The 52660-nt window shown below is 72.0% G+C and carries 52 protein-coding genes (1 of these 52 only partly in view); 25 read left to right on the top strand and 27 right to left on the bottom strand.

Translation table 11 applies throughout. The annotated features are described in order from the left end of the window. Window positions 1-104: 104 nt before the first annotated feature. From ACLQ26_RS16145 to ACLQ26_RS16125, 5 genes are read right to left on the bottom strand one after another with little or no spacing between them, the layout of a single operon-like run. On the bottom strand, window positions 105-2405 hold the full coding sequence (locus tag ACLQ26_RS16145; protein WP_425745167.1) for a glycoside hydrolase family 27 protein: 2301 nt from the start codon (window positions 2403-2405) through the stop codon (window positions 105-107). A gap of 46 nt (window positions 2406-2451) precedes the next feature. Next, entirely contained in the window at window positions 2452-4539 is a 2088-nt protein-coding gene (locus ACLQ26_RS16140) for an alpha-galactosidase (protein WP_425745166.1), read from the bottom strand. Next, window positions 4536-5357 (bottom strand): carbohydrate ABC transporter permease, encoded by an 822-nt coding sequence (locus ACLQ26_RS16135; RefSeq protein WP_425745165.1) that lies wholly within the window; start codon window positions 5355-5357, stop codon window positions 4536-4538. The genes ACLQ26_RS16140 and ACLQ26_RS16135 overlap by 4 nt, the downstream gene beginning before the upstream one ends. Continuing rightward, window positions 5357-6274, bottom strand: coding sequence for a carbohydrate ABC transporter permease (locus ACLQ26_RS16130; RefSeq protein ID WP_425745164.1), 918 nt, complete (start codon window positions 6272-6274; stop codon window positions 5357-5359). The genes ACLQ26_RS16135 and ACLQ26_RS16130 overlap by 1 nt, the downstream gene beginning before the upstream one ends. Before the next feature lies 1 nt (window position 6275). Next, window positions 6276-7571 (bottom strand): ABC transporter substrate-binding protein, encoded by a 1296-nt coding sequence (locus ACLQ26_RS16125; RefSeq protein ID WP_425745163.1) that lies wholly within the window; start codon window positions 7569-7571, stop codon window positions 6276-6278. A gap of 158 nt (window positions 7572-7729) precedes the next feature. On the opposite strand from ACLQ26_RS16125, the gene ACLQ26_RS16120 reads away from it, so the two are divergent. The 9 genes from ACLQ26_RS16120 to ACLQ26_RS16080 all read left to right on the top strand — a co-directional run bounded on the left by ACLQ26_RS16120 (window position 7730) and on the right by ACLQ26_RS16080 (window position 15498). Next, a complete protein-coding gene (locus tag ACLQ26_RS16120; protein ID WP_425745162.1) occupies window positions 7730-8476 on the top strand; it encodes an SDR family NAD(P)-dependent oxidoreductase in 747 nt (248 codons plus the stop codon). A 35-nt stretch (window positions 8477-8511) separates the two neighbouring features. Further along, window positions 8512-9222, top strand: coding sequence for a FadR/GntR family transcriptional regulator (locus ACLQ26_RS16115; protein ID WP_425745161.1), 711 nt, complete (start codon window positions 8512-8514; stop codon window positions 9220-9222). After that, on the top strand, window positions 9219-10364 hold the full coding sequence (dgoD, locus tag ACLQ26_RS16110; protein WP_425745160.1) for a galactonate dehydratase: 1146 nt from the start codon (window positions 9219-9221) through the stop codon (window positions 10362-10364). Before ACLQ26_RS16115 ends, dgoD begins: the two co-directional genes overlap by 4 nt. Then, entirely contained in the window at window positions 10358-11203 is an 846-nt protein-coding gene (locus tag ACLQ26_RS16105) for a hypothetical protein (RefSeq protein WP_425745159.1), read from the top strand. The genes dgoD and ACLQ26_RS16105 overlap by 7 nt, the downstream gene beginning before the upstream one ends. Then, window positions 11203-11823, top strand: coding sequence for a bifunctional 4-hydroxy-2-oxoglutarate aldolase/2-dehydro-3-deoxy-phosphogluconate aldolase (locus ACLQ26_RS16100; RefSeq protein WP_425745158.1), 621 nt, complete (start codon window positions 11203-11205; stop codon window positions 11821-11823). The genes ACLQ26_RS16105 and ACLQ26_RS16100 overlap by 1 nt, the downstream gene beginning before the upstream one ends. After that, window positions 11820-12761, top strand: a complete 942-nt coding sequence (locus ACLQ26_RS16095; RefSeq protein ID WP_425745157.1) for a sugar kinase — start codon at window positions 11820-11822, stop codon at window positions 12759-12761. The genes ACLQ26_RS16100 and ACLQ26_RS16095 overlap by 4 nt, the downstream gene beginning before the upstream one ends. 85 nt (window positions 12762-12846) lie before the next feature. Further along, complete coding sequence (locus ACLQ26_RS16090; protein WP_425745156.1) at window positions 12847-13728, top strand: SMP-30/gluconolactonase/LRE family protein; 882 nt, start codon at window positions 12847-12849, stop codon at window positions 13726-13728. A 98-nt stretch (window positions 13729-13826) separates the two neighbouring features. Further along, window positions 13827-14930, top strand: coding sequence for an L-dopachrome tautomerase-related protein (locus ACLQ26_RS16085; RefSeq protein ID WP_425745155.1), 1104 nt, complete (start codon window positions 13827-13829; stop codon window positions 14928-14930). 40 nt (window positions 14931-14970) lie between these two features. Further along, window positions 14971-15498: a DUF421 domain-containing protein gene (locus ACLQ26_RS16080; protein ID WP_425745154.1), complete on the top strand. Its 528-nt coding sequence runs from the start codon at window positions 14971-14973 to the stop codon at window positions 15496-15498. Between the two features lie 12 nt (window positions 15499-15510). Here the strand turns inward: ACLQ26_RS16080 and ACLQ26_RS16075 are convergent, their stop codons facing one another. Further along, entirely contained in the window at window positions 15511-16266 is a 756-nt protein-coding gene (locus ACLQ26_RS16075; RefSeq protein ID WP_425745153.1) for a dienelactone hydrolase family protein, read from the bottom strand. 183 nt (window positions 16267-16449) lie between these two features. On the opposite strand from ACLQ26_RS16075, the gene ACLQ26_RS16070 reads away from it, so the two are divergent. Further along, on the top strand, window positions 16450-17382 hold the full coding sequence (locus tag ACLQ26_RS16070) for an SDR family oxidoreductase (RefSeq protein ID WP_425745152.1): 933 nt from the start codon (window positions 16450-16452) through the stop codon (window positions 17380-17382). A 22-nt stretch (window positions 17383-17404) separates the two neighbouring features. On the opposite strand, the gene ACLQ26_RS16065 is transcribed toward ACLQ26_RS16070, so the two are convergent. The 8 genes from ACLQ26_RS16065 to ACLQ26_RS16030 all read right to left on the bottom strand — a co-directional run bounded on the left by ACLQ26_RS16065 (window position 17405) and on the right by ACLQ26_RS16030 (window position 29100). Further along, window positions 17405-19414 (bottom strand): FAD-dependent oxidoreductase, encoded by a 2010-nt coding sequence (locus ACLQ26_RS16065; RefSeq protein ID WP_425745151.1) that lies wholly within the window; start codon window positions 19412-19414, stop codon window positions 17405-17407. 100 nt (window positions 19415-19514) lie between these two features. Next, window positions 19515-20195: a response regulator gene (locus tag ACLQ26_RS16060; RefSeq protein WP_425745150.1), complete on the bottom strand. Its 681-nt coding sequence runs from the start codon at window positions 20193-20195 to the stop codon at window positions 19515-19517. Beyond that, entirely contained in the window at window positions 20192-22744 is a 2553-nt protein-coding gene (locus ACLQ26_RS16055) for a DUF4118 domain-containing protein (RefSeq protein ID WP_425745149.1), read from the bottom strand. Before ACLQ26_RS16055 ends, ACLQ26_RS16060 begins: the two co-directional genes overlap by 4 nt. Window positions 22745-22818: 74 nt before the next feature. After that, window positions 22819-23700 (bottom strand): potassium-transporting ATPase subunit C, encoded by an 882-nt coding sequence (locus tag ACLQ26_RS16050; RefSeq protein WP_425745148.1) that lies wholly within the window; start codon window positions 23698-23700, stop codon window positions 22819-22821. Then, complete coding sequence (kdpB, locus tag ACLQ26_RS16045; RefSeq protein WP_425745147.1) at window positions 23700-25895, bottom strand: potassium-transporting ATPase subunit KdpB; 2196 nt, start codon at window positions 25893-25895, stop codon at window positions 23700-23702. Before kdpB ends, ACLQ26_RS16050 begins: the two co-directional genes overlap by 1 nt. 20 nt (window positions 25896-25915) lie before the next feature. After that, on the bottom strand, window positions 25916-27571 hold the full coding sequence (gene kdpA / locus ACLQ26_RS16040; protein ID WP_425745146.1) for a potassium-transporting ATPase subunit KdpA: 1656 nt from the start codon (window positions 27569-27571) through the stop codon (window positions 25916-25918). Next, complete coding sequence (gene kdpF, locus ACLQ26_RS16035) at window positions 27571-27660, bottom strand: K(+)-transporting ATPase subunit F (protein ID WP_036410889.1); 90 nt, start codon at window positions 27658-27660, stop codon at window positions 27571-27573. Before kdpF ends, kdpA begins: the two co-directional genes overlap by 1 nt. Before the next feature lie 399 nt (window positions 27661-28059). Then, a complete protein-coding gene (locus ACLQ26_RS16030) occupies window positions 28060-29100 on the bottom strand; it encodes a TRM11 family SAM-dependent methyltransferase (RefSeq protein ID WP_425745145.1) in 1041 nt (346 codons plus the stop codon). Window positions 29101-29172: 72 nt separating this feature from the next. Here ACLQ26_RS16030 and ACLQ26_RS16025 point away from each other — a divergent pair, with 72 nt between their 5' ends. Then, complete coding sequence (locus ACLQ26_RS16025; RefSeq protein WP_425745144.1) at window positions 29173-30126, top strand: zf-HC2 domain-containing protein; 954 nt, start codon at window positions 29173-29175, stop codon at window positions 30124-30126. A 24-nt stretch (window positions 30127-30150) separates the two neighbouring features. On the opposite strand, the gene ACLQ26_RS16020 is transcribed toward ACLQ26_RS16025, so the two are convergent. The 4 genes from ACLQ26_RS16020 to ACLQ26_RS16005 form a co-directional block, all read right to left on the bottom strand. After that, on the bottom strand, window positions 30151-30786 hold the full coding sequence (locus ACLQ26_RS16020) for a CGNR zinc finger domain-containing protein (RefSeq protein ID WP_425745143.1): 636 nt from the start codon (window positions 30784-30786) through the stop codon (window positions 30151-30153). 7 nt (window positions 30787-30793) lie between these two features. Then, window positions 30794-31642 carry an MBL fold metallo-hydrolase gene (locus tag ACLQ26_RS16015; protein ID WP_425745142.1) on the bottom strand — a complete coding sequence of 283 codons (849 nt, stop codon included), beginning with the start codon at window positions 31640-31642 and terminating at the stop codon, window positions 30794-30796. Between the two features lie 253 nt (window positions 31643-31895). Next, the gene (locus tag ACLQ26_RS16010; RefSeq protein ID WP_425745141.1) at window positions 31896-32546 is read right to left on the bottom strand and encodes a TetR/AcrR family transcriptional regulator; all 651 of its coding nucleotides are present in this window, start codon (window positions 32544-32546) and stop codon (window positions 31896-31898) included. Window positions 32547-32657: 111 nt separating this feature from the next. Continuing rightward, window positions 32658-32912, bottom strand: coding sequence for a hypothetical protein (locus tag ACLQ26_RS16005; protein ID WP_425745140.1), 255 nt, complete (start codon window positions 32910-32912; stop codon window positions 32658-32660). Window positions 32913-33149: 237 nt separating this feature from the next. On the opposite strand from ACLQ26_RS16005, the gene ACLQ26_RS16000 reads away from it, so the two are divergent. Continuing rightward, window positions 33150-33275 carry a hypothetical protein gene (locus ACLQ26_RS16000; protein ID WP_425745139.1) on the top strand — a complete coding sequence of 42 codons (126 nt, stop codon included), beginning with the start codon at window positions 33150-33152 and terminating at the stop codon, window positions 33273-33275. Window positions 33276-33308: 33 nt separating this feature from the next. Further along, window positions 33309-33527, top strand: coding sequence for a helix-turn-helix transcriptional regulator (locus ACLQ26_RS15995; protein ID WP_266248397.1), 219 nt, complete (start codon window positions 33309-33311; stop codon window positions 33525-33527). Between the two features lie 28 nt (window positions 33528-33555). Here ACLQ26_RS15995 and ACLQ26_RS15990 read toward each other — a convergent pair whose 3' ends face one another. Continuing rightward, entirely contained in the window at window positions 33556-33954 is a 399-nt protein-coding gene (locus ACLQ26_RS15990) for a VOC family protein (protein WP_425745138.1), read from the bottom strand. Window positions 33955-34053: 99 nt separating this feature from the next. Between ACLQ26_RS15990 and ACLQ26_RS15985 the strand changes: the two genes are divergently transcribed. The 9 genes from ACLQ26_RS15985 (at window position 34054) to ACLQ26_RS15945 (ending at window position 43131) form a co-directional block, all read left to right on the top strand. Continuing rightward, a complete protein-coding gene (locus ACLQ26_RS15985) occupies window positions 34054-35031 on the top strand; it encodes a helix-turn-helix transcriptional regulator (RefSeq protein WP_425745137.1) in 978 nt (325 codons plus the stop codon). A gap of 171 nt (window positions 35032-35202) precedes the next feature. Further along, window positions 35203-36363, top strand: coding sequence for an acyl-CoA dehydrogenase family protein (locus ACLQ26_RS15980; protein WP_425745136.1), 1161 nt, complete (start codon window positions 35203-35205; stop codon window positions 36361-36363). Continuing rightward, a complete protein-coding gene (locus tag ACLQ26_RS15975) occupies window positions 36353-37567 on the top strand; it encodes an acetyl-CoA C-acetyltransferase (RefSeq protein WP_425745135.1) in 1215 nt (404 codons plus the stop codon). Before ACLQ26_RS15980 ends, ACLQ26_RS15975 begins: the two co-directional genes overlap by 11 nt. Window positions 37568-37584: 17 nt before the next feature. Next, entirely contained in the window at window positions 37585-39780 is a 2196-nt protein-coding gene (locus tag ACLQ26_RS15970; protein WP_425745134.1) for a 3-hydroxyacyl-CoA dehydrogenase NAD-binding domain-containing protein, read from the top strand. Next, window positions 39777-40898 carry a CaiB/BaiF CoA transferase family protein gene (locus ACLQ26_RS15965; protein WP_425745133.1) on the top strand — a complete coding sequence of 374 codons (1122 nt, stop codon included), beginning with the start codon at window positions 39777-39779 and terminating at the stop codon, window positions 40896-40898. Before ACLQ26_RS15970 ends, ACLQ26_RS15965 begins: the two co-directional genes overlap by 4 nt. An 88-nt stretch (window positions 40899-40986) precedes the next feature. Next, a complete protein-coding gene (locus tag ACLQ26_RS15960) occupies window positions 40987-41433 on the top strand; it encodes a YbaB/EbfC family nucleoid-associated protein (protein WP_425745132.1) in 447 nt (148 codons plus the stop codon). A 3-nt stretch (window positions 41434-41436) separates the two neighbouring features. Then, a complete protein-coding gene (locus ACLQ26_RS15955; protein ID WP_393289981.1) occupies window positions 41437-41778 on the top strand; it encodes a WXG100 family type VII secretion target in 342 nt (113 codons plus the stop codon). Then, entirely contained in the window at window positions 41762-42838 is a 1077-nt protein-coding gene (locus ACLQ26_RS15950; protein WP_425745131.1) for a hypothetical protein, read from the top strand. The genes ACLQ26_RS15955 and ACLQ26_RS15950 overlap by 17 nt, the downstream gene beginning before the upstream one ends. Window positions 42839-42852: 14 nt before the next feature. Beyond that, entirely contained in the window at window positions 42853-43131 is a 279-nt protein-coding gene (locus ACLQ26_RS15945; protein WP_425745130.1) for a hypothetical protein, read from the top strand. On the opposite strand, the gene ACLQ26_RS15940 is transcribed toward ACLQ26_RS15945, so the two are convergent. Then, window positions 43132-43986 (bottom strand): cytochrome c oxidase assembly protein, encoded by an 855-nt coding sequence (locus ACLQ26_RS15940; protein ID WP_425745129.1) that lies wholly within the window; start codon window positions 43984-43986, stop codon window positions 43132-43134. Then, window positions 43983-44465, bottom strand: a complete 483-nt coding sequence (locus ACLQ26_RS15935) for a DUF2243 domain-containing protein (protein WP_425745128.1) — start codon at window positions 44463-44465, stop codon at window positions 43983-43985. The genes ACLQ26_RS15940 and ACLQ26_RS15935 overlap by 4 nt, the downstream gene beginning before the upstream one ends. Before the next feature lie 170 nt (window positions 44466-44635). Here ACLQ26_RS15935 and ACLQ26_RS15930 point away from each other — a divergent pair, with 170 nt between their 5' ends. The 3 genes from ACLQ26_RS15930 to ACLQ26_RS15920 all read left to right on the top strand — a co-directional run bounded on the left by ACLQ26_RS15930 (window position 44636) and on the right by ACLQ26_RS15920 (window position 47630). Next, window positions 44636-45877, top strand: a complete 1242-nt coding sequence (locus ACLQ26_RS15930; protein WP_425745127.1) for a DUF2786 domain-containing protein — start codon at window positions 44636-44638, stop codon at window positions 45875-45877. A 146-nt stretch (window positions 45878-46023) separates the two neighbouring features. Beyond that, window positions 46024-46380, top strand: coding sequence for a YciI family protein (locus tag ACLQ26_RS15925; protein WP_425745191.1), 357 nt, complete (start codon window positions 46024-46026; stop codon window positions 46378-46380). After that, window positions 46377-47630: an RNA polymerase sigma factor gene (locus ACLQ26_RS15920; protein WP_425745126.1), complete on the top strand. Its 1254-nt coding sequence runs from the start codon at window positions 46377-46379 to the stop codon at window positions 47628-47630. The genes ACLQ26_RS15925 and ACLQ26_RS15920 overlap by 4 nt, the downstream gene beginning before the upstream one ends. 52 nt (window positions 47631-47682) lie before the next feature. Here ACLQ26_RS15920 and ACLQ26_RS15915 read toward each other — a convergent pair whose 3' ends face one another. The 6 genes from ACLQ26_RS15915 to ACLQ26_RS15890 all read right to left on the bottom strand — a co-directional run. After that, on the bottom strand, window positions 47683-49131 hold the full coding sequence (locus ACLQ26_RS15915) for an alpha/beta hydrolase (RefSeq protein WP_425745125.1): 1449 nt from the start codon (window positions 49129-49131) through the stop codon (window positions 47683-47685). Between the two features lie 125 nt (window positions 49132-49256). Continuing rightward, entirely contained in the window at window positions 49257-49526 is a 270-nt protein-coding gene (locus ACLQ26_RS15910; RefSeq protein WP_425745124.1) for a hypothetical protein, read from the bottom strand. Then, a complete protein-coding gene (locus ACLQ26_RS15905; RefSeq protein WP_425745123.1) occupies window positions 49523-49870 on the bottom strand; it encodes an ArsR/SmtB family transcription factor in 348 nt (115 codons plus the stop codon). The genes ACLQ26_RS15910 and ACLQ26_RS15905 overlap by 4 nt, the downstream gene beginning before the upstream one ends. Before the next feature lie 160 nt (window positions 49871-50030). Continuing rightward, window positions 50031-50204, bottom strand: a complete 174-nt coding sequence (locus tag ACLQ26_RS15900) for a CsbD family protein (RefSeq protein ID WP_036410891.1) — start codon at window positions 50202-50204, stop codon at window positions 50031-50033. Between the two features lie 78 nt (window positions 50205-50282). Beyond that, window positions 50283-52532: a heavy metal translocating P-type ATPase gene (locus ACLQ26_RS15895; RefSeq protein ID WP_425745122.1), complete on the bottom strand. Its 2250-nt coding sequence runs from the start codon at window positions 52530-52532 to the stop codon at window positions 50283-50285. 12 nt (window positions 52533-52544) lie between these two features. Beyond that, on the bottom strand, window positions 52545-52660 hold the 3' portion of the coding sequence (locus ACLQ26_RS15890; protein ID WP_425745121.1) for a hypothetical protein. 841 nt of this gene lie beyond the right edge of the window; only the last 116 of its 957 coding nucleotides appear in the window; its start codon lies beyond the right edge, outside the window; the stop codon is at window positions 52545-52547.

Raw genomic sequence — 52660 nt, 5'->3', positions numbered from 1 at the left:
TACGCGTGTGGGGCGGGGCGCCCCCCCCGCCCGCCGGCGCCGCCGCCCGCCGGGGGGGGGGGGGGGGGGGGGGGCCCCGGGGCGGCCCCCCGCCACCCTGCGGATCAGAGGACGATCTGGTGTACCCGGTCGTCCGCGCCACGCACGGCCAGCCAGGCGCTGCCGTTGGCACCCGCGGCGGCTCCCGGAGCGCCCCGGAACGCGTCGGTGGCGAACTCGCCGCGGCGGAACCAGCCGCCCCACGACCCGTCGGTCAGGTTGCGCTGCCACAGCCGGTTGTCGGCGGCCAGCGCGAACAGGTAGACCCGCCCCGAGGTGGCGAGCAGCGTCGGGCTACCGCTTGTGGTGCCACCCAGGTTGGTCCAGGCCGACCAGGTGGCGCCGGTCCGGCTGCGCCACCACACCTCGTCGGTACGGCTGCGCACGGCCACGTGCAGCACACCGGCGTCGTCGACGACAGCGCTCGGCCTTCCGTAGATCGGCCTGTCGTCGGGAGCGCCGATGCCGCTCCAACCGCCGGTCTGGGTACGCGACCAGAGCTTGCCGTCGGCGCCACGGACGACGAGCGTCCACTGTGTGGGGCTGGTCCACGCCACCGTCGGGCCGTCGGTAAGCGTGCCGCCGAGGCTCTGCCACCGCCCCCATTTTCCGGCGACGTAACTGCGCTGCCAGGCGGCGTTGTCGGTGCCGCGGACGAACACGTCGATCCGCCCGTTGGCCGAGGCGTACGCGGCCGGCTGGCCGAGGATCCGGCCGCCGACCGGGCCGCCGAGCGAGGTCCACCCGGTTCCCCACGTCGTGCCGGAGCGGGGGTTGACCGCAAGCGCGCCCTGCGCGTCGCGGACGAAGGCCATGGCGTGCGTGTCGTCCACCCGGACCAGCGCGGGGCTGGCGCTGGCGGTACCGCCGAGGTTGGTGCCGGCGACCTGGTCGCTGCCGGCGAGGCCGAGCATGGCCACGCCGTGCGCCGGAACCTCAACTGTGTACGAGCCGCTGAACGGCTGCACGCCCGGGGTGTTCGGCTGGGCGTCCACGTCGGCGCGGGCCCACAGGTCACGAACACGGACCGATCCGCCGAGCGCGACGTCGGCGAAGGTCACGGTGATCCGCTGGGCGGTGTCGTGCCTGTTGAGCAGCGCGACCGCCCGCTTGCCGGGCCCGGTGAGCACCTTGCTCCACACCTGCGCGTCGGTGCCGGTGTCGGCGACCTTGACGCCCTGTCGGACCAGCGGGTCCTGGTCAACCGCGATGATCTCGGGGTTGGTCAGCGCCGAGATCATCTCGCTCGGCAGGCCGCGCGGGTCGGAGCCGATCACCAGCGGCGCGGCCATGATGGCCCACATGCCGAGCTGCGTCTTGGACTCCTCCAGGCTCAGCTCGTACCCGCCGTCGGGCAGCGGTCGCATCGGCAGCAGGTAGTCCGGGTCGTTGTAGTGCCCCGGCCCGGTGGCCGCCGGGTGGTACGCGTTGACGTCCATGTTGCGCAGCACCCACGGGTACGCCCACTGCGGGCTCGGGTCGGTCAGGCCCACGTCGGTGTACGTCCGCCACGAGTCGGCGATGGTCGGCGCGTACGTGTAGCTCCAGGTGGAGAGCTGCTCCGGGGTGTACGGGCCGCCACCCCAGTCCGAGCTGACCGGGTTGCAGATGTTGAGCAGCATTGGCCGGGGCGACTTGCGTACCGCCTGCGCCAGCTCGCGGAACGTGGCCTCCGGGTCGAGGCCGGCGGCCCGGCCGCACAGCCAGTCGGCCTTGAGGGCGTCGAAGCCCCAGCCGGCGAACTGCGCGATGTCGGCCTGGTAGTGGCCGTTGCTGCCGAGCCCACACTGCCCCGGCAGGTACGGGCCGGCGTCGGTGTAGATGCCGGCCTTCATCCCCAGGCTGTGGATGTACGCGGCCAGCGCGGCCATCCCGCCCGGGAAGCGGGCCGGGTCGGCGACGAGCTGACCGGCCTCGTTGCGCGGGGTGGGCGCGGCCCAGTTGCCGTCGATCCAGACGTACGTGTAGCCGGCGTCGCGCAGGCCACTGCGAACCATGTGGTCGGCGACCGACCTGACCTCGGCCTCGGTGGGGTCGCCACCGAGGCCGAAGTAGGTGTTCCAGCCCTGGTAGGGCGTCGGGGCGAGCCCACTGTCGAAGAACGTGGGCGCGCCCTGGTCCTCGGCTCCGGCGCCGGCCGGCGTGTGGCCGGGACGACCGGGACCGTGACCAGCCTGGGGTGGGCCAGCCTGGAGTGGGCCACCCTGGAGTGGGCCGGCCTGGAGTGGGCCGGCCTGGGGTGGGCCGGCCTGGAGTGGGCCGGCCTGCGGGCCGGCGTGGGGCGGAGCGGCCATGGCCGCTGTGGGGCTGGCCAGGCCCAGGCCGAGCACGGCCAGGGCGGCGGTCAGCTGTCGGTTCAGGCGCATGGAGGTACTCCTGTCCCTCGGGGGTGGGGGTGGTGGTGCTCCGGCCTCAGTCGCGGGTCAGCACGATGAGGTCGGCGTCGCGGGTCGCGCTCCACTGCACGGGCAGGCCGACGGCGCCGAGGTGGCTGCCCGAGTAGTGCCGCTCGCCGTCGGAGTAGCGGGCCGCCGGGTCGAGGCCGCGCAGCGGCAGCCGGACCGGGCGTGCCGGAAGCAGGCCGGCGCCGTCGAGCCGGCCGGTGTGCCAGGCCAGCACGACCACCCGACGCTGGTCCGGCGCGGTGTACTGCACCGCGCAGCGGGCCTGGTCGGGGCCGCCGATCAGGTGCACCTCGCCGCGCGTGACGACGTCGCGGATCTCCTTGTAGCGGGCGATCCAGTCGGCCGCCTCGGCCCGCTCGGCGGGAGTCCACGCCCGGATGTCCGCGCCGATGCCCAGCACGCCGGCCATCGCCAGCACGAACCGGAACGCCAGCGTTCGCGGGCGGGGATCGAACAGGCCGGGCGCGTCGGTGACCCAGGAGCTGAGCAGGTGCGGGGCGTTGGCGTGCAGGAAGCCGTACTGGATGGCCAGCCGGTCCAGCGGGCCGGTGTTGTCGCTGGGCCAGAAGACGTCGGCGCGGGCGGCCATCGCCAGATCGGTCCGTCCGCCGCCGCCGGCACACGCCTCGATCAGCACACCGGGGTGGTCCCGGCGCAGCCGCTCGTAGATGCGGTGCAGGTTGGCGACGTGCGCGCCGTCCAGGTCGAGCGGGCCGACACCGCCGGGGCGACCGGGCTCGGTACGCGGCCTGTTGAAGTCCCACTTCAGGTAGTCGATGTCGTACCGACGCAGCAGGCCGTCCACGGTGGAGTGAACGAACTCGGCGACCTCGGGTCGACCCAGGTCGAGCAGGTACTGGTTGCGGACCGGGGTGAGCGGTCGGCCGTCCACGGCGTACACCCAGTCCGGGTGCTCGGCGTACAGGGCCGACTTCGGGTTGACGCACTCCGGCTCCACCCAGAGCCCGAAGTTCAGCCCGAGCGCGCGGACCTCGGCGATGAACGCGTCGAAGCCGGCGGGGAACTTGGCCGGGTCGGGCGTCCAGTCGCCCAGGCCGGCCGTGTCGTCGTTCCGGCCGACGAACCAGCCGTCGTCCACCACGAACGTCTCCACGCCCAGCTCGGCGGCGATCCGGGCGAGCGCCAACTGACTCTGCGCCTCGACGGCGAAGTAGGTGGCCTCCCACGAGTTGTAGAGCACCGGGCGCGGAGTGAGCCGGTCGCCGGCCAGCAGCCGCTGGTGGGTGTGCCAGACCCGGGCCAGCCCGTCCAGGCCGTCCGGGCTGTACGCGCCGGTGACCACCGGCAGGCTCAGCCGCTCGCCGGCTGCCAGCTCGAGCGGGCCGTCGACCAGTTGCCGGCCGGCCCGCACCCGGGTCAGGCCGCCGGTGTCCCGCTCGGCGCTGATCTCCCACGAGCCGGTCCAGGCCAGGGCCATCCCCCAGGCCGGACCGGCCGGCTCGGCGGTGTCGCGCACGGCCAGCCAGGGCACGTGCAGGTGCCCGGGTACGCCCTGGGAGCTGCCGATGCCGAACGTGCCGTGGCCCAGCTCGACGTGCGAGAGCTGGAACTCCTGCGACCACTGCCCCCACTGGTGGCTGAGCAGCGCGCCATGCGGCGTCGGTACGCAGAAGCCGCCCGAGCCTGCGCGGATGACCCGCAGCGCGTCGGCGCCATCGTTGCTCAGCTCGACCCAGCGCTGCACCACGTCGGTGCCTTCGGGCACCCGGTAGTGCACTGTGGCGCGCAGTCCGGTGACCGGGTCGGCGAAGTCGACTGCCAGCTCCCGCTGGTCGGCGTCGATCCGCGCGTCGGTGTGCACGAAGCCCACCCGGCGCTTCCCGTCCACGGTCTCGATCACCAGGTCGGCGCCAGTGAACGGGCGGTCGGCGTCGGTGGCGTACTCGATGGGGGCGGCGTCCCCGGCGGTGAGGAACGGCACCGGCCCGTCGTAGGCGACAGGCGACGGCCCGTCGGAGACGCCCTGCGGCCCCCACGCGACAAGTTCCAGCCAGCGCCCGTGCGTGGGCACGGCAACCGTGTACTCGGTGTGCGCGCCGCGCAGCGTCCAGCGCTGCCCGGTCACGGCGGTCACTTGACGGCTCCGAGTGCCAGGCCGGAGACGAAGTGCCGCTGGAAGCGCAGGAACACCGCGACTGTGGGAACGGCCGCGATGACCGTGCCGGCGGCGATGACGTTCCAGGACGAGACGAACTGCCCCTGGAGGCCGAGCAGCGCCGGGGTGACAGGCATGTTGTCGTCGGTCCGCAGCACTGTGATCGCCCACAGCAGGTCGTTGAAGATCCACGTGAAGGAGAGCGCGCCGAGGGCAGCCAGCGCGGGACGGGTCAGCGGCAGCATCACCCTCGTGAAGATCTGCGCGGTGCCGGCCCCGTCGATGGTGGCCGCCTCCTGGATCTCGCCCGGCAGGTCCCGCATGAACCCGTGCAGGACGAACGTGTAGAAGCCGAGCCCGAAGCCGACCTGCACCGCGATCAGCGCCCAGAGCGTGTCGTACAGGCCGGTCAGCTCGCTGAACTTCGCCACCGGGATGAGCAGGATCTGCGGTGGCAGCAGGTTGCCGGCGAGCATCAACAGCAGGATCGTCCGCCGCCCGGGGATCCGGAACCGACTCAGCGCGAACGCGGCCATCGCCGCAAGGCCGAGACTCAGCACCACCGACGGGACGGTCACCACCATGCTGTTGATCAGTGCCCGCAGCTCGCCCCCGTCCGTCCACGCCTGCCGGTACGTGTCCAGGGTGAACGACCGGGGCAGGCTGCCCACCCCGTGCGCGGCGATGTCGTCGAACGACCGGGTGGACATCACCACCACCCAGAGCACCGGACCCAGCCAGAGCAGCGACAGCAGGATCATGCCGGTGTGCAAGGCCCCGGTACGGAGCTTGTTCATCACGCTTCCTCCCGGAACGCGCGGACCAGGTAGCCGAGGATGACCGCCAGCGCGAGCACGAAGATCACGACGGCGATGGCGGAGGCGTAGCCCAGCCGCAGGCTCTGGAACGCGGTCGAGTACATGTAGGTGCTCAGCAGCTCCGACGAGTGGTACGGGCCGCCCTTGGTGAGCGACCAGACGATGTCGAAGGAGCGCAGCGAGTCGATCACGATGACCGAGAGCACGACGGCGTTGACCCCCTTGAGCTGGGGAATTGTCACGTGCCGCAGCCGCTGCCAGGAGTTGGCGCCGTCCATCCGGGCCGCCTCGTGCAGCGCCGGGTCGATGGCCTTCAGGCCGGCCAGGAACAGCACCATGACGTACCCGATCTGCCGCCACAGGGCCGGCAGGATCACCGCGTACAGGGCGGTCTGCGGGTCGGCGAGCCAGGGCCGGATCAGGCTCTCCAGGCCGACGGCCCGCAGGATCGTGTCGGCGATGCCGTCGGGTTGGTAGAACACGCGCCAGACCAGCGCGGTCACCACGAGCGAGAACACCACAGGGGTGAACAGCGCGGCCCGGTAGAAGCCGACCCCGCGCCGCTCCTTCTGCAGGACCAGCGCCATGCCGAAGCCACCCAGCACGGAGAGGCCGCCGAAGAGCACAAGCCAGATGACCGTGTTGACGAGCGCGCCCCGGAAGGTGGCGTCGCCGGCCAGCTCGACGTAGTTGTCGGTGCCGACGAAGGCCGGCGGCGACATCCCGTCCCAGCGGGTGAGCGAGAACCAGAAGCCCTGGAGCGCCGGCCAGAACACCCAGACGCTCTCGACCGCGAACGGCACCAGGACGAACGCCACCAGCAGCGGTGACAGTCGGGCCGACCGTCGCCGCCGCCGGATGGGGGTGACCGAGGTCGTGGAGATCGTTGCTGTCACGTCAGCCCTTGAAGACCTTCTCGGCGCCGGCCTGCCACTCCCGCAGGATCGCGTCGATCTGGTCCGGCTTGTCGATGAACTTGGTGAGAGCGGTGTCCGCGGTCGGTTGGAGCGCGTCGCTGGAGTCGCGGTTGAAGAACTGGGTCAGCTCCTTGGCCTCGTCCAACATCGCCTTGCCCTTGACCACCAGCGGCGAGTCGGACGCCTTGGCCTTCGGGTTGGCCGGCAGGACGATGCCGGAGCTGGCCTTGACGTACGCCTCCTGCGCCTCGGTCGAGGCCAGGTAGCTGAGCAGGGCCCGGGTGCCGGTCGGGTTGGCGGTCTTCGCGCTGGCGAAGAAGCCGTCCGTCGGCGCCTCCTCGGCGAGCGGCACCGCCGGATCGATGATCGGGAACCGGAAGAAGTCCAGGTCGCCGAGGGCGTCCTTGGGGGCGGCGTCGGCGAAGAACGTGCCGATCAGGAACATCCCCGTCTTGCCGGCCAGCAGTGCGGTGGTCGCCTCCTGGAACGGGTACGCCTTGCCCTTGGGGTCGAAGTAGGGCAGGGCCTCCCGCCAGCGGGTGAACACCGCCTTGACCTTCGGGTCGTCGAAGCGCTGCTTGCCGGCGAGCAGCTCCCGGTGGAACTGGGCGCCGTTGATGCGGATGTTGAGGTAGTCGAACCAGGCCGAGGCGACCCACGGGGTGTCGCCGAGGCCGATGCCGATCGGGGGGACGCCCTTGCTCTTCAGCGTCTCGCAGACCGCCAGGAACTCGGTCCAGGTCTTCGGCTCCTGCACGCCCCACTTGGCGAAGTTGGACTTGCGGTAGAAGAAGCCCCACCAGTAGTTGTTCATCGGCACGAAGATCTGCTTGCCGCTGGCGTCGGTGGAGAGGGTGCGCAGCGACTGAGGGTAGTCGCCCAGCGACTTCCAGACGTCGGAGACGTCCAGCAGCAGGTTCTTGCTGGCGTAGTCGTTGGCCACCGAGCCCGCGTACCAGGTGTAGAGGTCCGGCGGGTTCGCCGAGGTGAGGTACGTCGGAAGCTGGGTCCGGAAGGTCTCCGAGGCGATCGTGTTGAGGCTCGCCGTGCCCTTGCCCTGCTTGTTGAACGTCTCGATCAGCTTCTCCATCGCCGCCTTGGCCTGCGGCGAGGAGAGGTTGGACTGGATGGTGACCGCGCCCGAGCCGTTGCCCGCGGCCGGCCCGCTGGCGGAGCTGGCGCACGCGCTGAGGAACGAACTCGCGCCGAGCGCACCCAGGCCCGCGAGCCCGAGGTGGCCAAGGAATCGCCGGCGACCGGGGTCGAAGTCGCTCACGGTGGTGTCCTTCCTCTACGACACGCAGCGTCACGACGCGATGTGTCGGCCAGGTGAATGTGTGTGACCAGAAGGTTGCATCGGCCGTCGCCGGCTGTCAAGATATCTTCGTAATTAATGATTAGATGAGATCAGGCGAGGGTCAGGTGGATCAGCCTATGCGCCGGCTTGAAGGCAAGAACGCGCTGGTCACCGGCGCAATGGGCGGGATCGGCGCGGCCATCGCCCGGCGACTGGCCACCGAGGGCGCGGCTGTCGCACTGCTCGACGTGGCCGACACGACCCCGCTCGCCGAGGAACTGACCGCTCGCGGCGATCGCGCACTGTCCGTAGTGGGCGACGTCAGTGAGGAGGCCGACTGGACGGCCGCCGTCACCGCCGTACGAGCCGACCTCGGCCCGGTCGACATCCTCGTCAGCACCGCGTACGCCGTGCGGGTCGCCCCGGCCCACGAGACCAGCCGGCAGTCCTGGGACCACCAACTCGGCGTCAGCCTCACCGGCTCGTTCCTCGGCGTCCGCGCCTGCCTGGACGACCTGCGGGCCCGTGCGGGCGCGGTGGTGCTGATCTCCTCCGTGCACGCTCTGGTCGGGCTGCCCGGCCGGCCCGCCTACGCGGCGGCCAAGGGTGGGCTTGTCGCGCTCGGCCGGCAACTCGCCGTCGAGTACGGGCCGCAGGTGCGGGTCAACACAGTGCTGCCCGGTCCCATCCTCACCGCCGCCTGGGCCGACGTGTCCGAAGAGGACCGCCGGCGCAGCATCGCCGAGACCGTGGCGAAGCGCTTCGGCACCCCGGACGAGGTTGCCGCGACAGTCGCCTTCCTCGCCTCGCCGGACGCCGACTACGTCACCGGCGCGAGCCTCGTGGTGGACGGTGGCTGGACAGCGGTGAAAGCCTCGGCCTGAGAGATCGATACCGACCAGCGAGAAGGCCAGGAGCATTGGCACAGTACGCACGCCGCGGCATTCACGGGCAGACCGTCGAAGCGATAGCCCGTCGCATCCTCACCGGTGAGATCCCTGCCGGCGCGACCCTGAACATCGTCGCGCTCCAGGAGGAGTTCGACGTCAGCCTGACGGCCCTGCGCGAGGCGCTGAAGGTCCTGTCCGCCAAGGGCATCGTCGACGCCCGGCAGAAACGCGGCACCTTCGTCCGGCCCCGCGCCGACTGGAACCTGCTCGACGGCGACGTGATCCGCTGGCAGTTCGCCGAGGGCCCCGACGAGCGCCTGCTCGAAAAGCTGCACGAGGTGCGCGCCATCATCGAACCGGCCGCCGCGCGGCTGGCCGCCACCCGCGCGACCGAGGACGACGTGGCCGCCCTCGACCGGGCACTCACCGAGATGGCCGAGGCCGAGGGTGACCCCGCCGCCGCCGTCGCCGCCGACCTCGCCTTCCACCGCGCGCTGCTCGCCGCCACCCACAACGAGCTGCTGGAACGGATGGAGGTGGTGATGGAGACCGGGCTCGCCGAACGCGACCGCCTCGTGCACGGCGGCGCCGCGCACGACGACCCGGTGCCGAGCCACCGCGCGGTGGTCGACGCGCTGCGCGAGCGGGACGAGTCGGCGGCCGAGACCGCCATGCGTGAGTTGCTGGACAAGGCCGTCCGCGACGTCGAGAAGGCACGGGGACGAAGGGGCAGTCAGTGAAGATCGAGCGGATCGAGACGTTCCTGGTCGCGCCACGGTGGTTGTTCTGCCGGGTGGAGACCAACGACGGGCTCGTCGGGTGGGGTGAACCGGTCGTCGAGGGCCGCGCCGAGGTGGTGCGCAGCGCGGTAGAGGTGCTCTCCGAATACTTGATCGGTCAGGATCCCCTGCGCATCGAGCAGCACTGGCAGGTGCTCACCAAGGGCGGCTTCTACCGGGGCGGCCCGATCCTCTCCAGCGCCGTCGCCGGCCTCGACCAGGCACTGTGGGACATCGCCGGGCAGGCGTACGGCGCTCCGGTGCACGCCCTGCTCGGCGGACCCGTCCGCGAGAAGGTACGGATCTACTCCTGGATCGGCGGGGACGAGCCCGACGAGGTCGCCGACGCCGCCGCCGCGCAGGTAGCCGCAGGCCTCACCGGGGTCAAGATGAACGCCTGCGGGCGGCTCTCCGCCATCCCCACCTCCGCCGAGGTGGACGCCATCGTCAACCGGGTCGCCGCCGCCCGGGAGGTGCTCGGCCCGGACCGGGACATCGCTCTGGACTTCCACGGCCGTGCCGGGCTGGCCGCCGTACGCCGCATCCTGCCCGAGCTGGCGCCGCTGCGCCCGTTCTTCGTGGAGGAGCCGGTCCTGCCCGACCAGGCCCACCACCTGCGCGACATCGTCGCCGGCACGCCGATCCCGGTGGCCACCGGTGAACGCCTCTACGGCCGCTCCGAGTTCCTCACCCCGTTGCAGGCCGGCGTCGCCGTCGTCCAGCCGGACCTGTCGCACGCCTGTGGCATCTCCGAGGTCCGCCGGATCGCCGCGCTGGCCGAGACGTACGGCGCGCTGCTCGCCCCGCACTGCCCGCTCGGCCCGATCTCCCTGGCGGCCAGCCTTCAGGTGGCCTTCGCGACGCCGAACTTCCTGATCCAGGAGCAGAGCATCGGCATCCACTACAACGTCGGCTCGGAGCTGCTGGACTACGTGCTCGACCCGGAGCCGTTCCGGTTCGTGGACGGGCACATCGCCCGCTTCGACCGGCCCGGCCTGGGCATCACCGTGGACGAGGCGGCGGTCCGCAAGGCCGCGCAGACCCCGCACACCTGGCGCAACCCGGTCTGGCAGCACGCCGACGGGTCGTTCGCCGAATGGTGACCACGCCGGTGCCGCTGCGGGTGGCGTACGACGCCGCGCACGGCGGCCGGTGGACCAGCCTCAACGGCGGAGGCCGAGAGTGGCTGTGGCGGGGCCCGGCCTCCGGCCGACACGACGTACGCCCCGACGACGCGTTCGTCGACGCCGGCGGCCTGGAGGAGTGCCTGCCCACAGTGCGCGGGTTACCCGACCACGGCGAGGTGTGGTCGCGGCCGTGGCGAAGAGCCGGCACCGGCACCGTGGTGATCCAGCGTCCGACGTTCACGCTGAGCCGCCGGATCACCGACGACTGTGGCGTGGTGGTGGCCGACTACTGCCTGGCCGCCGACCCCGGTCACCGGTTCGTCTGGGCCGCACACGCCCTGCTCGACCTCTCCCCCGCCGCTCGCCTCGACGCGCCGGCCGGCACCCTGACCCGGCTGCACCCGGAGGCCGCCGGGCTGCTCCCGCCGGGCGCCTGGCGCGACGGCGACCCGTGGCTCACCGGTTCGTGGCCCTCCCCCGCCGGTCTGCCGCTGGACACGCTCGGCCCCGACGACGGCACCGCCCTCGGCGCGGTGCTGCTCGACTGCCCCCGCGTCCAGGTGTGCGACGGCGACGACCTGCTGACCCTGGAGCTGGAGTGTCAGGGCCAGCCGCGCAGCACGGCGCTCTGGCGCAACCTGGGCGGCTGGCCCGCTGACGGCCCCTACCGCAGCGTCGGTGTCGAGCCGATGCTCGGCGCCGCCTTCGACCTGGCCGACGCCGGTCCCGCCGACGCGGCGCTCGTCCCGCACACCGGTGAGCTCGCCTGGCGACTCACCATCTCCGCCCACCGCATCCACCGAGGACATTCTTGATGAACCTGCTCGACGAGTTGCGTACCCACCGGTTGCTGGCCATCGTGCGCGGCCCGGACCCGGCCGCGGCGCTGGCCGCCGTGCTCACCCTGGCCGAGAGCGGCGTCGCCCTGGTCGAGGTCTCGCTTACCAGCGCCGACGCGCTCGGCATCATCCGCCGCGCCCGGGCCGCCCTCGGGCCCGGGTACGCCCTGGGCGCGGGCACCGTGCTCAGCGCCGAGGACGCCCGGGCGGCCGCCGAGGCCGGTGCCGGCTTCCTCGTCACCCCGGCGCTGGCGCCGAGCGTCACCGAGGCCGCCCGTCTCGACCTGCCGGTGCTCGCCGGTGCGCTCACCCCCACCGAGGTGGTGCAGGCCAGCAGCGCGGGCGCCGCCGCCGTCAAGCTCTTCCCCGCCTCGTTCGGTGGGCCCGACTACCTGGGCGCGCTGCGTGACCCGTTCCCCGGCACCGCGTTCGTGCCGGTCGGCGGGGTCGACGCGGACGGCGCGCGACGCTACCTCGACCGGGGAGCGGTGGCGGTAGGCGTCGGCTCGCCGCTGCTCGGCGACTCCGTCCGCGGCGGTGACCCGGCCGCGCTGCGTGAGCGCGCGGCCGCCTTCCTCGCGGCGGTACGGCAGTGACCGACCTGCTCACACTCGGCGAGACGATGGCGGCCTTCCGCGCCACCGGCCCGCTGCGGCTGGGCGGCACGGCGGGGATCTCCGTCGCCGGGTCCGAGTCGACGGTGGCCATCGGGCTGGCCCGGCTCGGCCACCGCGCCACCTGGATCGGTGTCACAGGCGCGGACGAGCCCGGCGAGCTGGTCCGTCGTACGCTGCGCGCCGAGGGCGTCGACCTGACCTGGGCGCGGGTCGACCCGGCTGCGCCCACCGGGCTGATCCTCTTCGAGAACCGGGTCGCCGACATCAACCGGGTCACCTACCACCGCGCCGGCTCGGCCGGATCCCGGTTGGGCCCGGCCGACGTCACCCGCGTCTTCGGCGCGCCCGGGCCACCGCCCCGGCTGCTGCACGTCACGGGCATCACCTGCGCGCTTGGCGCCGGGCCGTACCGGGCGGTGGTGGAGGCCGTACGCCTGGCGCGCGCGGCGGGCAGCACCGTCTGCCTGGACGTCAACCATCGCGGCCGGCTCTGGTCGGTAGCCGAGGCCGCAGCGGCGCTGCGCCCGCTGCTGCCCTCGATCGACCTGGTGGTCGCCTCCGACGACGAGTTGGCCGTGCTGAGCGACGCGTCCGACCCGGTCGACGCGCTGCTCGCGACCGGCGTGACCGAGGTCGTCGTGAAGCACGGCGGCGACGGGGCCACCAGTCACCGCGCGACAGGCGCCGTGCACCGGCCGGCCCGGACGGTGCCGGTGGTGGACACCGTCGGCGCGGGCGACGCCTTCGTGGCCGGTCTGCTCTCCGGATGGCTGGACGGCGCCGACGTCTCGGCCCGGCTGGATCGGGCGGTCACCACCGGAGCGTTCGCGGTCGCCACCACTGGCGACTGGGAGGGCCTGCCCGACCGGGCCGAGCTGACGCTGCTCGACCATGGCCCCGGCGGTACGGTCCGCTGATCGGTGCGGTGGCCGGCGCGGGCCGCCACGCCGACGACCGACGCGGACCGGCCGCCGCCGACCGGAGATCCCTTGGAGGAGCACCATGGAGCTGACCGAGCCGACCGTCTGGAGCACGGACCGGCTGGACCTGGGTGAGGGCCTGCGCTGGGTCGACGACCGGCTGGTCCTGGTCGACCTGCTGGCCGGGCGGCTGTTGGAGACCGACGGCGACGCCCCGACCCCGCTGCGCGAGCTGCGTCGCCTCGGCGTGCCGCTCGGCGCGGTCGCCCCGGTGGCCGGCCGTCCGGGCGAGTGGCTGGCCGCCGCCGGCACCGGCGTCACGGTGCTGCCCGCCACCGGCGACCCCCGACCGGTCGCCGACCTGGTCGGTGCCGCGTCCGAGCCGACCCGGATGAACGACGCGGTCGCCGACCCGCACGGCCGCTTCTGGGCCGGCAGCATGACGTACGCGATGGTGCCTGGCGGAGGCACGTTGTTCCGCCTCGCCCCGGGCACCGACCCGGTGCCCGCGGTGACCGGGTTGACCATTCCGAACGGGCCGGCGTTCGACGCGGCCGGCACCACCATGTACCTGGCCGACACGCCACGCGGCGAGATCGACAGGTTCACCGTCGACCCCGCCACCGGTGCCCTGCACGGGCGGGAGCCGTTCGTGCGGCTGTCGCCGGCCGACGGCGGCCCGGACGGGATGACGCTCGACGCGGCCGGCCACCTCTGGATCGCGCTGTGGGGCGGCTCCGCGGTCCGCCGCTACCGGCCCGATGGCACCCTCGATCGGGAGATTCGACTGCCGGCCACGCAGCCGGCCGGCATCTGTCTGGGCGGCCCCGACAGGCGCCGACTCTTCATCGGCACCGCCCGGGTGGGGCTGGACACGCCGGGCCCGCAGGACGGCGCGCTGCTCGCGGTGGACGTCCCGGTGCCCGGCCTGCCCGCCGCGCGAGCCGGTGCACCAGTGAGCTGATCGGAGGCATATCGGACGCCAGGGCGGGAACAACCGCAACCGAAGCGGTACCAGCCGACGCTAGGGAGCGAGCCGATGAGCACCGTGAGGCGGACGTCATGAACGGGCCGGTCGGCGACGAGCCGCTCGGCGAACTGGAGCTGGTGCACACGTTCACCGGTCCGATGCCGACCGGGGTGAGCGTCTCGCACCGGGGCCGGATCTTCGTCAACTTCCCGAAGTGGGGCGACGACGTGCCGGCCACAGTCGTCGAGCTGCGCGACGGTCGGGAGGTGCCCTACCCCGACCAGGCGTGGAACACCCCGTCCGGCGACGACGACGCGGGCGCGTTCGTGTCGGTGCAGAGCATCGTGGTGGACCCGGCGGACCGGCTCTGGGTGGTGGACACCGGCAGCCCGATGTTCCAGCCCACCAAGCCGGGTGGGCCGAAGCTGGTCCGGATCGACCTGGACACCGACACGGTCGCCCAGGTGATCACCTTCCCGCAGGACGTGGCGCTGCCGACGACGTACCTCAACGACGTCCGCTTCGACCTGCGGCGGGGCGAGGCGGGGGTCGCGTACATCACCGACTCGGCGGACTCCGGGCCGAACGGGGTCATCGTGGTCGACCTGGCCAGTGGGGCCTCCTGGCGGCGGCTGCACGACCACCCGTCCACGAAGGCGGAGCCGCTGAAGAACTACCGCCCCTTCGTCGAGGGCCGGCCGCTCATGTCCCGCCCGAAGGACGGGCCGCCGAAGCCGATGAGCATGGGCTCGGACAGCATCGCCATCTCGGCCGACGGCAGCCGGCTGTACTACGCGCCGCTGATCTCCCGACGCCTGTACAGCGTGTCCACCGAGGCGCTCGCCGACCCGTCGGTCACCCAGGAGGCGGTGGCGGCCACGGTCGTGGACGAGGGGGACAAGGCCACCGGGTCGGACGGGTTGGAGTCCGACGACGCCGGGCGGATCTACCTCACCTCGTACGAGCACAACGCGGTGCTGCGGCGGCACCCGGACGGCCAGTACGAGACGCTTGTCCACGATCCGCGGCTGCTCTGGCCGGACACCATGTCGGTGGCCACCGACGGTCATCTCTACGTGACCGCCAACCAGTTGCACCGGCAGGCGCAGTACCAGCGGGGCAAGGACCTGCGACGCAAGCCGTACGCGCTGTTCCGCACCCGCATCGACGCCGGCCCGGTGCTGCTGCGCCGCTGACCACGAGGCATGGCTGGTCGACCGGCGGGTAGCCCGTCGGGTGGCCGACTGGCAAGAGGTGTTCGTTCCGGACACCCCGCTGTTGGAGATCGTGGTCCGGGGCAGCGTCATGTACCTCGCGCTGTTCACGCTGCTGCGGGTCATCCTCAAGCGGGAGAGCGGCACCACAGGTGTCACCGACCTGCTGGTCATCGTGCTGCTCGCGGACGCCGCGCAGAACGGCATGTCCGGTGGCTACGACTCGGTCACCGACGGGGTGCTGCTGGTCGGGGTGATCATCGGCTGGTCGTACCTGCTGAACGCCGTCGCGTACCGCTGGCAGGCCGCCGCCCGGTTGATCCGGCCCGGGTCGCTGGTGCTGGTGCGGGACGGGCAGGTCGTCCGGGGCAACATGCGCCGCGAGTTGATCACCAACGAGGAGCTGCACACCCTGCTGCGTGAGCAGGGCGTCGTCGACCTCGACCAGGTCCGGGAGGTGCGGATGGAGGCCGACGGGCGGTTCAGCGTCACGACGCGTACGCCCGGCCGGCTCCGCAACGACCGCGACGAGCGGGGCGGCCTCGGCTGAACAACGCCTGCGTCAGGTCGTGGGGAGGGCCCGGTCGAGCAGGTCGAACAGGGCCGCCCAGTGGCGTTCGGTGGCCTGCTCGTCGTACGCCGGGGTGTCGGCCATCGTGTAGCCGTGGTGCGCGCCGGCGTACACCTCGGAGCGGTAGCGCACACCGGCGCTGTCCAGCGCCTTCTCCAGCGTGGCGATCTGCTCGGGAGTCATCGACTGGTCGGCGTCGGCGTGGCCGAAGTACACCTCGCCGGTGATCGAGTCGACGCCCAGGTGTGGGCTGTCCGGCGCGTCGGTGACGATCCGCCCGCCGTGGAAGCTCGCCATCGCGGCGATCCGGTCCGGGTGCGCCTCGATGGCCCGCAGTGCGTTGGTGCCGCCCATGCAGTAGCCGGTGATCGCGACCGGGCCCGGCCGGACGTCGTCGCGGGCGGCCAGGAAGTCGAGGTAGGCGGCGCTGTCCCGGCTGATCACGTCGGGGGTCAACGCGCCGATCAGCGGCATGATCTTCTCGAAGATCGCGCCGCGCTTGTCGGCGTCGCCGAGACCCGACAGGTCGAACAGCGGCGCCCGGCCGGCCCGGTAGAACAGATGGGGCGTCAGCACCAGGTAGCCGCGTTCGGCGATCCGCTCGGCCATCTCCACGAGGCGGGGGCGGGGTCCGAACGCGTCCATGAACAGCAGCACCGCCGGAAACGGGCCGTCCCCGTCCGGGCGGGTGAGGCTTGCGTCCGCGATCCCATCGCCGGTCGGAATGTCCACCGTCGTCGTCTGCATCGAGCCTCCTCGTACGCCGATCTTGGTCCGCTTGGAACGTTACTCGCCGCGCCGGCGTGCCCGGCACCGGTCCGCCAGCCAGGGACCGCCGATCCCTGGACAAGGTCGCCCTGGGTAGCGGGCGACGGTCGGCCCAGGGTTGTGCGTGACCGATGAGGGACACCGTCGACCTGGAGGTGCGTCGTGCTCGACCTGACCGTTGGGGACCTGACCGGGAAGCTCGCCGTGGTGACCGGCGGCAGTGACGGGCTGGGCCTCGGCCTGGCCACCCGGCTGGCCCGAGCCGGCGCGGAGGTGGTGCTGCCGGTCCGCAACGCGGCCAAGGGCGCCGCCGCGCTGGACACCGTGCGGGCCGCCGCGCCGGGCGCCACCGTGTCGACCCGGGAGCTGGATCTCGCCTCGCTGGACTCGGTGTCGGCGTTGGCCGAGGGGCTGCTGGGCGAGGGGCGGCCGATCCACCTTTTGATCAACAACGCGGGTGTCATGGCGCCGCCCACCCGACACACCACGGCGGACGGCTTCGAGCTGCAGTTCGGCACCAACCATCTCGGCCACTTCGCGTTGACCGGGCGGCTCCTGCCGTTGCTGCGGGCCGGCCGGGCGCGGGTCACCACCATGTCGAGCAGCGCCGCCCGCTCGGGTCGTCTGGACTGGGACGACCTGCAGAGCACCCACCGCTACGGTGCGGTCCGCTCGTACAACGCCTCCAAGCTCGCCACCCTGCACTTCGGGCTGGAGCTCGACCGCCGCAGTCGAGCCGGCGGCTGGGGCGTCGTCAGCAACGTCGCCCACCCCGGCACCACGATGACCAACCTGTACGCGTCCGGCCCCAACCTGGGCCGCAGCCGGCCCTCACTGCACCACACGGTGATGGAGCGGTTGAACCGCTGGGGCTTCCTGGTGCACTCGGTGGACGCCGGGCTGCTTCCCGCCCTCTACGCGGCCACCAGCCCGCAGGCGCAGGGCGGCCGGTTCTACGGCCCGGACGGCCCGGGGCAGTTCACCGGGGCGCCGACCGAGTTGGCCGTCTACCGCTCTGCCCGCGACACCGACGACGCCGTCCGCCTCTGGACCGTCTCCGAGAACCTGGCGGGCGTCGCGTTCCCCGGCAACTGACCCGGTCCGGTCGTACCCGCCATCAGGCCGGTACGAAGCGGACCGCGTCGGCGACGACGTAGCCGTTCGTGTCCTCGGTACGGATCAACACGCTCCCGTCGCTACCTGCCGTGAACGGGTACGTACCCAGCGGCACCCACTGCCCTCCGGGCTGCCGCTGGTCGACAGTCCTCGTGGTCACCCCACCGGAGTACGCGATGTCCACCGGCACGTTCGTCGCCCGGTTCGGGTCGGCGGTCCAGCGCAGGTGCACCGTCCAGGACCCGGAGGTGGGCAGCGTCGGGCGGAACCGCAGCCGGTTGACGCCCTTGGCGGTGTTGCCGTCGTGCTCGTAGTCCGGGCCGACGTAGCCGCCGACGGCGGTGCTGCGCAGCCACGTCCCGCCCCGGGTGATCCCGACCGACGCCGCGTTGTCGAGGATCACCTCGCCGGGCGTACCCCAGTCCAGCACCGCGCCGTCCTGGCGCAGTCGGGCCTGGAGGGCGGGTACGGACACGGCCTGCACGGCGAGGTTGCCGGTGAGCGCCAGGGATGCCGCGGTGGCCGCCGCCTGCCCGAGGATCATGAACACGGGTTCCATCCGGATCGAGCCGTACGCGATGTGGCTCGCCGACAGGCAGACCGGCACCAGCAGGTTGGCGCACTGGGCCTGGTGCGGCACTATGGCGCGGTAGCTCACCGGGTACGGCTGCGGCACGCTGATCTGCACGTCTCCCTCGTTGCGCACCTTCCCGTCGACGACCACGCGCTGACAGTTGTGCGAGTCCATCGTGTAGCTGGCCAGGCCCACCGAGTCGGCGACGCGTACCCGGCCCCGGCAGTCGGCCTCGGTCATCACGTACGCGGAGACCATCCGGCGGGCCTCCCGGATGTAGAGCAGCGGCGGCCAGCCACCGGTGCTTGTGAACTCGTCCACCGGCAGCCCCCACCGCGCTGTCGAGTCGCGGACCGACGCCGGCAGCCGGCTGTCGTTCGTCAGGAACCACATGAGTCCCTGCTGGTAGGTGCTGTGCTCGGCGATGATGCTCTCCCGTACCGCCCAGCTCGCCGTCGGGTACGCGTGGTTGAAGCCGATGTGGTCGGTGGAGACCGCGCCGTTGTTGTTGGAGTCGGTCTTGCCGCCGCCGATGGAGTTCGTGGTGAAGTACGGCCCGGTGTAGCCGGCCTGGATGTGCCGTAGCAGCAGCTCGTACTGCATGGGGTCGTAGCCGGACGGCTTGGTGAACGGGATCCGGTTGGCGGCCTGGGTCAGGCACATCCGGAAGCAGTACGCCTGGATCCGGTCGTCGGCGCTGCCGCGCGGGGCGAGCGGCGTGGCGGAGATGCCCGGCAACAGGCCACTCGCGGGCGAGCCCGCCGTCACGTACGGGTCGACGGGGTGGACGAACTGGTGGGTGTTGCCGGACTGCACCCCGTTGATCGTCTCGCCGTACGTGCCGTTGGACTCCCGTCCGACTGTGAAACTCGCCCCGGCCATCGCCATCAGGTCACCCTCGTACGTGGCGTCGACGAACACCCCGCCCCGGTACATCGAGCCGTCCTCGGTGCGCAGCTCGGTGATCCGGTCTCCGCTGCGGCCGACGCCGGCCAGCCGGGCACCGGCGATCACCGGCACTCCCGCCTCGGCCAGCATCTCGGCGAAGACGGCGGCGGCGACGTGCGGTTCGAAGGTCATCCGCAGCGGCGACGTCGGCGTGCGGGTTCCACCGTGGTATTTCACGTACACCCGGCGGTAGAACTCGGCGGCCAGCCCGCCGATGGACGCCTGGACGCCGGTGTCGGTGGCGCCCAGCCCGGCGGTGCTCAGCCCGCCGACGTGGCTGGTGGGCTCCACCACCACTGCGGTGCGGCCGAGCCGGCGCATGGTGATCGCGGCGGCCAGCCCGCCGGCGGTGGCGCCGTAGACGACCAGGTCGGCGGTGGTGACGGCGGCTCGGGCGGGGCCGGCGCGGAACGGGTCGGTGAGACCGGCCAGGACGAGGCCGGCGCCGCCGGCGGTCAGCAGCCGACGACGGGACAGGGGCAGGGACACGGCGGACTCCCGAGGGGTAACCGGAGGGGGACGGTTACAGAAGCACGCCGCTGCCGCTGCGAACGAGATTCTTCAATCTCCGCCGGCAGGTGTCAACGGGTCACGGTCGGTAGCGGTAGCCCATCCCCGGCTCGGTGATGAGGTGACGGGGGCGGGCCGGGTCGTCCTCCAGCTTGCGTCGCAGCTGGGCCAGGTACTGCCGCAGGTAGTTCGTCTCGTTCTGGTACTCCGGCCCCCACACGTCCTGCAGGAGCTGGCGCTGACTGACCAGCTTGCCGGGGTGCCGCAGCAGCTTCTCCAGCACGCTCCACTGGATGGGGGTCAGCTTGACCTCGGTGTCGTCGTCGCGCCACACGCGGTGGTCGGCCAGGTCGACCGTGTGCCGGCCGATCCGCAGCGCCGGCACGGCCTCGCTGGGCGCGCCGAGCCGCCGGGTCACCGCGCGGATGCGGGCCAGCAACTCCTCCACCCCGAACGGCTTGGTGACGTAGTCGTCCGCGCCCGCGTCGAGCGCCGCGACCTTGTCCTCGCTCCCGGCCCGGCCGGAGAGCACGATGATCGGCACGGCGGTCCAGCCGCGCAGGCCCCGAATCACCTCCACGCCGTCGATGTCGGGCAGGCCGAGGTCGAGGACCACCAGGTCGGGCGGGTGGCTGGCGGCGGCCTTCAACGCGCCGGCCCCGGTGGCGGCGACGTCCACCTCGTACCGGCGGGCGCGCAGGTTGATCCGCAGGGCGCGCAGGATCTGCGGTTCGTCGTCGACGACCAGGATGCGCGTCATTCCTGCGGCTCCTCCGGGCTGGTCTGCGCGGCGGCGGGCAACCGCAGCACCATGGTGAGCCCACCGCCGGGCGTGGTCTCGGGGGTGATGCTGCCACCCATCGCCTCGGCCAACCCCCGGGACAGGGCGAGCCCCAGGCCCACGCCGGTCTGGTTGTCCCGGTCACCGAGGCGTTGGAACGGCAGGAAGACGTGCTCCCACTGGTCCTCGGGGATGCCCGGCCCCCTGTCGATGACCCGCAGCTCCACCTGGCCGGCGTGCGCGCTGGCGGTCACTGTGGGCGGCTGGTCGGGCGGGCTGTAGCGCAGCGCGTTGGCGATGACGTTCACCAGCACCCGTTCCAGCAGGCCCGGGTCGGCGGTCGCGGCCGGCAGGTCGGCCGGGATGTCCGTGCCGACGGTCGCGGCCGCCGGGCCGAGTTCGTCCAACGCCAGGGGTACGGCGTCCTCCAGGCCGATGGCCGTCGCGGAGATGCCCAGCACGCCTGCCTGGAGGCGGCTCATGTCCAGCAGGTTGCCGACCAGCCGGGCGAGCCGGTCCAGCGACTCCTCGGCGGTCTCCAGCAGTTCCTCGCGGTCGGCCTCGTCGAACTCGATGTCGTGGCTGCGCAGGCTTGTCACCGCCGCCTTCGCCGAGGCGAGAGGCGTACGCAGGTCGTGGCTGACCGCGGCGAGCAGCGCTGTGCGCATCCGGTCCGCGGCGGCCAGCGGCCGGGCGGTGGCGGCCTCCTCGGCGAGCCGTTCCTGGCGCAGCGCGACGGCGGCCTGGGCGGCGAACGCCTCGACGATCCGCCGGTCGGCGGCCTCCAACCGTCGACCGCAGAGGACGACTGTGATCCGGTCGTCGACGGGTACCGCGGTCTCACCGCTCTCGGGTGTGCAGGGCGGCCGGTCGCCGACGCTTGCCACGACAGACCAGGCGTGCTCCTCACGTGCCCGGTCGGGACGACCGCTGGCGTCCTCGGCCAACTCCAACACGCTCACCGCGCGCAGCCCGAACGTCTCCCGGAGCTGGTCCAGCAGGGCGGGCAGTGGGCGTTCGCCGCGCAGCACGCCGCCGGCGACGGCGGCGAGGGTCTGCGCGTCGGCGGCGGCCCGGGCGGCCTCCCGCGTGCGTCGGGCGGCCACGTCGACGATCCAGCTCACCGCGAGCGCCACACCGACGAAGACGGCCAGGGCGAGCAGGTTGTCCGCCTCGGCGATGGTGAGCGTGCGGTACGGCGGGGTGAAGAACCAGTTGAGCAGCAGCGAGCCGCCGAGCGCGGCGACCAGCGCCGGCCACACGCCGCCGACCAGCGCGACACCGACGACCCCGGCGAGGAAGAGCAGGATGTCGTTGGTAAGCGTCAGGTCGGGCAGTGTCTTCAGCAGCAGGGTGAGCAGTGGCATACCCACTGCCGCCAGGCCGAAGCCGAGCAGCCGCCGCCGCCGGGACAGCGCCGCCGGCACGGCCGCCGCCCGGCGTCCCTTGCCGGCCTGCTTGTGGGTGACCAGGTGCACGTCGATCGAACCGGAGAGCGCCGTGGTGGTCACCCCGACACCCCGGGCGAAGAACTGCGCGAAGCGGCCCCGCCGGCTGGCGCCGAGCACCAGCTGGGTGGCGTTCACGCCCTGGGCGAAGTCCAGCAGCGCGGCCGGCACGTCGGTGCCGAGCACCTGGTGGTACGTGCCGCCGAGGCTCTCGACGAGCACCCGCTGGCGGGCGAGTTGGGCCGGGTCGGCGCCGGCCAGGCCATCGCTGCGGGCCACGTGCACGGCCAGCAGGTCGGCGCCCTTACTGCGGGCCGCGACGCGGGCCGCCCGGCGGATCAGCGTCTCGCCCTCCGGGCCGCCGGTCAACGCCACCACGACCCGCTCGCGGGCCTCCCAGGTGGCGGCGATGCCCTGCTGGCTGCGGTACCTGTCGAGCTGCTCGTCGACCTTGTCGGCGAGCCAGAGCAGCGCCAGTTCACGCAGCGCGGTGAGGTTGCCGACCCGGAAGTAGTTGCCCAGCGCGGCGTCGATCTTGTCGGGTCGGTAGATGTTGCCGTGCGCCATCCGGCGGCGCAGCGCCTCCGGGGTCATGTCGACGAGCTCGACCTGCTCGGCGGCGCGGACGATCTCGTCGGGCACGGTCTCCCGCTGGGTGGTGCCGGTGATCTGCGCGACGACGTCGTTCACCGACTCCAGGTGCTGCACGTTGACAGTGGACAGCACGTCGATCCCCGCGTCGAGCAGTTCCTGGACGTCCTGCCAGCGCTTGTCGTGGCGGGAACCGGGCACGTTCGTGTGTGCCAGCTCGTCGACCACGGCGATCTCCGGTCGGCGGGCCAGCACCGCGTCCACGTCCATCTCGGTGAACTCGGCGCCCCGGTAGGTCATCGCGCGCCGGGGCACCTGCTCCAGGTCACTGAGCATCGCGGCGGTGTGCGGGCGGCCGTGGGTCTCCACGAAACCGATCACCACGTCGGTGCCGCGCGCGGCCCGCCGCTGGGCCTCCTCCAACATGGCGTACGTCTTGCCGACGCCGGGGGCGGCCCCGAGATAGATGCGCAGTTCTCCGCGTGGCACGGGAACCATCCTCCCTGGTCAGATCGGCGGGCGGGGCCGCGCCCGGTCGGCACGGCCCCGCTCGCGGGTTGTGCTCAGCGTGCGGCGAACTGCTTGTCGAGGGCGAGGTTCAGCTCCAGCACGTTGACACCGGGCTGACCCATGAACCCGAGCCCGCGCCCGTCGGTGTGCTCCTTGACGAGCTTGCGGACCGCCGCCGGGTCCGCGCCGCGCTCCCGCGCGACCCGGTTCACCTGCAACTCGGCGTACGCCGGGCTGATCTGCGGGTCGAGGCCGCTGGCGCTGGCGGTGACCGCGTCGGCGGGCACCGCCGGGTCGGCGGGAGCGTCGCCCCGGATCGGGGTGACCACCCCGCCGGCGGCCACGTAGTCCTCGCCGGGCTTGGCCAGCTCCACCGGCACCCCCTGGTACGAGGACACGAACGGGGTGGCCGGGGCGACCTGATTGACGCTCACCACCCTGGTGACCCGGCCGGTCAGACCGTCGGCGCGGAAGACGGCCAGCACGGCGCCCACCCCGTCGTCGGTGCAGTACGGGCGCCTTCCGTCGACGCCGTCGAGCTCACCGATGGCCTTGCTGCGCCCGCAGACCTGGGTCAGCAGGCTCTCGCTGGCCTCCTCCGGGTCGGTGGCGATGGTGTCGACGACGCTCTCCGGGCCGAGGTTGCTGGCCGAGGTGGACGTCGGGTCGTAGCCGTCGCCTGCGGCGGACGGGCGGGACTGGAAGTAGCGGGCGACGGGGTTGCCGTCCGCGTCGGTGAAGGACTGGCCGATCAGCGAGCTGCCGACCGTCTTCCCGCCTGCGTCGACGAGCGAGCCGTCGGCCCTGTGGTTGAGGCCGGGCAGGTGACCGACGGCGACCAGGGCCAGCGGGTAGACCAGCCCGAGCAGCACAGTGAAGACGAGCAGGGCGCGCAGGGCGGCGAGGTGTTGGGCGATCCAGGTGGGTAGGCGCATCACGAAATCCCCGGGATGAACTGGATGAGCAGGTCGATGAGCTTGATCCCGATGAACGGCACGATGATGCCGCCCAGCCCGTACACCAGCAGGTTGCGGCTGAGCAGCTTCGACGCGGCGGCCGGCCGGTACCGCACACCCCGCAGGGCGAGCGGGATCAGCGCGATGATCACCAGGGCGTTGAAGATGACGGCGGACAGGATCGCCGACTCCGGGCTGGCCAGCCGCATGATGTTCAGGGCGTCCAGGCTCGGGTAGAGGCCGGCGAACATGGCCGGGATGATCGCGAAGTACTTCGCGATGTCGTTGGCGATGCTGAACGTGGTAAGCGCGCCACGGGTGATCAGCAACTGCTTGCCGATCTCCACGATCTCGATCAGCTTGGTCGGGTCGGAGTCGAGGTCGACCATGTTGCCGGCCTCCTTGGCGGCCGACGTGCCGGTGTTCATGGCCACCCCGACGTCGGCCTGGGCGAGCGCCGGTGCGTCGTTGGTGCCGTCACCTGTCATGGCTACCAGCCGGCCGCCCTCCTGCTCCCGCTTGATCAGCGCGAGCTTGTCCTCCGGCGTCGCCTCGGCCAGGAAGTCGTCCACCCCGGCTTCGTCGGCGATCGCCTTCGCGGTACGCGGGTTGTCGCCGGTGATCATCACGGTCCGGATGCCCATCCGGCGCATCTCGTCGAACCGCTCGCGCATACCGGACTTGACGACGTCCTTGAGGTGGATGACGCCCAGCGCGCGGGCGGGCTCACCGTCGACGTGCTCGGCGACGACAAGCGGGGTGCCGCCGGTGCCGCTGATGGCGTCCACGATCTCGCCTACCTGTTCGGTCGGGTGGCCGCCGTTCTCGCGTACCCACTTCATCACCGCGGCGGCAGCGCCCTTGCGGACCCGGCGGGCCGTGCCCACCGCGCCGCCGTCCACGCTGCCGTCCGGGGTCAGGTCGACGCCGCTCATGCGGGTCTGCGCGGTGAACGGCACGAAGGTGGCGTGCGGCATCACGCCGGGCTCGCGCTCGCGCAGCCCGAACTCGTTCTTCGCCAGGACGACCACCGAGCGCCCCTCCGGGGTCTCGTCAGCCAGGCTGGACAGCTGCGCGGCGTCGGCCACCGTGGCGGCGTCGATCCCCTCGACCGGTACGAACTCGGCGGCCTGCCGGTTGCCAAGCGTGATGGTGCCGGTCTTGTCCAGCAGCAGGGTGTTGACGTCGCCTGCCGCCTCGACGGCCCGGCCGCTCATGGCCAGGACGTTGCGCTGCACCAACCGGTCCATGCCGGCGATGCCGATGGCGGACAGCAGCGCGCCGATGGTGGTGGGGATCAGGCAGACCAGCAGCGAGACCAGCACCACGCCTGTGACGCCGGAGCCGGTGATCGCCCCGCTGTCCGGAGCGGCCGCCTGGTACGCCTTGGAGAAGATCGCCAGCGGCTGGAGGGTCACCACGGCCAGCAGGAAGATGACAGTGAGCGCGGCGAGCAGGATGTTCAGCGCGATCTCGTTCGGTGTCTTCTGCCGGTTGGCGCCCTCGACCAGGGCGATCATCCGGTCGATGAAGCTCTCCCCCGGCTTCTGGGTGATCTTCACGATGATCCGGTCGGAGAGCACCTTCGTACCGCCGGTGACCGCGCTGCGGTCGCCGCCGGACTCCCGGATGACCGGGGCCGACTCGCCGGTGATCGCCGACTCGTCGACGCTGGCGATGCCCTCGACGATGTCGCCGTCGCCCGGGATGATGCCGCCGGCCTCAACCAGCACGACGTCGCCCTGGCGCAGCTGCGGGGCGGGCACCGCCTCGTCGCGGTAGGTGTTGGCCTTCGCGCCCGGCTTCCAGTCGATCAGCCGGGTGGCGATGGTGTCCTGCTTGGCCTGCCGCAGGGCGGCGGCCTGGGCCTTGCCCCGGCCCTCGGCGACCGCCTCGGCCAGGTTGGCGAAGATCACTGTCAGCCAGAGCCAGATGGTGATCGCCCAGGCGAACACCGACGGGTCGGCCACCGCCAGGACTGTGGTGAAGGCGGCGCCGATCTCCACGATCAGCATCACCGGGTTGCGCCACAGGGTGGTCGGGTTGAGCTTGCGTACGGCGTCCGGCAGGGACCGGATGAGCTGTTTGGGGTCGAGCAGGCCCCCGCCGACCCGGTTGCCCTGGGTCGCCGGACTGCCGGGGAGCTGCTCTGTCGGGGCGGACGTGACGGACATGTCCTCGTTCCTCATGATGGTCAGAGCCCCTCTGCCAGCGGACCGAGCGCGAGCGCGGGCAGGAAGGTCAGCGCGACGAGGACCACGGTGACGCCGACGACCATCCCGATGAACAGCGGTCGGTGGGTCGGCAGGGTGCCCTCGGACGCGGGGGTGGGTGCCTGGCGGGCCAGCGAGCCGGCGAGCGCGAGCACGAAGATGAGCGGCAGGAACCGGCCCAGCAGCATGCACAGCCCGAGCGCCGTGTCCCACCAGGTGGTGTTGACGGTGATGCCGGCGAAGGCCGAGCCGTTGTTGTTGCTTGCCGAGGTGAACGCGTACAGGACCTCGGAGAGGCCGTGCGGGCCGACGTTGAGCGCTGTCGAGTTGTTGCCGGTGCCGAACGCGGCAGCCGTACCGACGAGCACCAGGATCGGCGTGATGAGGAAGTACAGCGAGGCGAACTTGATCTCCCGCGAGCCGATCTTCTTGCCCAGGTACTCAGGGGTGCGGCCGACCATGAGCCCGGCGATGAACACCGTGATCACGGCGAGGATCAGCAGGCCGTAGAGGCCGGAACCGGTGCCGCCGGGCGCGACCTCGCCGAGCATCATGTTGATCATGGCCATCATGCCGCCGAGCGAGGTGAACGAGTCGTGGAACGAGTTGACGGCACCGGTGGAGGTCAGCGTGGTGGCGGCGGCGAAGGTCGCCGAGTTCGACACGTCGAACCGCACCTCCTTGCCCTCCATCGCCGCGCCGACCGCCTGGGGCACCGTGCCGTGGCCGGCCAGCTCGAAGATGTTCGTGATGGCGACGCTGGCGAACGCGAGGATGCCCATCACCGCCGCGATGGCGTAGCCCTGCCGGTTCTGCCCGACCATCCGGCCGAAGACCCGGGGCAGGCTGAACGGGATCAGCAGGATCAGGAAGATCTCCAGCCAGTTCGTCCAGGTCGTGGGGTTCTCGAACGGGTGCGCGCTGTTGACGTTGTAGAAGCCGCCACCGTTGGTGCCCAGCTCCTTGATCACTTCCTGGCTGGCGACCGGACCACCGGTGACGGTCTGGGCGCCGCCGGTCAGGGTCGTGACGTCGGTGCCGCCGGACAGGTTCTGCACCACCCCGCCGATCATCAACACGATGGCGCCGAGCACCGCGATCGGCAGCAGGATCCGCAGCACGATCCGGGTCAGGTCGACCCAGAAGTTGCCGAGCTGCCCCGTGCGGCTACGGGCGAAGCCGCGGACCAGCGCGACCGCCACCGCGATGCCGACCGCCGCCGAGGCGAAGTTCTGCACGGCCAGCCCGGCCATCTGCACCAGGTGGCCCATCGTCGACTCACCCGAGTACGACTGCCAGTTGGTGTTGGTCACGAACGACACTGCCGTGTTCCACGCGCCGTGCGGCACCACCGGGTCGAAGCCCAGCGACAGCCACAGGTGGTTCTGCACCCGCTGGAACAGGTACAGGAACAGGATCGAGACCGCGGAGAACGCCAGCACGCTGCGGGCGTACACGCCCCAGGCCTGCTCGGCGGCCGGGTTGACCCCGACCAGTCGGTAGACCCCCCGCTCGACACGCGACTGCTTCGTGCCGGCGACCGCCCGGAACATGTAGTCACCGAACGGCTTGTAGACGGCGACGAGGGCCGCCACCAGCGTCAGCACGAAGATGACGCCCGCTGTTGTCATGGTCATCAGAAGCGCTCCGGAAACAACAGGGCGAACACCAGGAACGCGCCCAGGACGACCGCGAGCACCAGACCGACGGCGTTTACCGCGTTCACAGCTTCTCCACCGCTCGGACCACCAGGGCCAGCACTGCGAACAGCGCCACCGTGAGGACCACGAACACCACGTCAGACACGCTGACTCCTCTTACCGGAAAGGTTCGTCGCGACCGCCTTCCGGCCGCGCCGGGCAATCAAAGCCCCATCACCCGCCGGAGGGCAGGGGTCATAACGCGACCATGACGGAGGCGAACCTTTTCTTGACGCGGTTTTCACACATGCCCACTGATCAGGTGAAATGCGGCACAGAACTCCGGCGCCCGCAGGGCTGATCGACTCGGGTTTCAGAAAACCGAGGCATTAAGCGGCCCCGGACACCCCGAGTTCCGGGAAGTCGCGAGGATCGCCAGCCGGGCGGCCGGGCGCGTCGGCTGGCGCGGGATGTGGCGGGCCGGGTCAGGCCGGGCGGCGGGCCACCAGCACGTCGCGCATGATCGACTGGTCCACCCGGTGCCGCAGCGCGCGGTAGGGCTCCTCGTCGACAACGGTCAGGCCGGCGTCGGCCAACGCCGCCGCCGCGTCCTCACGGCTCGCGACGTGGGTGTTCCACGAGATGCCGAGCGCCCCACCGGGGCGCAGCAGCCGCGCCCAGACCGGCGCGGCGTCCGCGAGCAGCGCCAGCGGATCACGCGTCAGTCCCTGATCGGCGGTACGACTGCCGTGCTGTACGCCGTACGGTGCGTCGGCGACCACCAGGTCGACCGTCTCCGGCCGGAAGAACTCCGCCGAGCGGGTGGTGTCGGCGTTGACGACGTCCAGCAGTTGGGTCTGGCCCGCCTTGTGCTCCTCGCGCGTCGGCGCCAACTCGATGCGTACCCGCCGGCCGACCACCTTGCGTTCCCGCCGCACCGGCCCCGACTCCAGCACCCGGTGCTTGACCCGCTTCTGCTTCAGCCAGGTCGTGACGAACGCCCGGTACGCCTCGACGTCCTTCTGGTCGCGTTCGATCCCGGCGGCGTCGAACCCGTACATCAGCGCCTGGTTGAGGGTGGTGCCGCGACCGCAGAGCGGGTCGAGCACCCGGAACCGGCGGCTGGTCAGCTCGCCGGCCCAGTCCGACGCGAGCAGGGTGACGTTGAGCAGCAGCTTGGTGAACTGCTCGTTCGTCTTGCCGGGGTACTTCTGGATGGTGAGCAGATCGTCGTCGTAGCGGTCCAGCCGGCTCCACTCGACCGGGCGCAGCAGGTCGCCGACGATCTCGAACAGCGCGTACCCGGCGGAGAGGTTGCCCAGGACGGCCAGGTCCCGCTCGGTCAGCCCGTCACCGGCGAACGTGACGTAGTTCGCCCCACCGACGACCTCGGTGTCCAACTCACCGATCCGGCCGTCGAGCGCCGATGAGCCGAAGATCTCCAGCTCGGCCCGGGTGAGGTCGATGGCGGAACGGGCGTACACCCGGTTGGTGGCGGGCAGGATCAGCAGGCCGTAGCGCGTCATGATCCGGCGAGTATTCCACAACGCGCCCGGGTCGCCGGGAACCGGAGCGGCCTGCGGACCGACTACCCACACATGGGGTGTGAGCAGTGGCGGGAGGTCCTGTCCGCGCAGTTGGACGGGGAAGAGACCGCCGCCGAAGGGGCGGCGGCGCAGGGGCACCTGGACGAGTGCGCCAAGTGCCGGGCCTGGTTCGCGACGGCGGTCGCGGTGACGCGGCGGATTCGTACCCGATTGGTCACCGATGTGCCCGACCGGACCGACGCGATCCTGGCCGCCGTCGGGGCCAGCGCGGTCACCGGTGCCAGCGCCAGCGCCGATGAGACGACGCCGGCCCGCCGGTCGCGTTGGCGGCTTCGCCTGCCCGGCCGCGCGGCGTGGCTTCGCCTGCCCGGCCGCTCCGGCCTGGTCGTCGGGCTGCGCGCGGCGCTCGGGCTGCTCGGCGCGGTCCAGCTCGTGCTCGGCCTGGCCCAGGTGGGCCGGGGAGCGACAGGCGACCACGTGCACGCCGCCGGCCAGCACCTGTGGCACGAGTCGGCCGCCTGGAACGTGGCGGTCGGGGCCGGATTCCTCTTCGTGGCAGTACGCCGCAGCCCGCCGGCGGGTCTCCTGCCGATGCTCAGCGCGTTCGTCGGCACGCTGCTGCTGCTCTCGGTAAACGACCTCGCCACCGGCTCGGTGGGCGGGGAGCGCCTGGTCAGCCACGGGTTCCTGGTGGTCGGCTACCTGATCACCGCGCTGCTGTCCCGCCCCGGGCTGCGCCCCGGCGGTCCCGCGCCGCAACGGCAGCCGACGCCGTCGCGCTGGAGGTTCGGCGCGGACGACACCGAACGGCCACTGCGGGTGGTGCGCGCCGAGCCGTTCTCCGCGCAGGCCGCCGACCGTCACGCCGCACCGGCGGCACGGACCGGCCAAGCGGCACGGACCGGTCAGGCCGCACGGACCGGTCAGGCCGCACGGACCGGTCAGGCCGCACGGACCGGCCAAGCCGCACGGACCGGTCAGACCGGCGGCCGTCGGGCCGCCTGAGCGGCGGCGGACTGCGCGGTCTGCTCAGTCCGCCTGCCGCTGGCGCGCTCGGTGGGCGCGCAGGTTGGTCGGGAGTCCGCACACGCGTACGGAGTGCCAGACCCCGCTGTTGTTGCGCGAGCGGTCGTAGAACGCCACCTGGCAGCGGGGGTTGCGGCAGGTCTTGATCCGTCGTCCGAGGTCGGTGAGGTGTGCCTCGTACAGCTCGGCCAGGACGAGTGAGATCAGCAGGTCGACCCCGGCCCCGGCCGGATCGAGGTGGACGGCCCCGTCCTGGTCGAGCCGGAGCGTGGCGCCAGCGGTACGTGAGCCGCTCGGCGTCCGCTCCGACGCGCCGGGCTGCCCGGATTCCGGCCTGCCGTGGACGCGGGCGTGGATGCCGTCCCGCAGCTCGTCGCGGACGATCCGTAGTGTCCGCAGACCCGCCGGGTCGAGGGCGACGTCGGGCGCCGGCCGCCCGGTGACCGTCGACCACCGGGCGGTGGCATCGTGTGCCCAATCCGTGGCGCTGGCCAGGTCGTCGAGGAGATCCGGCTGGCGTGGCGCTCCGGCCGAGATCGTGTTGAGCAGGTCCTGGACGAGCCCGAGGCTGCCCGGAGCGGAGGCGATGTCGTATCGCGCGGTGGCGAGCCACAGCACGGGATCGGGCGTCACAGACATGGTCAGGTCACCTTCCGAGCAGTCCGAGCGCCCCGTACCACAGCGGTCCGGGGTTCACCCAGTCCGGATAGAGCGTCATCATCTCGTCGAAGAACTCGCGGGCGGTCTGCTTCTCGACCAGCAGCCGCTCCACGTTCAGCAGGTACTGCCGGGTCTGGTCGATGCTCGACGGGTCGTCGGGACGGTGCCGGTTCTTGTGGCCGGCGACGACCGCGCGGGGCGCGAGCGCTTCGACACGGTCGAGGGCCGTGAGCCATTCCCGCAGGCCACCGTTGACGGTCTCCAGGAGGTACTGGTGGACGCCGTTGTAGACCACGTCGCCGGCCACCACGAGGCCGATGGACGGCACGTGCAGAACGGTGGTCTGGTCGGTGTCGGTGTGGCCGGTCTCAACGGGCTGGACGAGATTGCCCTCCAGCAGGATGCCGTCGGTTGGCACGGGCACTGCGTCGACCGGCGTTTCCGGGATGAGCCCGGGGAAGACCTTGTCGAACAGTTCGCTGCGCCCGACGGTGGCCTGCTGGCGCATGACCTCAATCGTGCCGGGCGTCGCGTAGGTGACCGCGTCGGGGAAGCGCTTGACCAGCTCAGGGGCTCCGAACCAGTGGTCGCCGTGTCCGTGCGTGGCGTAGATGGACGTCAGGCGCCTGCCCGACCGCGCGATCCAGTCGCCCACCGCCGCGATCTGCTCGTGGGTGAACGGCGGGTCGACGAGCAGCGCCTCCTCGGCCCCGTAGATCAGGGTGGAGGAGATCGGGTTCCAGTGGATCCGCGACCCGTCCGGCATGCGCTGGTCGCCCGCCCGGACCGGGCCGTCCGAGACGAAGACCTCGTAGGACAGGGCAGGTGTGGTCATGTCTCCTCCTCGATGACGTGTCGAGCCGCGGATCGCGTGTCGCCGCATCCGACCGTTGAAATAACCGTAACTCATACGGCTATTTCAGCATCGCCGTTTCCGGGTGGTCTGCGTCACCGACGCAGCGACTTGCCAGCCCGGCGGGGATCGCCTGGTCAGCTGGTGCGGCCGCAATCGGTGGGATCCAGCCCTGCGGCACGGCGGCGGTACTCGGCGGCCACCCCGGCCGGTCGGTGACGATCCGGCCGGTGAACTAGCCGGGATGCGCCTGCCGCTCCGCTTCCTCGCCCGCGATGACCTGCGGGATGACCTGTTCCACAATGGTCAGCAGCGTGGCGGTGAGCAGCAGGTGCACCTGGGCACGGGTCAATGCGCCGCGCTGGAGCCACTCGCGCGCCGTGGACGTGGCCAGCCCGCCGTACGCCCGAACCATCCCGCGCAACTCCTCGCGGTGCTCCGCCTCGCCGGCCAGCCCGACGGCGACGAGCATGCGGTCCGCGGCGACCTCCTCGGCCTCGGCGAGCACCCGCTCCACGTCGGCGTCGCCACCCATCCCCCGGGCGGTGACGGCTGCCAACCAGGAGGTGCTGTGCCGGGACACCACGTCGAGGAACCACGAGACGCTGGCCTCCACCCGGGTCCGCAGCTCACCCTTGGGCAGCCGCTCCAGGGCGACCTCCGGAATGGTCACCATGACCCGGACGACCTCCAGGTAGAGGTCCTTCTTCGTGCCGAAGTAGTGGTTGACGAGGCCCCGGGCGACACCCGCCTCCCGGGCGACGTCGGTGGTCGACACCTCCGCGTACGGCCGCTCGCCGAACAGCCGGACCGCGCAGGCGAGGATCTGCCCGCGCCTGGCGTCCGGCTCCAACCGGCGGCGACGCGGAGCCGTCTCGACACTCATCTGCCCGACCCTAGCGGCAGCCGCCCCCTCCCTTTGATCAAGTGATGAAAAGTAGGTCAAAGGGCAGCCGCGAGACCTATTTTTCATCACTTGATCAACGGACGGCCACGATCACTGGCCGCGGCGGCGCCGAACCACGTGCCGACCGAGGTGCCGCAGGTTGGACGTCTCGGCGTAGAGCGCCGCGTTGATCGCACCGACCGCCACTCCGGGCGCTCGCTGCACCCGGTCCACGTCCCGGACCACCCGGCCGATCAACGTGAGCCGGCAACGGAGATCGAACAACTCCCTGCGCGCGCAGTGCAACGCCGTCTCCAATCCCCCGACCCGCTCCCGCAGCCACGCCAACTCCGTCGCCTGATCCATCAACGCCCACCTTCCCTCCGCAGTGCCGGTCCCGAGCCGACAGCAACCCTCCGATCACCCTCGGTCAAAAGCGACGCAGTGTCAAGATGGAGACCCCCGATCGGGTACCTCCGAATGGGGATTGGCAAACGTGCCTACCGTCGAGGTGTGGGAGACGAGGGTCCGGGCGAGCTGATGGGGCCGTATGAAATCGGCCAGCGGCTCAACGTGTCTCGGAGCCGGTTTCAGCAGATCGCGATGCGGCCGAGCTTCCCGAGGCCCTACCAGGAGCTGCGCGGCATGAAGGTCTGGCTGCGGGCCGACGTGGAGGCGTGGATCGCCGAACACCGCCCGCCACGCCCGAGCGAGGACGACTCCGAGTAGTGCTCTCTTGTTTGATCGCCCTACCGTCGACTGATGGGTGAGGTCCCGGGTCCACTTGTCGGTCCGCACGAGTTGCAGGAGTTGCTCGGCGGCGTGAGCCGGACCCGGATGCGTCAGCTCATCCGCTATCCGACCTTCCCGGCACCGTTCCAGCGGCTGCACGGGACCACGGTCTGGCTGCGGGCCGATGTGGAGGCGTGGATCGCCGAGCACCGCCCACCTCGCCCCACCGACGGCGACGAGGCCGAGTAGTTCACGCGCGCTGGCTGGGCCAACCTGGTCAGCGGCCGAACTTCTCGATCGCGTCGGGGGTCACCGGGGTGAAGAAGTTGACCAGGTTGCCGTCGGGGTCGCGGAAGAGCAGTGCTCGGTTACCCCAGGGCATGGTCGTGGGCTCGTTCACGAAGTCCTCCACCACGTTCTTCAGTTTCTCGTAGAGCGCGTCCACGTCTGCCACGAGGAATTCGATGATCACGGTGTGGTTGTCGGCCGGGCGGGCCGACCCTGGCGCGAACAGTGGGACGGTGCGGGTACTGCCGATCGCCAGCGTGCCGTGGTCGGTGCGCAACTCGGCGAAGTCCTCGTTGCCCCAGGTCGCCTGCACGCCCGTGATCTTCTCGTAGAAGCCGACCAGGCGGTTGATGTCGCCGGTGATGATGCGGATCGATACGAGATCCATGCCTTCTCCCTGCTCAGTACGGTCGGTACCGGTCTGCCATCGGCACGCTAACCCGAATACTGGACAGATCTGGTCCAGTATTCGAGGTAGGTTCAGACCGTGGCACGGCCGACAGCACAGGTGCTCGCACTGCTGGGGCTCCTACAGTCTGGCGGCGTCCGGACGATGGCCGAGCTTGCCGAGCGGCTCGGTGTCGAACCGCGCACGGTGCGGCGCTACGTGAGTCACCTGGTCGACCTCGACGTGCCGGTGGAGTCGGTGCGCGGTCGCTACGGCGGGTACCGGCTCGCCGCCGGCTATCGCCTGCCGCCGCTGATGTTCAGCGACGACGAAGCCTTGGCCGTCCTCCTCGGCCTGATTGCCGGCCGCCGTGCCGGTTTGGCGACGGCTACCGGTGCGGCGGGCGAGACTGCCGCCGCGAAAATCCGGCGCGTCCTGCCGTCGCGGATCGCGGACCGGCTGGACGCCGTACTCCAGTCTCTCGCCTTCACCACCGAGCCCGGCGACTTTCCGGCGCCGCAGACAGATGTCCTACTCACCGTTGCCGAGGCGGTCCGCCAGCACCGGCCGATCTCACTCCAGTACACCTCGCGCGACGGCAGGCGTAGCGCCCGCGCGCTGCATCCGTTCGGGCTGGTCAACCATGCCGGCCGGTGGTATGTCACCGGGGTCGATCCGGATATCGGTGAGGATCGGACCCTTCGGCTCGACCGCATCGCGGACGCGAGAACGCTGCCCGGCTCGTTCGAGCCGCCCGCCGGGAACGATCCCGCAGGGCGCCTCCTCACCTCGATGGCACAGGCGCCGTACCAGCATGCGGTGTCGCTGCGGATACAGGGAACACGTGAGCAGATCCGCAGGCAGCTACCGGCCAGCATCGCCGAGGTGCGCGAGGGTACGGACGAAGGCTGGCAGGACGTGGAGATCCGAGCAGAGAGCCTCGACTGGTTACCCGCTGTGCTCGCCACACTCGACCTGCCGTTCGTCATCGAGTGCCCGGACGAACTCCGCGACCGTGTCGTCGCACTCGCTGAGCGGTTGGCCGCCTCCGGACGACGTGAGCCGACCCGCAGCTAGTCGCCGGATTTGATCCACCCCGCTCCCGCTTGATCGACTCGGTTTCCTTGAAGCCGGGGGGTCCCACTGCTGCGGATGGCCCGACGTCAAGGAACCGGAGTCGATCAATGGTCTCGGCCGCCCGAGGCACGCTTATTGACAGGTCGCCAACAGGGCGCGAGGGTGGTGCACATGCCGACCCCCGACGGTCCCCCCTCGCCCTGGCGCGAACCGGAGCACGACGACCTCGCCGATCTGGCCCGCACCTTCTTCACCAAGGAGGTGCTGCCGCACGCCGACCGCCTGCTGGCGCAGGGTCACCCGGACCGCGAGCACTACCGGCGTGCCGGTGAGCTGGGGCTACTCGGCCTGTCGGTCCCCGAGGAGTACGGCGGCGGGGGCGGCGGCTTCACCCACGAGGCCGTCCTGCTGCACGAGCAGGCCTACACCGGGGAGAGCAGCCTCGGGCTGGCCGTCCACAGTGGCATCGTCACCGGCTATCTCGTCGCGTACGGCAGCGAGGAGCAGAAGCGACGGTGGCTGCCCGGCCTGTGCAGCGGCGAGCTGGTCGGCGCGATCGCGATGACCGAGCCGGACGGCGGCTCGGACCTCCAGGCGATGCGTACGCGGGCGGTCCGCGACGGCGACGATTACCTGGTCACCGGCGCGAAGACGTTCATCACCAACGGCGGCCTGGCCGATCTGGTGCTCGTGGCCGTCAAGACCGATCCGGAGCAGCGGGCGGCAGGCGTCTCGCTGCTGGTGTGCGAGGTGGGCGGCGATCCGGAGGGCTTCCGCCGAGGCCGGCTGCTGTCGAAGATCGGGCTGCACGCCAACGACACCGCCGAGCTGTTCTTCGACGAGTTCCGGGTGCCCTCGGCCAACCTGCTGGGCGGGGCCGAGGGGCTGGGTTTCATCCAGCTCATGCAGCAGCTCCCGCAGGAACGCCTCGTCATCGGCGTCGGCGCGGTGGCCGCGATGGAGCGCGCCGTCGCGCTTACCGTCGCGTACGCCAAGGAGCGCTCCGCCTTCGGCAAGACCCTGATGGGGCACCAGAACACCCGGATGGTGCTCGCCGAGTGCGCCACCCGCACCCGGGTCAGCCGGGTCTTCCTGGACGACTGCATCGTCCGGCACATGCGTGGCGACCTGGACGTGGCCACTGCGGCGATGGCGAAGTCGTGGCTCACCGACGGGCAGTGCGAGGTCATCGACAGGTGCCTGCAACTGTTCGGCGGCTACGGCTACACGACGGAGTACCCGATCGCCCGGATGTACGCCGACGCCCGCGTGCAGAAGATCTACGGCGGCACCAACGAGATCATGAAGGAGCTGATCGCCCGTGCCCTCTGAGGCGTACGTCTATGACGCGGTCCGCACCCCGCGCGGACGCGGCCGGGACACCGGCGCGCTGCACGGGGTCAAGCCGATCTCGCTTGTGGTCGGCCTGATCGGCGCGCTGCGCGAGCGCAACCCCGGCCTGGACGTCGGTCGGTTGGAGGATCTGCTGCTCGGCATCGTCACCCCCGTCGGCGAGCAGGGCGGTGATCTGGCGCGGGCCGCCGCGCTGCTGGCCGGGCTGCCCGACCAGGTGGGCGGGGTGCAGCTCAACAGGTTCTGCGCCTCCGGGTTGGAGGCGGTCAACTCCGCTGCCGCGCGCATCCGCTCCGGCTGGGAGCACCTGCTGCTCGCCGGTGGGGTGGAGTCGATGTCCCGGGTACCGATGGGTTCCGACGGCGCGGCCTGGGCCACCGACCCGCAGACCGCGCTTGCCACGTCGTTCGTGCCGCAGGGCGTCAGCGCCGACCTGATCGCCACCCTGGAGGGCTTCACCCGCGACGACGTGGACGGCTACGCGCTGCGGTCGCAGGAGCGCGCCGCCAAGGCGTGGGCCGGTGGGCACTTCGCCCGCTCGGTGGTGCCGGTGCGCGACGGCAACGGGCTGGACATCCTCACCGTCGACGAGCACCCGCGCCCGGAGACCACCCGGGAGGCCCTCGCTCGGCTCGCCCCGTCCTTCGCCACGATGGGCGAGGCCGCGGGCTTCGACGCGGTCGCGTTGCAGAAGTTCCACTGGCTGGAGGCCATCGAGCACGTCCACCACGCCGGCAACTCGTCGGGCATCGTGGACGGCGCGGCGCTTGTGCTCATCGGGTCGGAGCAGGTGGGTCAGGATCTCGGTCTCACCCCGCGCGCCCGGATCGTCGGCGCTGCCGTCACCGGCGCCGACCCGACGCTCATGCTGACCGGCCCGATCCCGGCCACCCACAAGGCGCTCGCCGTCGCCGGACTGACAGTCGACGACATCGACCTTTTCGAGATCAACGAGGCGTTCGCGGCGGTGGTGCTCAAGTACGTCCGCGACCTGGTCCTCGACCCGGACCGGGTGAACGTCAACGGCGGCGCGATCGCGCTCGGCCATCCGCTGGGTGCCACCGGAGCCATGTTGCTCGGCACGGCGTTGGACGAGTTGGAGCGCCGCGACCTGCGCCGGGCCGTGGTGACCCTCTGCATCGGCGGCGGCATGGGCGTCGCCACCGTTCTCGAGCGCTGCTGACCCGGGGGAAAAGACACATGACCACCACCATCCGGTACGACCGCGGCGACGACGGCATCGTCACGCTCACCCTGGACGACCCCGACCAGTCCGCGAACACCATGAACCGGGCGTACGCGGCGTCGATGAGCGCCGTGCTGGAGCGGCTGGAGGGCGAGCGCGATCTCGTCGGCGTCATCGTGACAAGCGCGAAGTCCACGTTCTTCGCCGGCGGTGACCTGCCCGAGATGATCCGGGCCACCCGCGCCGACGCGGCCGCCCTGGCGGAGCTGCTGGGCACCATCAAGCGGGACCTGCGCCGCCTGGAAACGCTGAGCAGACCAGTGGTCGCGGCGGTCAACGGCTCCGCGCTCGGCGGTGGCCTGGAGATCACCCTCGCCTGCCACCACCGGATCGCGCTGGACGCGCCCGACTCGCGGCTCGGGCTGCCCGAGGTGACCCTGGGCCTGCTGCCCGGGGCCGGCGGTGTCACCCGGACGGTACGGATGCTCGGCCTGGCGGGTGCGCTGACCACTGTGCTGCTCACCGGTCGGCGGATGCGCCCGGCCGACGCCCTGGCCGCCGGCATCGTGGACGAGGTGGTCGCCACGCCCACCGAGCTGCTGGATCGCGCACGGGCCTGGATCGCGGCGAACCCCCAGCCGGCCCAGCCGTGGGACCGGCCGGACTACCGGATGCCCGGTGGCACCCCGGCCAGCCGTTCACTTGCCGCGCAGCTGCCCGCCTTCCCGGCCACCCTGCGCAAGCAGCTCAAGGGTGCCCGGTTGCCCGCGCCGGAGGCGATCCTGGCCGCCGCCGTCGAGGGCGCACAGGTCGACCTGGACACCGCGTTGACCGTGGAGACCCGGCACCTGATCGGCCTGCTCACCGGCCAGGTCGCCAAGAACATGATCGGGGCCTTCTTCTTCGACCTGAAGGCAGTCAACGGCGGCGCCGCCCGACCGTCAGTCGACGTTCCGCCGGTGCGCCGGGTGGCGGTGCTCGGCGCCGGCATGATGGGCGCGGGCATCGCGTACGCCTGCGCCAGCGCCGGCCTCGACGTGGTGGTGAGGGACGTGTCGCCGGAGGCCGCCGGGCGGGCCCGGGAACACGCCGAGCGGCTGCTCGCCCGCAGGGTCCGTAAGGGCCGTACCACGGAGGCCGACGCCCGCGCGATCCTGGACCGGATCACCACCACCGACCAGGTGGAAGCCCTCGCCGGCTGCGACACGGTCATCGAGGCGGTCTTCGAGGACCCGGCGCTGAAGAAGGCGGTCTTCGCCGAGGTGCTGCAGGTCCTGGCGCCCGACGCGCTGCTCGCCTCCAACACCTCCACCCTGCCGATCACCGCCCTGGCCGAGGGAGTGGACCGACCGGCGGACTTCATCGGCATGCACTTCTTCTCCCCGGTGGACCGGATGCCGCTGCTGGAGATCGTGGTCGGCGAGCGGACCGGTGACGCGGCAGTGGCGCGCGCCTTCGACCTGGGCCGGCGGATCGGCAAGACCCCGATCGTGGTCAACGACGGTCGGGGCTTCTTCACCAGCCGGGTGATCGGCAGGTTCATCGACGAGGCGGTAGGCATGGTCGCCGAGGGCGTACCGGCCGCGTCGGTGGAGCAGGCCGCGTTGCAGGCCGGCTACCCGACCGGGCCCCTGGCGCTGGCCGACGAGGTGAGCCTCAACCTGATCCAGCGGATCCGCCGCCAGTTCGAGGCGGCCAGCGAGGAGTACCTCCCGCTGCCCGCGCACCGGCTCGTCGACGAACTTGTCGACGCGTACGACAGGCCGGGGCGTGCGGCCGGACGCGGCTTCTACTCCTACGACGACGGCACCCGGAGTCGGCTGTGGACCGGCCTCGCCGACCTGGTCAGCGACACCGGGCGGGCGGTGCCGTTCACCGACCTCCAGGAGCGGATGCTCTTCGCCGAGGCACTCGACGCGTTGCGCTGCCTCGACGAGGGGGTGCTACGCACCGAGACCGACGCCAACATCGGTTCGATCTTCGGCATCGGCTTCCCCGCCTGGACGGGAGGCGTGATCCGTTACGTCCGGCAGTACGCGGGCGGCCCGGCCGGCTTCGCGGCCCGCGCCAGCGAGCTGGCCGAGGCGTACGGCGACCGGTTCACACCACCCGCCGACCTGGCCGACCGGCTCGCCGCCCGTAACGCCGCCGAGACGCCGACCGGCACCGAGCCGGCTGCCCGTCCAGCCGAACCGGCAGGCGTCGCGTGACGGCCGCGCGCGGCGGGCCGCTGGCCGGGTTGCGGGTCGTCGAGTTGGCAAGTCTCGCGCCGGCCCCGTTCGGCTGCATGGTGCTCGCCGACCTCGGGGCGGACGTGGTGCGCGTCGACCGGCCGGGTGGACCGGGCGCCGGGCGGCTGGCCGCGCCCACCGGTGGACCGTTGCAGCGCAGTCGCCGGGTCACCGCGCTGGACCTCAAGTCCCCGGCCGGTGTCGCCGACCTGCTGCGCCTGGTCGAGCGGGCGGACGTGCTCGTCGAGGCGTACCGGCCGGGAGTCGCCGAGCGACTCGGCTTCGGCCCGGACGTCTGCCGGGACCACAACCCCCGCCTGGTGTACGCGCGGATGACCGGCTGGGGCCAGGACGGCCCGCTGGCCGGTCGGGCCGGCCACGACATCGACTACATCGCGGTCGCCGGGGCGCTGGAGCCCCTGGGCCGACCCGGCGCCCGCCCACACGCGCCGCTGAACCTGATCGGTGACTTCGCCGGTGGCGGGATGGTGCTCGCCGTCGGGGTGCTGGCGGCGCTGCTGGAACGGGAACGCTCCGGCGTCGGCCAGGTCGTCGACGCGGCAATGGTGGACGGATCGGCGCTGCTCACCTCGTTCCTGCACGGGCTGCTCGGCACCGGCCTGTGGGCCGCCTCGCGCGGACGGAACCTGCTCGACGGAGGAGCGCCCTTCTACGACACGTACGCCACCGCCGACGGCGGCTTCATGGCGGTCGGGGCGCTGGAACCGGCCTTCTACGCCGTACTGCTGGCGGGTCTCGGCCTGGCCGACGACGCGGACCTGCCCGACCAGTACGACCCGAGCGGCTGGGACGATCTGCGCAGGCGGTTCACCGAACGGTTCGCCGAGCGGACCCGGGACGAGTGGACGGCGGTCTTCGCCGACCTGGACGCCTGTGTCGCCCCCGTGCTCGCCCCGAGCGAGGCGCACCGGCACCCGCACAACGCGGCCCGGGGGACGTTCGTCGAGGTCGACGGCGAGATCCAGCCGGCCCCGGCGCCCCGCTTCGACCGTACGCCCGCGGGCCCGCCCGCCCCCGCGCCCGATCCGGGGCGCGACGTCGCGCCTGTCGACGAGATCCTCGCCTCCTGGGATTGATCCACAGCGGACCCACGGGACACCCGAGCGGGTGTCGCGTTGGTACCGTCGTGCACCGACGACGACTGCGTACCTGGGGGGGACGACCATGGCGAGCGGGATTGATCCGTCCGGCCTGAGCGGCTCGCTCGAAGAGGCGATGCGCCTGCTGAGTCAGGCATCGGGTGCCGTCACGGCACAGCCTGGTGAGGCCGACGGGCCCGTGCCGGACGCGGAGCAGACGGTGGGGCGGGGCACCGGTGGGGCCGGCCTGGTCGAGGCGGAGGTCGCCGCCTTCGGCGCCCTGCGGACGCTGGTGATCGACCCGAGTCTGTCCCGAGCGGGCACGAGCACGATCGCCGAGTACGTCCTGGAGGCGGTCCAGGCGGCACAGGCCGACGAGCGTGCCCGCCGGGCCGATCTGACGGCCGCGGCCCAGGTCGACAGCACGGCCCTCACCCAGCAGCTGGAACGGGTCTCCGAAGAGGCGTTCCGTGGCTTCCAACAGATGATCGGTGACCTGGACGCGGCCACCCGCCGGATGAATCGTCGCTGAGCCATGTCCGACGGGATCGAGGTGGACGTCGACGCTCTGCACTCTGCCGCGTCGTCGATCGCGACAACCGGCCAGCAGCTCGGCGAGGCGGTCAGCGGCCTGGAGTCGACTGTGAACGGAGCCGGTAATCCCTGGGGCGCCGACGAGGCGGGGTCACTCTTCGGGGCCGTGTACGTCGAGGTCCTGACGCACGCGCTCGACGTGTACCGGTCGATGGCCGACCAGTTGTTGGAGGCCGCCGAGAACCTCGACCTCAGCGCCGACGCGCACGAGGCGACCGACCTCGCCAACGCGGAACTCTTCACGAGGATGGAGCTGCCCAGTGGGTATGCAGCTTCCTCCTGAGCTCGCCGAGGCGCTGGGCTGGGTCGGCTTCACCTGGCCGACCGCCGACGAGGAGTTGCTGTTCGAGGCGTCCCAGATGTGGTTCGCGTTCGCCGGCCGGCTGCGGACGGCGGCCGGGGAGGCGCAGTCGGGAGCGGCCCAGGTCAGCACGACCAACAGCGGCGACGACGTCCGGGCGTTCGAGCAGGTGTGGCAGGGCGAGGAGGGTGCGCCGCGCCGCATCGAGGACGGCGCGCAGGCCGCCGAACTGATCGGCATGGCGTTGCTGGTGATGGCCATCATCACCCTGACGCAGAAGATCATCGTGATCGTCCAGTTGACGATCCTGGTGATCCAGGTGGCGATCGCGTTGGCGGCGGCGGCACCCAGCTTCGGCGCCTCGCTGGCCCAGATCCCCGTCTCGATCGGCCTGGCCCGGATGGCGATCCAGCGGGTCATCAAGGAGGTCATCGAAAAGGTCGTCAAGGAGATCATCCCGCAGTTGCTGAAGCGCGCGAAGACGCTGCTGCGCCGTTTCGCCCGCAAGGGGGCGAAGGGCGGCCCGAAGCGGCCCCGCGTGCCCGGCCCGCACACCACGCCGCGCTATCCCAACACGAAGAAGATGCTCGACAAGTACCGCAACGAGCACCTGCCCGGGGGCCACTTCCCGACGGCGGTGCGCCGGCTCAGTCCCGAGGAGTTGGAACAGCACCGGGTCTTCTTCGACGGCGACGGCGTGCTGCGCAGCGCCCGCAACGGCGAGCCGTTCGACACGTCGAGCGCGCAGACCGTGTTCAGCGGCAACGGTCAGGCGATCTTCGTGATGGACCGCAACGGCAACCTCTACGCGTCCAACTACCAGCGGGTCGGCGACTTCCACCACTCCACTCTGGGTAACGGAAACCCGGTCGCCGCGGCCGGCGAGCTGGTCGTCAAGGACGGTAGGGTCGAGTACGCCACGGCGCGCAGCGGTCATTACCAGCCCGACCCGAGCCACATGGCCAATCTCGACGCCGAGTTCAAACGCAACGGCGTCAACGGGGTTCCGATTCTGGGCTGGGATGGCGGCCGGATCTTCTAGGGGAGTCGACAAGCATGGGTACGGACAGTTGGAAGGGCCACGTCAACGGGATCCTCTACGGGGTCCAGTTCGACAGGGCGCTCGACGATGCGGTGGTGACCCGCGTCGCCGACGGGGTGACCGCCGGGCTCTACCCGGGTGGCCCGGCCGAGACGCGGGAGGCGTTGGACCAGGCGCTGCTCTACTCGGGCCCCCTGAACGACCAGGCCGAGACGCACCACAGCGAGGACGACATCCGCGCGTTCTTCCGGCGGCTCACCGCCGCCCTGGCCGCCCCGCCCGCGCAGAGCTGATCACGAGGTTCGCGTCACGACAGGGCGCTGTCGTGACGCGAGCCCGCTGATCGCGCGAGGTGACCGCCGGCGGTGGTACCAGGTCGCGAAGAGGGCCACCGCCAGCAGCAGCTCCGCCCCGTCGCCGCCGTAGTACATGAGTTGGGCGGCCGAGCGGAACGCCGCCGCGTCCGGGTCGGTCAGCCCCGGGGGCAGGGTGCCGGCCCGCGCGTAGAGGTACTTGGCGAGCGCGGCGTGGCCGGCCGACGCGCCGAGCAGCGCGCCGACCCGCACGGCCAGCCCGGGGCGGCGGGGCGCCGGGTCCGGCCCGGCCAGCGACCAGGCGAACAGGTAGCCCGCGGCCAGGTAGTGCAGGTGCACGGCGTGGTGCAGGGCCGGCTGGTGTTCCGCCGTCGCGTACAGCGGGGTGAGCAGCACCAGCGCCAACCCTCCCGTGCTCAGCAGCGCGGCGGTGACCGGGTGGGCGATCAGGTGCAGGCTGCGAGCGCGCAGCAGCCGGCCCACCCGCCGACGCGTCGGTGCGGGCGCGACGTGCAGCAGCAGCGTCACCGGCGCGCCGAGGACCAGCCCCAGCGGCGCCAGCATGCCGAGCAGCAGGTGCTGCGCCATGTGCCAGCGCGGATCGCCCGCGACGTGGGTCACGGGCCCGAGCGCGACCGCCAGCACCGCGCACCCGGCCAGCCAGGCGACGGTACGCCGATGGTCCCAGCCCCGCCTGTCGCGTACGGCGGCCAGCAGGTAGCCGACGGCCAGCACCGCGACCGGGAGCAGCGGCAACCAACCCGGCCCGTCCGCCGTGTGGCCCCCGTGTGCCAGGGGCGGCAGCACCGACCAGCCCGCAGCGACTGCCGTCACCGGGAGCCGTCACCCGGCCGGCGGGATCGCGTCCACCAGACGAGCGCCGCGCCGGCCAGCAGCAGGACCGCGCCGGCCACGTTCCACACCACGTCGTACGGCACCAGGTGTACGCCGTAGCGGATCTGGTGCACCCGGAGCACCTTGTGGTCGACCAGCCCGTCGAAGAGCTGGAACCCTCCCGCGCCGAGCAGGAGGCCACCCCAGGCCAGCCGGGGCGACAGGCCCAGCCGTCGGCGCAGGTCGGCGAACCAGAAGAACCCGCCGACAAGGGCGATCACCTCGGCAGCGTGTAGCAGCCCGTCCGAGAGCAGCGCCACCGACGGGGTGGACCTGTCGTAGAAGTGATGCCAGGCCAGCAACTGGTGGAAGACGATCTCGTCCACGGCGGCCATGATCCCGACGCCGATCAGGACGCCCGCGAGAATAGAGGAACGGGCGTCGACGGTACGTGCACTCGGCAGGCTGAAACCGACCACCACACACCCCGCATCCGTCCCGAATCACTGCCGCACTACCCCGGACTCAACGATCCATGCCCGCCGAAGCCACTGCCGGTGAGGCACCGCCAGGGTCCCCGTTTCGCGACTTCCGCACGACCACCGGCATGATCATGGAGCCTGAGAGGGCAACCACTGAGGAGGTGCCTGTGCCGGACGCGGACGAACTCGTCGCCGACGCGCTCGCGGCGGTGCGCGGCACCGACGTACGACAGGCCGAACGGCAGCTGGACCGGCTGATGGTCGGCACCGACGCGGCGGACGGCACCACGGCTGTGGACGCGGCCCTGCGCCGTCGGCTGGTCCGTGCTCTCGGGCAGCTCTGGCCGCGCGGATGGCAGCCTGTCGACGTACACCGGATCACCGGGCGGCGGCTCGACGCCAGGGCGGCCCGGCTGGTCCGGGACGCGCTGGCCGCCCAGCGACGCGAGCAGGCCGGGCCGGTCCCCGACTGGTGGGACGACCAGCTACGCGGGCTGACCGCCGAGGGTCGGGACGACGGCCGCGACCTGCTGGCCGCCTGGGCCGCCGCGGAAGGGCTGGACCGGGTCGACGCGCTCCGCGCGGCTGTCGACGTACTCGTGCTTGTGGAGAGCCTGCCACCGATCGCGGTGCTCCGCCCGCCGCCCGGCTCGACCGGGGCGACGACCCCCCGCACCGCCGGTACGGGCCGCAGCGGGTCGCCGATGCTGGACCGGGTCCGCGCGCTGCTCGCGAAGGCCGAGTCGACCACCTTCCCGGCCGAGGCGGAGGCGTTGACAGGCAAGGCACAGGAGCTGATCGCCCGGCACAGCATCGACGAGGCGCTGTTGGCCGCCGGCGCGGAGCGCGGTGACCTGCCGGGCGGGGTGCGGCTGGGCACCGAGACTCCGTACGCCGGTGCGAAGGCGCTGCTGGTGCAGGAGGTGGCGGCGGCGAACCGGTGCGAGGCGGTCTGGTCCGACGATCTCGGTTTCACCACGGTGCTGGGGTGGCCGGCGGACCTCGTGGCGGTGGAGCTGCTCTACACCTCGCTGCTGGTGCAGGCCACAGCCGCGATGCTGCGCGGGCGTACCGAGCGCCGCCCGGGGTCGGGCCGGCGGACGAAGGTGTGGGACGAGTCCTTCCTCAACGCGTTCGCGCTGCGGATCGGTGAGCGACTACGCGCGGCCACCGAGGCGGCGGACCAGGCCGCCGCCGAGACGGCCGGGTCGGAGCGGCTGCTGCCGGTGCTCGCCGCGCGCGGCGAGGCGGTCCAGGAGCGGCTGGACACCCTCTTCCCGGGCGTCACCCGGCACCGGCTGAGCGTCCGCGACGCCGAGGGCTGGTCGTCCGGCACCTCGGCCGCCGACCGGGCCGCGCTGGACGCCGGCGGCGGTCACCGGCCTCGACAGGTGCCGGGCCGACAGTGATCCGCCCGGCGTGGGACCACCGCCTGGGAGTGTTTCTGCGATTTTCTTCGGTACGCGGTAGGGAACGGGGTGTCGGCTCCGACCCTCCGGTGAGTCGCACCCCGACCGGGGGCGGCCAGTAACCGAGGAGCGTCGCCGTGAAGTACATGCTGCTGATCTGGAACCGGCCCGGCTTCACCGAGGGGCTTACCGAAGAGGACCGCAATGCCCTGTTCGGCGAGGTCGACGACATCATGAAGGAGCTGACCGAGACCGGCGAGCTGGTCGACGGCCAGGCGCTGGCCGACCCGGCGCAGACGCAGACGGTCCGGCGCGTCGACGGCAACGCCGAGATCGTCGACGGGCCGTTCATGGAGAGCAAGGAGCAGTTCGCCGGCTACCTGACCGTCGACTGTGACAGCCCGCAGCGGGCCGCCGAGATCGCCGCCCGCTGGCCGGACGTGCGCTACGGCGGCGCGATGGAGGTCCGACCGATCATGGAACAGGCCGGGACGGAGATGTGACCGACGACCGGACGGTCGAGGACCTGCTGCGCACGCTCGCGCCGCAGGTCCTCGGCCTGCTGGTCCGCCGGCACGGCCAGTTCGACAGGTGCGAGGACGCGGTGCAGGAGGCGTTGCTCGCGGCCGCGACGCAGTGGCCCGGCCAGGGCGTACCGGACAACCCGCGCGCCTGGTTGCTCACCGTGGCCACCCGGCGGCTCACCGACGAGTGGCGCAGCGAGAGCGCCCGCCGGGACCGCGAGGTGGCGGTGGCGCTGCGCGAGCCGGCGTACGCCCAGGTCGCCCCGGCGGCCGACGCCCCGCCGGCGGTGGCGGACGCCGACGACACCCTCGCCCTGCTCTTCCTCTGCTGCCATCCGGCGCTCGCGCCCTCGGCGCAGGTGGCGCTCACCCTGCGGGCGGTCGGCGGGCTCAGCACCGCCCAGATCGCCCGGGCGCACCTGCTGCCCGAGGCGACGATGAGCCAACGGATCCGGCGGGCCAAGCAGCGGATCGAGGCCGCCGGGGCCCGGTTCTCGATGCCCGGGCCGGGTGAGCGCGGCGAGCGGTTGCGGACCGTGCTCCGGGTGCTCTACCTGATCTTCAATGAGGGGTACACCGCGTCCAGTGGGCCGGACCTGCGCCGGGCCGAGCTGACCGGCGAGGCGATCCGGCTGGCCCGCGTCCTGCACGGGCTGCTGCCCGACGACGGTGAGGTGACCGGGCTGCTGGCGCTGATGCTGCTCACCGACGCGCACCGGGCGGCCCGGGTCGGCGAGGACGGCGAGTTGGTGCCGCTTACCGAGCAGGACCGCAGCCGGTGGGACGCCGCCGCCATCGCGGAGGGAGTCGCCCTCGTCACCGAGGCGCTGACCTGGTCGCCGCCCGGCCCGTACCAGCTCCAGGCGGCCATCGCGGCGGTGCACGCCGAGGCGCCGACGGCGGCGGAGACGGACTGGCGGCAGATCGTGGCGCTCTACCGGCTGCTGACCCGGATCGCCCCGAACCCGATGGTCACGCTCAACGAGGCGGTGGCGGTGGCCATGGTGGACGGGCCACGGGCCGGCCTCGCCCTGCTCACCGCCCTGGACGCCGACGGGCGTACGGCCGGACACCACCGGCTCGCCGCCGTCCGGGGGCACCTGCTGGAGCTGGCCGGCGAATCCGGCGCGGCGCGGGACGCGTACCTTGCGGCGGCACGCGGCACCACGAGCCTGCCCGAGCAGCGCTATCTCCAGTCCCGGGCCGCCCGGCTGACCGTGCCCGAATAGACCCGCCGCCGGCCGCCGGGCAGATCTGACCACCCGACGACCGGCGGCTCGGTCACACGTCGGGGTCGACGGCCGGGCAGCGGGTGCCCCGGGCGGGCGCCACCTGGTCGATCAGGTAGGCGTCGACGGCCCGCCCCACGCACGGGCTTGTGGTGTAGCTGCCGTGCCCCCAACCCTCGTAGGTCAGCAGCACGCCGTGCCGGCCCAACTGCCGGGCCACGTTCGTGGCCCAGTTGTACCCGCTCGCCGGGTCGTGCACGGTGGCGGCGATCAGCAGCGGCACGTCGGTGCGCACGCGCAGGCGGTGCTGCGGGTTGGCGACAGGCGTCGGCGTGCCCAGGCAGGTCGCGAGGGCGAACACCGCCGTCGGGTACCGCAGGTCCGGTGCGAGCCGGGCCATCCGGCGCAGGTGTCCGGCGTACTCGCGGTAGTCGCGGACCGGCAGGCTCCAGTCCTGGCAGAAGACCGCGAAGGGGTACGGGGCCACCGCGTCGTCCGCCGACGGGACTGCACCCCCCGCGACGCCGGAGGCGTCCATACTGCCCAGCCACTCGGCGAGCCCCGGCCAGCGCCACGTGTCGTAGAACTCCTTGTGAGTGAGCCGGGTCAGCTCGAACGGGGTCAGCACCGCCCCACCCCGTTTCGGGTCGGTCAGCACACCGCGCTCGGCCCGTGCACGCAGCCTCTCCCAGATCGCCCGGAAATCCTTCCCGTGCAGGGCGCACGCGGTGGACCTGTCGCACCAGGCGACGAACTCGTCGAAGGCGTCCTCCGAGGTGACGGCCTGGGTGTCGAGGAGCGCCCGGGTGCCGAGGCTGTGGTCCATGGCGGCCTCCAGCACCATGGCCCGGACCTTCTCCGGGAACAGTTCCGCGTACCGCTCACCGAGCAGGGTGCCGTACGAGCTGCCGTGGAAGGTCAACTGCCGTTCGCCGAGCGCGGCCCGGATCGCGTCGAGGTCGCGGGCAGCGCTTGTGGTGTCGACGTGGTCGTAGAGGGGCCCGGTGCGGGCGCGGCAGTCGGCCCGCAACAGTGCGTTGCCTGCCAGCGTGGCGTCGAACTGGGCCTGGTCGGCGATCAACTGCGGTTGCCGGGCGAGCAGGTCCCGTGCGCAGAGCACCGGGTTGCTGCCGCCGGTGCCGCGCGGGTCGAAGCTGACGATGTCGAACCGGCGGCGCAGGTCGGCGCTGAACCGGGAGCTGCCGTTCACCACCCGGTCGACCCCGCTGTCGCCCGGCCCGCCGGGGCCGAAGACCAGCGCGCCCTCCCGGCTGGCCGGGTCGGCGACCCGGCGGGCCAACGCCAGGTCGAAGCGATCGCCCCGGGGTCGGTTCCAGTCCACCGGCAGCGACAGGGTGCCGCACTGGGCGGTGGCGTCCTTGGCGCAGGGCTGCCAGTCGATGGTGGGCTGGGCGGCGGCCGGGCTCGCCGGGGTCAGGCCGGCGGCCGTGAGGGCCAGGGCTACCGCCCAGCCGACTGCGGATTTGCGTACGCGCAGCATGAGGTGCTGTCCTCTCCTCGAAGGAGCGTTACCTGTGAAACTCGCCCAACGGGCGAGGTGATGCTGCTTCCACCCGGGCCGTCGAGTGGCCGCTCGACGGCCCGGGACCTACGTCTGCGGCGAGGTCAGTCGACGTCACGCAGGACGCGTTCGAGGGTGGTCATCCGGGTCTCCATCCCGCCCAGCCGGCCGTCCATTGCCGCGAGCAGGCGGGCGTTCTCCGCCTGGGACTGAGCGGCCGTCTCGGCGAGCCTGCGGTAGTCGTCCGCGCGGGCGGCCTCGTACCGGGCCCGCCGGGTCTTGGCGAACTGGACGACTGTCACCGTGACCACGCTGATCAGGAAACCGAAGATGCCGATCGCGCCGACGACCTCGGTCCAGTCGTGCTCGCTCATCGGTCCGCTCCGGACTGCTCGGCCGAGTCGGGCACGGTAAGCGTCTGGACCGCCGCCGCGATGACCTCGGGGGTGAGTGTGAGCACGAACGGCTCCACCTCGTAGTAGTTCATGGCCTTCCCGTCCTCCGACAACTCCAGGCGGGCGGTGACCAGCCCGGCCGCCGCCAGCTTCCGTAGGTGGACCTGCAACAGCGCCCGGCTGATGCCCAGTTGCCGGGCCAGCCCGCTGACATAGGCACGCTCACGGGCCAGCGCGGCGACGACCCGCAGCCGGTGCGGGTTGGCCAGGGTGGCCAGCACCCGGACCAGGTCGTCGCCGGTCGGCGGTGAGGCGGCACTCATAACCAGCCCTTGCACATGCCAACAGAAGTTAGCAGGTAATGCCGCGCTGCGGTGCGGTCGGAGAGCGGGATCAGGGGGATCTCAGGGTCCGGGCGAGCCGGACACGCAGAACGCCGGGCCGGTGAGAGATCACCGGCCCGGCGTTCGGATATGTCGTACGTCAGCTCTTGAAGGCGTCCTTGATCTTCTCGCCGGCCTGCTTGAGCTTGGCCGTGGACTGGTCAGCGCGACCCTCGGCCTCGAGCTGCTCGTTGTCGGTGGCCCGACCGGCGCCTTCCTTCAGCTTGCCGGTCGCGTCCTCGGTGGCGTTGTTGATCTTGTCGTCGAATCCCATTGCCAACCTCCATTGCAAGCAAGCGTCCCTACGACAGCAGAGGTACCCCGACCGTCACCGGTCCAACCATCGCCGTCGTCACAATCCGCGATCGGCGGCCGAGCGGAACCGGCGCAGCCGCAGGCTGTTGGCCACCACGAAGACCGAGGACAGCGCCATCGTGGCACCGGCGATCATCGGGTTGAGCAGCCCGGCGGCGGCCAGCGGCAGGGCTGCCACGTTGTAACCGAAGGCCCAGAACAGGTTGCCCCGGATGATCCCGAGCGTGCGTCGGGACAGCCGGATGGCGTCCACCGCCGCATCCAGGTCGCCCCGGACGAGGGTGAGGTCGGACGCCTCGATGGCCACGTCGGTGCCGGTGCCCATGGCCAGCCCCAGGTCGGCCTGGGCCAGCGCCGGCGCGTCGTTCACCCCGTCCCCCACCATCGCCACCGACCGCCCCTCGGCCTGGAGCCGCTTGATCACGTCGACCTTCCCGGCCGGCAGCACCTCGGCGATCACCTCGTCGATGCCCACCTCGGCGGCGACCGCCCGGGCCACTGTGGGGTTGTCCCCGGTCAGCAGGACCGGGGTGAGCCCCAGCGCGCGCAGCCGAGCCACGGCCGTCCGGCTGGTGGGCCGGACCACGTCGGCGACCGCCAGCACGCCCCGCGCCCGTCCGTCCCAGCCGGCGACGATCGCCGTACGTCCGGCGGCCTCGGCGTCCCGCACGGCCCAGTCGACCTCCGGCGGTACGTCGACACCGCGCTCGCGCAGCAGCCGGGGCCGGCCGACCAGTACGGCCCGCCCGTCGACGGTGCCGGTGACGCCCGACCCTTCGAGGTTGGCGAAGCCGGTCACCGGGGGCAGAGCTCCGGCCTCGGCGGCACCCGCGGCGACGGCCCGGGCGATCGGGTGCTCGGAGGCGGCCTCCACGGCCCCGGCGAGCCGGAGCAGCTCGGCGCGGGCCTCGCCGCTCGCCGGCACCACGTCCACAAGCGTCATCCGGCCGGTCGTCACGGTGCCGGTCTTGTCCAGTACGACGGTGTCGACGCGACGGGTCGACTCCAGCGCCTCCGGTCCCTTGATCAGCACGCCGAGCTGGGCGCCGCGCCCGGTGCCGACGAGCAGCGCGGTAGGCGTGGCCAGACCGAGGGCACACGGGCAGGCGATGATCAACACGGCCACGGCGGCGGTGAACGCGGCGGTCGGACCGGCGCCGGTGCCGAGCCACCAGCCGAGGGTGCCCACCGCCAGGGTGATGACGATAGGCACGAAGACACCGGAGATCCGGTCGGCCAGCCGCTGCACGGCGGCCTTGCCGCTCTGCGCCTGCTCGACGAGGTCGGCCATCCGGGCGAGTTGCGTGTCGCCGCCGACCCGGGTGGCGGTGACGACCAATCGGCCCCCCGCGTTGATCGTCGCGCCGACCACACCGTCGCCCGGTCCGACCTCGACCGGCACCGACTCACCGGTCAGCATGCTGGCGTCGACGGCGGACGTGCCCTCGTCGACGACCCCGTCGGTGGCGATCTTCTCGCCGGGGCGGACCACGAACCGGTCACCGACGGCGAGCCGGTCCACCGGGATCCGCGTCTCCACCCCGTCGCGCAGCACCGCCACGTCCCGGGCGCCGAGTTCGAGAAGGGCGCGCAGGGCCGCCCCGGCGGTCCTCTTGGACCGGGCCTCGAAGTAGCGGCCGGCCAGGATGAACACCGTCACCCCGGCGGCTGCTTCCAGGTAGATGGTGCCGGCGCCGTCGGTGCGCGTGATGTCGAAGCGGAACGGGTGCGTCATCCCGGGCATCCCCGCGTCACCCAGGAAGAGCGCCCAGAGTGACCAGCCGAACGCGGCCAGGGTGCCCAGCGAGACCAGAGTGTCCATGGTCGCGGCGCCGTGCCGCAGGTTGGTCCAGGCGGCCCGGTGGAACGGCAGCCCGCCCCAGACCACCACCGGAGCCGCGAGGGTCAGCGACAGCCACTGCCAGTAGTCGAACTGCCAGGGCGGCACCATGGCCAGCACGACCACCGGCACGCTGAGCGCCACCGACACCCACAGCCGGGTACGCGGACCCCGCAGCGGGTCGACCGGCTGCTCGGTCGTCGGCGGGGCCGGCAGGGCCGCCGTGTAGCCGGTCTTCTGCACCGTGTCGATCAGGTCGTCCGGGGTGACACCGTCGGCGTACCGGACGGTGGCCTTCTCGGTGGCGTAGTTGACTGTGGCGCTCACCCCGTCCATCCGGTTCAGCTTCTTCTCGATCCGGGCGGCGCAGGCGGCGCACGTCATTCCCCCGATGGCCAGCTCGATCCGGTTCGGCGCCTCGGGCAGTGGTCTGCTGGTGGTGGTCATCGTCTGGTCCCGTCAGTTGTGCCCGTGGCCGGGGGTGCCGTGCTCGGCGCTGCCGCTCGGGGACGGTCCACCCGGGGTGGGGCCGCCACCTGTCGCGGCGGCGTCGGCGACGACTGTGAACTCGGCGG

It is taken from the genome of Micromonospora sp. DT43, assembly GCF_049841645.1.
Lineage (GTDB): Bacteria > Actinomycetota > Actinomycetes > Mycobacteriales > Micromonosporaceae > Micromonospora.
This window is presented reverse-complemented; position numbering and strand designations above follow the sequence as displayed.

Coding starts and splice junctions, on each gene's coding strand:
- ACLQ26_RS15995 (WP_266248397.1), top strand. CDS start 33,309: ATGGGTGAGGTCCCGGGTCCACTTGTCGGTCCGCACGAGTTGCAGGAG.
- ACLQ26_RS16030 (WP_425745145.1), bottom strand. CDS start 29,100: ATGACGCGCTACGGCCTGCTGATCCTGCCCGCCACCAACCGGGTGTAC.
- ACLQ26_RS16105 (WP_425745159.1), top strand. CDS start 10,358: ATGGTGACCACGCCGGTGCCGCTGCGGGTGGCGTACGACGCCGCGCAC.
- ACLQ26_RS16005 (WP_425745140.1), bottom strand. CDS start 32,912: ATGGATCAGGCGACGGAGTTGGCGTGGCTGCGGGAGCGGGTCGGGGGA.
- ACLQ26_RS16145 (WP_425745167.1), bottom strand. CDS start 2,405: ATGCGCCTGAACCGACAGCTGACCGCCGCCCTGGCCGTGCTCGGCCTG.
- ACLQ26_RS16000 (WP_425745139.1), top strand. CDS start 33,150: ATGCGGCCGAGCTTCCCGAGGCCCTACCAGGAGCTGCGCGGCATGAAG.
- ACLQ26_RS16085 (WP_425745155.1), top strand. CDS start 13,827: ATGAACGGGCCGGTCGGCGACGAGCCGCTCGGCGAACTGGAGCTGGTG.
- ACLQ26_RS16050 (WP_425745148.1), bottom strand. CDS start 23,700: ATGCGCCTACCCACCTGGATCGCCCAACACCTCGCCGCCCTGCGCGCC.
- ACLQ26_RS15925 (WP_425745191.1), top strand. CDS start 46,024: ATGCTGCTGATCTGGAACCGGCCCGGCTTCACCGAGGGGCTTACCGAA.
- kdpA (WP_425745146.1), bottom strand. CDS start 27,571: ATGACCATGACAACAGCGGGCGTCATCTTCGTGCTGACGCTGGTGGCG.
- ACLQ26_RS16015 (WP_425745142.1), bottom strand. CDS start 31,642: ATGACCACACCTGCCCTGTCCTACGAGGTCTTCGTCTCGGACGGCCCG.
- ACLQ26_RS16100 (WP_425745158.1), top strand. CDS start 11,203: ATGAACCTGCTCGACGAGTTGCGTACCCACCGGTTGCTGGCCATCGTG.
- ACLQ26_RS15900 (WP_036410891.1), bottom strand. CDS start 50,204: ATGGGATTCGACGACAAGATCAACAACGCCACCGAGGACGCGACCGGC.
- ACLQ26_RS15910 (WP_425745124.1), bottom strand. CDS start 49,526: ATGAGCGAGCACGACTGGACCGAGGTCGTCGGCGCGATCGGCATCTTC.
- ACLQ26_RS16120 (WP_425745162.1), top strand. CDS start 7,730: ATGCGCCGGCTTGAAGGCAAGAACGCGCTGGTCACCGGCGCAATGGGC.
- ACLQ26_RS16020 (WP_425745143.1), bottom strand. CDS start 30,786: ATGTCTGTGACGCCCGATCCCGTGCTGTGGCTCGCCACCGCGCGATAC.
- ACLQ26_RS16060 (WP_425745150.1), bottom strand. CDS start 20,195: ATGACGCGCATCCTGGTCGTCGACGACGAACCGCAGATCCTGCGCGCC.
- ACLQ26_RS16010 (WP_425745141.1), bottom strand. CDS start 32,546: ATGAGTGTCGAGACGGCTCCGCGTCGCCGCCGGTTGGAGCCGGACGCC.
- ACLQ26_RS15950 (WP_425745131.1), top strand. CDS start 41,762: ATGCAGCTTCCTCCTGAGCTCGCCGAGGCGCTGGGCTGGGTCGGCTTC.
- ACLQ26_RS16025 (WP_425745144.1), top strand. CDS start 29,173: ATGGGGTGTGAGCAGTGGCGGGAGGTCCTGTCCGCGCAGTTGGACGGG.
- ACLQ26_RS15955 (WP_393289981.1), top strand. CDS start 41,437: ATGTCCGACGGGATCGAGGTGGACGTCGACGCTCTGCACTCTGCCGCG.
- ACLQ26_RS15980 (WP_425745136.1), top strand. CDS start 35,203: ATGCCGACCCCCGACGGTCCCCCCTCGCCCTGGCGCGAACCGGAGCAC.
- ACLQ26_RS15960 (WP_425745132.1), top strand. CDS start 40,987: ATGGCGAGCGGGATTGATCCGTCCGGCCTGAGCGGCTCGCTCGAAGAG.
- ACLQ26_RS15970 (WP_425745134.1), top strand. CDS start 37,585: ATGACCACCACCATCCGGTACGACCGCGGCGACGACGGCATCGTCACG.
- kdpB (WP_425745147.1), bottom strand. CDS start 25,895: ATGTCCGTCACGTCCGCCCCGACAGAGCAGCTCCCCGGCAGTCCGGCG.
- ACLQ26_RS15915 (WP_425745125.1), bottom strand. CDS start 49,131: ATGCTGCGCGTACGCAAATCCGCAGTCGGCTGGGCGGTAGCCCTGGCC.
- ACLQ26_RS15990 (WP_425745138.1), bottom strand. CDS start 33,954: ATGGATCTCGTATCGATCCGCATCATCACCGGCGACATCAACCGCCTG.
- ACLQ26_RS16090 (WP_425745156.1), top strand. CDS start 12,847: ATGGAGCTGACCGAGCCGACCGTCTGGAGCACGGACCGGCTGGACCTG.
- ACLQ26_RS15945 (WP_425745130.1), top strand. CDS start 42,853: ATGGGTACGGACAGTTGGAAGGGCCACGTCAACGGGATCCTCTACGGG.
- ACLQ26_RS16075 (WP_425745153.1), bottom strand. CDS start 16,266: ATGCAGACGACGACGGTGGACATTCCGACCGGCGATGGGATCGCGGAC.
- ACLQ26_RS15895 (WP_425745122.1), bottom strand. CDS start 52,532: ATGACCACCACCAGCAGACCACTGCCCGAGGCGCCGAACCGGATCGAG.
- ACLQ26_RS15905 (WP_425745123.1), bottom strand. CDS start 49,870: ATGAGTGCCGCCTCACCGCCGACCGGCGACGACCTGGTCCGGGTGCTG.
- ACLQ26_RS16135 (WP_425745165.1), bottom strand. CDS start 5,357: ATGAACAAGCTCCGTACCGGGGCCTTGCACACCGGCATGATCCTGCTG.